This window comes from Streptomyces xanthochromogenes (assembly GCF_014650455.1).
GTDB lineage: Bacteria > Actinomycetota > Actinomycetes > Streptomycetales > Streptomycetaceae > Streptomyces > Streptomyces xanthochromogenes.
On record NZ_BMUZ01000011.1, the window covers coordinates 283277 to 340143 of the forward strand.

Annotated in this window: 49 protein-coding genes (1 of these 49 cut by a window edge); 32 read left to right on the forward strand and 17 right to left on the reverse strand. The window is 72.4% G+C overall.

The genetic code is table 11. The features are described from left to right. Nucleotides 1-132 precede the first annotated feature (132 nt). A complete protein-coding gene (locus IE267_RS27790) occupies nt 133-1299 on the forward strand; it encodes an MFS transporter (RefSeq protein ID WP_189765161.1) in 1167 nt (388 codons plus the stop codon). Between the two features lie 6 nt (nt 1300-1305). Here the strand turns inward: IE267_RS27790 and IE267_RS27795 are convergent, their stop codons facing one another. The 3 genes from IE267_RS27795 to IE267_RS27805 all read right to left on the reverse strand — a co-directional run bounded on the left by IE267_RS27795 (nt 1306) and on the right by IE267_RS27805 (nt 4818). Then, entirely contained in the window at nt 1306-2865 is a 1560-nt protein-coding gene (locus IE267_RS27795; RefSeq protein ID WP_189765162.1) for a bifunctional phosphatase PAP2/diacylglycerol kinase family protein, read from the reverse strand. A 291-nt stretch (nt 2866-3156) separates the two neighbouring features. Beyond that, nucleotides 3157-3534: a DUF488 domain-containing protein gene (locus IE267_RS27800; RefSeq protein ID WP_189765101.1), complete on the reverse strand. Its 378-nt coding sequence runs from the start codon at nt 3532-3534 to the stop codon at nt 3157-3159. A gap of 147 nt (nt 3535-3681) precedes the next feature. After that, the gene (locus IE267_RS27805; RefSeq protein ID WP_373304597.1) at nt 3682-4818 is read right to left on the reverse strand and encodes an ABC transporter permease; all 1137 of its coding nucleotides are present in this window, start codon (nt 4816-4818) and stop codon (nt 3682-3684) included. A 149-nt stretch (nt 4819-4967) separates the two neighbouring features. Between IE267_RS27805 and IE267_RS27810 the strand changes: the two genes are divergently transcribed. Continuing rightward, the gene (locus tag IE267_RS27810) at nt 4968-5915 is read left to right on the forward strand and encodes a tellurite resistance/C4-dicarboxylate transporter family protein (RefSeq protein WP_189765102.1); all 948 of its coding nucleotides are present in this window, start codon (nt 4968-4970) and stop codon (nt 5913-5915) included. 13 nt (nt 5916-5928) lie between these two features. On the opposite strand, the gene IE267_RS27815 is transcribed toward IE267_RS27810, so the two are convergent. Next, the gene (locus IE267_RS27815; protein WP_189765103.1) at nt 5929-6927 is read right to left on the reverse strand and encodes a TIGR01777 family oxidoreductase; all 999 of its coding nucleotides are present in this window, start codon (nt 6925-6927) and stop codon (nt 5929-5931) included. 182 nt (nt 6928-7109) lie between these two features. Between IE267_RS27815 and IE267_RS27820 the strand changes: the two genes are divergently transcribed. The 9 genes from IE267_RS27820 (at nt 7110) to IE267_RS27860 (ending at nt 14368) form a co-directional block, all read left to right on the forward strand. Continuing rightward, complete coding sequence (locus tag IE267_RS27820; RefSeq protein WP_167160012.1) at nt 7110-7625, forward strand: DUF5709 domain-containing protein; 516 nt, start codon at nt 7110-7112, stop codon at nt 7623-7625. Between the two features lie 29 nt (nt 7626-7654). Next, entirely contained in the window at nt 7655-7903 is a 249-nt protein-coding gene (locus tag IE267_RS27825; RefSeq protein WP_167160010.1) for a type B 50S ribosomal protein L31, read from the forward strand. Nucleotides 7904-8011: 108 nt separating this feature from the next. Then, on the forward strand, nt 8012-9004 hold the full coding sequence (gene dhaK / locus IE267_RS27830; protein WP_167161643.1) for a dihydroxyacetone kinase subunit DhaK: 993 nt from the start codon (nt 8012-8014) through the stop codon (nt 9002-9004). A 22-nt stretch (nt 9005-9026) separates the two neighbouring features. Further along, a complete protein-coding gene (gene dhaL / locus IE267_RS27835) occupies nt 9027-9623 on the forward strand; it encodes a dihydroxyacetone kinase subunit DhaL (protein WP_167160008.1) in 597 nt (198 codons plus the stop codon). Continuing rightward, nucleotides 9620-10033: a PTS-dependent dihydroxyacetone kinase phosphotransferase subunit DhaM gene (locus tag IE267_RS27840; protein WP_167160006.1), complete on the forward strand. Its 414-nt coding sequence runs from the start codon at nt 9620-9622 to the stop codon at nt 10031-10033. The genes dhaL and IE267_RS27840 overlap by 4 nt, the downstream gene beginning before the upstream one ends. A gap of 165 nt (nt 10034-10198) precedes the next feature. After that, nucleotides 10199-10993, forward strand: a complete 795-nt coding sequence (locus IE267_RS27845; protein WP_189765104.1) for a PIG-L deacetylase family protein — start codon at nt 10199-10201, stop codon at nt 10991-10993. Nucleotides 10994-11082: 89 nt separating this feature from the next. Then, nucleotides 11083-13104, forward strand: coding sequence for an NADPH-dependent 2,4-dienoyl-CoA reductase (locus IE267_RS27850; RefSeq protein WP_189765105.1), 2022 nt, complete (start codon nt 11083-11085; stop codon nt 13102-13104). Between the two features lie 55 nt (nt 13105-13159). After that, complete coding sequence (locus IE267_RS27855) at nt 13160-13792, forward strand: PadR family transcriptional regulator (protein WP_189765106.1); 633 nt, start codon at nt 13160-13162, stop codon at nt 13790-13792. A gap of 141 nt (nt 13793-13933) precedes the next feature. Beyond that, nucleotides 13934-14368, forward strand: a complete 435-nt coding sequence (locus IE267_RS27860) for a MarR family winged helix-turn-helix transcriptional regulator (RefSeq protein ID WP_161247351.1) — start codon at nt 13934-13936, stop codon at nt 14366-14368. 40 nt (nt 14369-14408) lie between these two features. Here IE267_RS27860 and IE267_RS27865 read toward each other — a convergent pair whose 3' ends face one another. Continuing rightward, nucleotides 14409-14972, reverse strand: coding sequence for a helix-turn-helix domain-containing protein (locus tag IE267_RS27865; protein WP_189765107.1), 564 nt, complete (start codon nt 14970-14972; stop codon nt 14409-14411). A gap of 136 nt (nt 14973-15108) precedes the next feature. On the opposite strand from IE267_RS27865, the gene IE267_RS27870 reads away from it, so the two are divergent. The 3 genes from IE267_RS27870 (at nt 15109) to IE267_RS27880 (ending at nt 19643) form a co-directional block, all read left to right on the forward strand. Continuing rightward, nucleotides 15109-16245 carry an aryl-sulfate sulfotransferase gene (locus IE267_RS27870; RefSeq protein ID WP_189765108.1) on the forward strand — a complete coding sequence of 379 codons (1137 nt, stop codon included), beginning with the start codon at nt 15109-15111 and terminating at the stop codon, nt 16243-16245. After that, on the forward strand, nt 16242-17651 hold the full coding sequence (locus IE267_RS27875) for a uracil-xanthine permease family protein (protein ID WP_189765109.1): 1410 nt from the start codon (nt 16242-16244) through the stop codon (nt 17649-17651). Before IE267_RS27870 ends, IE267_RS27875 begins: the two co-directional genes overlap by 4 nt. A gap of 81 nt (nt 17652-17732) precedes the next feature. After that, nucleotides 17733-19643, forward strand: a complete 1911-nt coding sequence (locus tag IE267_RS27880) for a potassium channel family protein (protein WP_189765110.1) — start codon at nt 17733-17735, stop codon at nt 19641-19643. A 76-nt stretch (nt 19644-19719) separates the two neighbouring features. Here IE267_RS27880 and lysA read toward each other — a convergent pair whose 3' ends face one another. Further along, entirely contained in the window at nt 19720-21060 is a 1341-nt protein-coding gene (lysA, locus tag IE267_RS27885) for a diaminopimelate decarboxylase (protein ID WP_189765111.1), read from the reverse strand. Between the two features lie 536 nt (nt 21061-21596). Between lysA and IE267_RS27890 the strand changes: the two genes are divergently transcribed. From IE267_RS27890 to IE267_RS27925, 8 genes are all read left to right on the forward strand, one after another. After that, nucleotides 21597-22400: a GNAT family N-acetyltransferase gene (locus tag IE267_RS27890; RefSeq protein ID WP_229861459.1), complete on the forward strand. Its 804-nt coding sequence runs from the start codon at nt 21597-21599 to the stop codon at nt 22398-22400. 29 nt (nt 22401-22429) lie between these two features. Continuing rightward, on the forward strand, nt 22430-22822 hold the full coding sequence (locus IE267_RS27895) for a VOC family protein (protein ID WP_161252844.1): 393 nt from the start codon (nt 22430-22432) through the stop codon (nt 22820-22822). A 133-nt stretch (nt 22823-22955) separates the two neighbouring features. Next, nucleotides 22956-23420 carry an NUDIX hydrolase gene (locus IE267_RS27900; protein WP_161252841.1) on the forward strand — a complete coding sequence of 155 codons (465 nt, stop codon included), beginning with the start codon at nt 22956-22958 and terminating at the stop codon, nt 23418-23420. A gap of 183 nt (nt 23421-23603) precedes the next feature. Further along, on the forward strand, nt 23604-24917 hold the full coding sequence (locus IE267_RS27905) for an ROK family transcriptional regulator (protein WP_189765113.1): 1314 nt from the start codon (nt 23604-23606) through the stop codon (nt 24915-24917). A 268-nt stretch (nt 24918-25185) separates the two neighbouring features. Next, nucleotides 25186-26583 (forward strand): family 2B encapsulin nanocompartment shell protein, encoded by a 1398-nt coding sequence (locus tag IE267_RS27910; RefSeq protein WP_229861460.1) that lies wholly within the window; start codon nt 25186-25188, stop codon nt 26581-26583. Further along, entirely contained in the window at nt 26570-27838 is a 1269-nt protein-coding gene (locus IE267_RS27915) for a cysteine desulfurase (protein ID WP_167159983.1), read from the forward strand. Before IE267_RS27910 ends, IE267_RS27915 begins: the two co-directional genes overlap by 14 nt. A gap of 164 nt (nt 27839-28002) precedes the next feature. After that, on the forward strand, nt 28003-28350 hold the full coding sequence (locus IE267_RS27920; RefSeq protein WP_167159981.1) for an SH3 domain-containing protein: 348 nt from the start codon (nt 28003-28005) through the stop codon (nt 28348-28350). 438 nt (nt 28351-28788) lie between these two features. Then, a complete protein-coding gene (locus IE267_RS27925) occupies nt 28789-30762 on the forward strand; it encodes an NPCBM/NEW2 domain-containing protein (protein ID WP_229861470.1) in 1974 nt (657 codons plus the stop codon). 80 nt (nt 30763-30842) lie between these two features. Here IE267_RS27925 and IE267_RS27930 read toward each other — a convergent pair whose 3' ends face one another. Genes IE267_RS27930 through IE267_RS27940 form a run of 3 tightly spaced genes read right to left on the reverse strand, consistent with a single transcriptional unit; the run spans nt 30843 to nt 33150 of the window. After that, on the reverse strand, nt 30843-31550 hold the full coding sequence (locus IE267_RS27930) for a class I SAM-dependent methyltransferase (protein ID WP_167159976.1): 708 nt from the start codon (nt 31548-31550) through the stop codon (nt 30843-30845). Between the two features lie 41 nt (nt 31551-31591). Further along, the gene (locus IE267_RS27935) at nt 31592-32404 is read right to left on the reverse strand and encodes a lysophospholipid acyltransferase family protein (RefSeq protein WP_189765115.1); all 813 of its coding nucleotides are present in this window, start codon (nt 32402-32404) and stop codon (nt 31592-31594) included. Then, nucleotides 32401-33150 (reverse strand): GNAT family N-acetyltransferase, encoded by a 750-nt coding sequence (locus IE267_RS27940; protein WP_167159971.1) that lies wholly within the window; start codon nt 33148-33150, stop codon nt 32401-32403. The genes IE267_RS27935 and IE267_RS27940 overlap by 4 nt, the downstream gene beginning before the upstream one ends. 379 nt (nt 33151-33529) lie before the next feature. On the opposite strand from IE267_RS27940, the gene IE267_RS27945 reads away from it, so the two are divergent. Next, complete coding sequence (locus tag IE267_RS27945; protein ID WP_189765116.1) at nt 33530-35008, forward strand: peptidoglycan D,D-transpeptidase FtsI family protein; 1479 nt, start codon at nt 33530-33532, stop codon at nt 35006-35008. 39 nt (nt 35009-35047) lie between these two features. Here the strand turns inward: IE267_RS27945 and IE267_RS27950 are convergent, their stop codons facing one another. Next, nucleotides 35048-36067, reverse strand: coding sequence for an alpha/beta fold hydrolase (locus tag IE267_RS27950; RefSeq protein WP_167159967.1), 1020 nt, complete (start codon nt 36065-36067; stop codon nt 35048-35050). 266 nt (nt 36068-36333) lie between these two features. Between IE267_RS27950 and IE267_RS27955 the strand changes: the two genes are divergently transcribed. Beyond that, nucleotides 36334-37827, forward strand: a complete 1494-nt coding sequence (locus IE267_RS27955) for a M6 family metallopeptidase (protein WP_189765117.1) — start codon at nt 36334-36336, stop codon at nt 37825-37827. A 39-nt stretch (nt 37828-37866) separates the two neighbouring features. On the opposite strand, the gene IE267_RS27960 is transcribed toward IE267_RS27955, so the two are convergent. Beyond that, complete coding sequence (locus tag IE267_RS27960) at nt 37867-39117, reverse strand: cytochrome P450 (RefSeq protein WP_189765165.1); 1251 nt, start codon at nt 39115-39117, stop codon at nt 37867-37869. 314 nt (nt 39118-39431) lie between these two features. On the opposite strand from IE267_RS27960, the gene IE267_RS27965 reads away from it, so the two are divergent. Further along, nucleotides 39432-40502 carry an esterase-like activity of phytase family protein gene (locus IE267_RS27965; protein WP_189765118.1) on the forward strand — a complete coding sequence of 357 codons (1071 nt, stop codon included), beginning with the start codon at nt 39432-39434 and terminating at the stop codon, nt 40500-40502. Nucleotides 40503-40539: 37 nt separating this feature from the next. Next, entirely contained in the window at nt 40540-41478 is a 939-nt protein-coding gene (locus IE267_RS27970) for a DUF4436 family protein (protein ID WP_189765119.1), read from the forward strand. A 46-nt stretch (nt 41479-41524) separates the two neighbouring features. Here IE267_RS27970 and IE267_RS27975 read toward each other — a convergent pair whose 3' ends face one another. From IE267_RS27975 to IE267_RS27985, 3 genes are all read right to left on the reverse strand, one after another. Continuing rightward, nucleotides 41525-43834, reverse strand: a complete 2310-nt coding sequence (locus tag IE267_RS27975; protein ID WP_189765120.1) for a glycosyl hydrolase family 18 protein — start codon at nt 43832-43834, stop codon at nt 41525-41527. 348 nt (nt 43835-44182) lie between these two features. Continuing rightward, nucleotides 44183-46405, reverse strand: coding sequence for an NADP-dependent isocitrate dehydrogenase (locus IE267_RS27980; protein WP_189765121.1), 2223 nt, complete (start codon nt 46403-46405; stop codon nt 44183-44185). Between the two features lie 129 nt (nt 46406-46534). Beyond that, the gene (locus IE267_RS27985) at nt 46535-46741 is read right to left on the reverse strand and encodes a cold shock domain-containing protein (protein WP_161254012.1); all 207 of its coding nucleotides are present in this window, start codon (nt 46739-46741) and stop codon (nt 46535-46537) included. 379 nt (nt 46742-47120) lie between these two features. On the opposite strand from IE267_RS27985, the gene IE267_RS27990 reads away from it, so the two are divergent. From IE267_RS27990 to IE267_RS28010, 5 genes are all read left to right on the forward strand, one after another. Beyond that, nucleotides 47121-47681: a hypothetical protein gene (locus tag IE267_RS27990; RefSeq protein ID WP_189765122.1), complete on the forward strand. Its 561-nt coding sequence runs from the start codon at nt 47121-47123 to the stop codon at nt 47679-47681. Between the two features lie 256 nt (nt 47682-47937). After that, on the forward strand, nt 47938-49065 hold the full coding sequence (locus tag IE267_RS27995; RefSeq protein WP_189765123.1) for a mechanosensitive ion channel family protein: 1128 nt from the start codon (nt 47938-47940) through the stop codon (nt 49063-49065). 58 nt (nt 49066-49123) lie between these two features. After that, nucleotides 49124-49696, forward strand: a complete 573-nt coding sequence (locus tag IE267_RS28000; protein WP_189765124.1) for a helix-turn-helix transcriptional regulator — start codon at nt 49124-49126, stop codon at nt 49694-49696. Between the two features lie 10 nt (nt 49697-49706). After that, nucleotides 49707-50135: a VOC family protein gene (locus IE267_RS28005; protein ID WP_167159951.1), complete on the forward strand. Its 429-nt coding sequence runs from the start codon at nt 49707-49709 to the stop codon at nt 50133-50135. 52 nt (nt 50136-50187) lie between these two features. Continuing rightward, nucleotides 50188-50895, forward strand: coding sequence for a hypothetical protein (locus tag IE267_RS28010; protein ID WP_229861461.1), 708 nt, complete (start codon nt 50188-50190; stop codon nt 50893-50895). Nucleotides 50896-50941: 46 nt separating this feature from the next. Here the strand turns inward: IE267_RS28010 and IE267_RS28015 are convergent, their stop codons facing one another. Genes IE267_RS28015 through IE267_RS28025 form a run of 3 tightly spaced genes read right to left on the reverse strand, consistent with a single transcriptional unit; the run spans nt 50942 to nt 55487 of the window. After that, nucleotides 50942-52264, reverse strand: a complete 1323-nt coding sequence (locus IE267_RS28015; RefSeq protein ID WP_167159949.1) for an MFS transporter — start codon at nt 52262-52264, stop codon at nt 50942-50944. Next, on the reverse strand, nt 52261-54270 hold the full coding sequence (locus IE267_RS28020) for a PEP/pyruvate-binding domain-containing protein (protein ID WP_189765125.1): 2010 nt from the start codon (nt 54268-54270) through the stop codon (nt 52261-52263). Before IE267_RS28020 ends, IE267_RS28015 begins: the two co-directional genes overlap by 4 nt. Beyond that, the gene (locus IE267_RS28025) at nt 54267-55487 is read right to left on the reverse strand and encodes an ATP-grasp domain-containing protein (RefSeq protein WP_444545465.1); all 1221 of its coding nucleotides are present in this window, start codon (nt 55485-55487) and stop codon (nt 54267-54269) included. The genes IE267_RS28020 and IE267_RS28025 overlap by 4 nt, the downstream gene beginning before the upstream one ends. 530 nt (nt 55488-56017) lie before the next feature. Here IE267_RS28025 and IE267_RS28030 point away from each other — a divergent pair. After that, nucleotides 56018-56867 carry the 5' portion of a PAS domain S-box protein gene (locus IE267_RS28030; RefSeq protein WP_229861462.1) on the forward strand. 245 nt of this gene lie beyond the right edge of the window, so only the first 850 of its 1095 coding nucleotides appear in the window; the start codon lies at nt 56018-56020; the stop codon falls past the right edge of the window.

Below are 56867 nucleotides of genomic sequence, written 5' to 3' on the forward strand. Positions count from 1 at the left end.
GCCGTGGGAAAGAACCAGGATGTCGAAGAGCGGTGTGCCGGGAGACGGCGTGCCGGGAAACGGCGTGCCGGGTACGGGAGCGGTCCGGGACGCGACGCGCGGGGGCGGGGCGGCCGACAGCTCGGGCGGCCGGTGTTCCTGCTGGCCGTGGGGCATTCCTGTGTCGATGTGTACCAGGGGACCGTCGCGGCCCTGGTGCCGTTCTTCGTCGCCGAGCGTGCCTACTCGTATGCGGCAGCCTCCGGGATCGTGCTGGCCGCCTCGTTGCTCTCCTCGATCGTCCAGCCGCTGTTCGGCGCGCTCACCGACCGGTGGGCGATGCCGTGGCTGCTGCCGGTGAGTACGGCGGTGGCCGGGGCCGGCATCGCGCTGAGCGCCTGGGGCGGCTCGTACGCCACGACCCTGGCGATGGTGGCCGTGTCGGGGGTGGGCGTGGCCGCCTACCACCCCGAGTCCGCCCGGGTGGCCCGCCTCGCGAGCGCGGGCAGCCACACGGCGATGGGCTGGTTCTCGCTCGGCGGCAACCTCGGCTTCGCGACCGCTCCGCTGCTGGTCGCCGGGGTGGTCGGGGCGGGCGGCCTGGGGGCGGCCCCGCTGCTCGTGGTGCCGGCCGCCCTGGGCAGCGTGCTGTGCGTGCTCGCCCTGCGGGCGGTGCGGGCGCCGGGCCGGGCCGGGTCCGGCCCCACCCGGGCGGTGGGGCGGGACGACCGGGCGTCGTTCGCGAAGCTGTGCCTGGCCGTGGTCTGCCGTTCGCTGGTCTTCGTGGGGCTTGCCGCCTTCGTCGCGCTGTACGCCCGTCAGCGGGTGGGCGGAAGCCAACTGGCGGGATCCGCGGCCCTGTTCACGCTGTACGCGGGCGGCGCCGCGGGCACCGTGGTGGGCGGCAGGCTCGCGGCGCGCTGGGACCGGGTGCGGGTGGTGTGCTGGTCGTACGCGGCCGCGGTGCCGGCCGTCGCAGGGGTGGTGTTCGTGCCGGGGCCGGGCTTCTACCTGTTCGTCGCCCTGACGTCCGCCGCCCTGTACGTTCCGTTCTCCTTGCAGGTGACGCTCGGCCAGGACTATCTGCCCAGCCGGATCGGCACCGCGAGCGGGGTCACCCTGGGTCTGACGGTGAGTGTGGGCGGGGTGGCCAGCCCGCTGATCGGGGCCGCGGCCGACTCGACCTCGCTGCGCACGGCACTGGCCCCGCTCATCGTCTTCCCCGTGCTGGCCTGGCTCCTGACCCGCCGGCTGCCGGAGCCCGCACAGCCCGAGCCGATGCCCCGATTCTCCGACTCGCTTGCCTCGCAGGAGAGTTGAGCCTGATCAGGGCATCGACCGCGCCCGGCTCGCGGTGGCCCCGGCGGCGATGGCGGCCGTGGCGGTGCGGGCCCGCTGGGCGAGCTCGTCCTGGGGTTCGGCGGGGCTGTAGACGATGAGGGCCCGGTCCGCCTTGTCGAGCAGCAGGGCGTCCGGCGCGGTCGCGGTCTCGCCGTCGTAGGCGAGGGAGTTCACGCCTTCGAGGCCGGTGAGCCGGACCGAGCGGACGCGTTCGCCCCGGTAGACGTGGGACCGGCGCAGCGCCCCGGCCAGCGCGGAGATCACGAGCCGGGTGCGGGCGAGCGGCAGATCGGCGTCGACGGTACGTACGTCCAGGAGGCCCTCGTCCAGGCGGGGCCGGTGCGTCGGGGTGAGCCCTTCGGGCTGGTAGTGGCCGTTGCCCGCGAAGAGCAGCCACAGCGCGCGCGGGCGGCCGTCGACCTGGAGGCGGATGGGGACGGCGGTGCGCAGCACCCGGACCAGGGCGATCGCCGCGGCGGGCCACTTGCCGATGCGGCCCTCCATGCCTTCGCGCAGCCGCACCAGATCCGGGTAGAGCCCGATGCTGAACGTGTTGACGAAGGCGGTGACGTCCCGGCCCGACCCGTCGGCGACCCGGGCCAGGTCGACCCGGATCGCCTCGCCGTGTTCGAGGGCGTACGCGGTGTCCTCGAAGGCGGCCACGCCCGCGTCGAGGGCGAAGTGGTTGAAGGTGCCGCCCGGGAATACCGCGAGGGCGAGGCCCGCGCGGGCGGCGCGTTCGCAGGCCGCGTTGACGGTGCCGTCGCCGCCGCACACGCCGAGCACACGATCGAGCTGTCCGGCGCGGGCGACGGCCTCGTCGAGGAGTTCACCGAGGTCGTCGCCGTCGCCCAGCTCGACGATCTCGGCCTTGGGCAGCAGCAGCCGGAGATGGTCCTGGGCGGGCAGCCGGCCCGGAACCCCTTTGCCGGAGCCTGGGTTGACGACCACGACGAGCCCCTCGCCCCGGGTCAGTGCGGGCGCCGCGGCGCGGGTGTGCAGGGGGTGCAGCGGCTGGGGCCGGGGCGGCCACCAGTAGCAGGTGACGGCGGCCGCGGCCACGCCGAGCGCGCACCCGGCCAGCACGTCGCCCGGGTAGTGGACGCCGACGTAGACGCGGGAGAACGCCACGGCCGCGGCGAGCGGGGCGACCAGCGCCCCGTACCGGCTGGATTCGAGCGCCACACCGGCGGCGAAGGCGGCGGCGGAAGCGGAGTGCCCGGAGGGGAACGAGGTGGTGCCGGGTGCCTTCGCGAGGCGGCGCACCAGCGGCACCGCGTCGATGACCGGGCGCCGGCGCCGGGTCGCGTACTTGGCGACGGTGTTGGTGGCGAGCGAGGCGACGGCGAGGGCGCCGATGCCGCGCCGGGCGGCCCGTCGTGCGGTGGGGCCGCCGGCCACCGCGAGCACCCCGGCCGTGGCGAACCAGAGCTTGCCGTGGTTGGCGGCGTGGCTCAGCCGGGGCAGTACCTGTTCGGCGCCGGCCAGGCGTGCGGTCGCCACCCGCTCGAACCAGCGGCGGTCGATGGCGCCCATCCGTGACATCGGTGACATGCGTCCTGCCTAGGGTCGGTCCGCCGGGTCTGGTGTGGGACAGCGCGGCCCCGGCACGCCCGTCCGCCGCGTTGTCGTCGGGTGCCGACTCCCGCGAGTTTTCGGCTCCGCTCGGACAGGGCCGCTCGGACGGGGGACCCCATCGCGTCGTCGCCCTCCTGTGCCGTGCGGCCGGACGCACCCGGCCTCCACTCGCCGGTCCCGCGGGGCCGGGGTACCGCGACGGCGACCGGATCCGCCGGACCGACCCTAGCCCGGGTGGCGAGCGGGTGCCCGCCGGGTTCACCCGGCCGGGCGGCTCCGCCCGAGGGCCGCGAGGAGTGTCGGCACATGGCTGTGGTCGATGTCCTTGACGGCGGTGACCAGGGTGAGGGTGCGGCCCTCGGTGAGTTCGGCGAGGCGGTCCAGTGCCCGGGACTGCTCGGGCCCGGCCAGTTCGGCCTCGTACCGCTCCTGGAACGCGGCGAAGCGGGTGCGGTCCTCGTGGTACCAGCGGCGCAGTTCCGTCGAGGGCGTGAGGTCCTTGGGCCACTCGTCGACCGCCGCGTGTTCCCTGGACAGGCCCCGCGGCCAGAGCCGGTCGATCAGGACGCGTACGCCGTCGGCCTCCTCGGGCGGGTCGTAGACGCGGCGGACCCGCGGCGTGTTCCTGCTCGGCATCGTGCCTCCCGGCTGTCGCTCCGCACCGCTGTGCCGGTCCAACCCTGTCAACGGCCCGGGTGTTCCGCGACCGGTCGGGGCTCGTGGCGGACACCGGAAGGGCGGCCCGGCCGGAGCCGGACCGCCCTGCGGCGGGGAGGTGCATGGTCAGACGCCGACGGTCTCCTCGATCTCCTCCTCCTCTGCCTCTTCCTCCGCTTCCTCGGCGGACCGCGCCGGTACGGCGGCCGGAGCAGCCGTCGAAGGCGCGAGCGTGACGGAGTCGGCGGGGGCCCGGCGGCGTTCGACCACGCCCGCGATCGCCGTCACGATCATGCCGAGGAGCAGCCAGGCGGCGAGCACCCACACATTGCGGGCGAGGCCGTGACCGTCGAAGTAGACGAGGTCGCGGATGCCCTCGACGAGACCGGCACCGTTCCAGAAGGCGTGCAGGCTGCCGAAGAAGCCGTCCTGCAGTTCGGGCCGGAACAGGCCCCCGGAGCTCGTGAAGTTGAGCATCACGAAGAGCACCATGACGGCGAGCGTGGTCCAGCGCTTGAGGAAGGTGTGCAGTCCGGCGCCGAGGAAGAGGATGCCCGCCGAGTAGAGCCAGGACATCGCCCACACTCCCCACAGACCGTGGTCGACGAGGTGGAAGAGCGGGCCCGCGAACGCGGCTCCGATGAGGGAGACCACGAAGGACACCCCGGCCACGAGCACTGCCCGTGTCCGCGGCGAGAGCCCCGCACCGGCCGCGCCGAGGACGGCGACGGAGGCGTACGAGCCGATGCTCACGGCGATCAGCAGGAAGAAGATGCCCGATCCGGTCGGGTCGCCGGGGACCGGGGGGACGACGTCGGTGACCTTGAGGGGGACGCCCTGGGCGGTGGCGGCCGGGGTGAAGACCTTCTCGACGGCGGTGGCGCTCATGTCGGACCCGGCCGAGGCGACGACGAGTTCGGGGGCCTTGGCGTCCAGGACGTAGGCGCCGGAGATGTCCCGGTCCTTGAGCTGGTGGACGGCGGTGGCACGGTCGGGCAGGGTGCGGACGTCGAGCTGGTCGCCCGCCTTGTCCTTCACCGTCTGCGCGAACACCTTCGCCTCGGGTCCCGCTCCGACGACCGCGACGGGGAGGTGGTGCGGCTCGGGGGTGGCGAAGGCGCCCAGGTAGGCGAGCCCCATGCCGAGACACATCAGGAGCGGAGTGATCAGGTGGGTGAGGACGTGTCGCAGCGCGGGGTTCGACGGCGCCGTACGCACGTCGCCCGGCGCGGTGACCCTACCGGCCTTGTGGCCTCCGGACATGACAGGACCCTTCTGACCGGATCGCCGGCCGGGGACGGTCGCGATCCAATGGTTGGCTTTTACAACTTCTATCAGTTGTACTGTACAAGCATCTCCTCGTAGAAGCCACCTCGGTGGCGACGGGCGGCCCGGCGCGTTGAGATGGGGCCATGGACCGCCAGGTGAACCCGTGGTGGGCGGAGCTGCCCCCGGCGGCCGGCGCCGCCGTGATGGCCACCGCGATCATCTCCGTCGGGCTGCATCTCACCGGCCACGAGACGCTCTCCCGGGTGTGGCTCGCGCTCGCGGTCGCGCTGTGGCTGCTGCTCGCCGGGGACTTCCTCGCGAGGCTCCTGAGGGACCGGGACCGGTGGTCGGGCGAGGCGGACACGCCGCCCGCGCTCACCGCCGTCGCCGCGACCACGGTGCTCGGCACCCGTCTGTCCGCCCTGGGCTGGGAGACCTCGGCCGCCGCGCTGCTCGCACTGGCGGCCGCGCTCTGGCCGGTGCTCCTGATCGCGGTCGTACGCCACTGGCAGCGCCGGATGCCCGGCGCCGCCTTCCTGGTGTGCGTCGCCACCCAGGGCCTCGGCGTGCTCGCCGCGACCCTGTCCCTGGCGGACGGCGCCGGGTGGCTGGGGTGGGCCGCCCTGGTCGCGTTCGTCCTCGGCCTGGTCCTCTACGGCGAGGCGCTCGCCCGGTTCGACTTCCGCCAGGTGCGGGACGGGGCGGGGGATCAGTGGATCGGCGGCGGCGCCCTCGCCATCTCCGCGCTGACCGCGTCGAAACTGAGCCTCTCCCCGCTGTGGTCCGGCGCCGCGCACACGGCCCTGCGGACCGCCGCGCTGGTGCTGCTCGGCTTCAATCTCACCGCGTGCGCGGTCCTGCTCGGCGCCGAGGTGTACCGGCCGCGCCCGCGTTACGACATCAGGCGCTGGTCCACGGTCTTCCCGATCGGGATGACGGCGGCCGCCGCCCTGTTCACATCGGCCGCCACCGGCATCGGCGCGCTGCACACGCTCGGCGAGGTCGTGCTGTGGATCGCGGTGGCGGCCTGGCTGCTCGTGCTCGCCGGGTTCGGGCGGAGCCGGGCCCAACTCCCCTTCAAAACAGGCTAGTCGACCCCTTACGTCAGATACCCTCGCGTCGGACGCCCTCGCATCCGGCGCCCAGCCGTCCGGCACCGCCGCGCCCGGCACGCGACCGCCGGACCAGCTCTTCGGCGGCCTCCGGCCACGCCTCGTAGGTGAAGTCGAACCCCGCCTCCAGGAGGCGGCCCGGCACCACACGGCGGCTCTTGAGGAGCAGTTCGGTGTCCGAGCGCAGGGCGAACGCGCCGAGCTCCGCCATCCACTTCGTCGCGGGAAGCCCCACCGGCACACCCCGGGCCGCCCGCAGGGCGCGCATGAAGTCGCGCTGCGGCAGCGGGACGGGCGCGGCCAGGTTCACCGGCCCGGCCAGGTCCTCGCGGGCGACGAGGAACTCCACCGCCCGGACGAAGTCGTGTTCGTGGATCCAGGACACGTACTGGGCGCCGCCCGCGACCGGCCCGCCGAGGCCGAGCCGGACCATCTTCTGGAGCACGTCGAACACGCCCCCGCGGTCCGGGCTCATCACCATCGCCGCGCGCAGCGCGACCTTGCGGGTCTTCGGCGTGCGGGCCTGCTCCTGGACCGCCTCCCAGGCCTTGGCGATCTCTACGCTGAATCCCCAGTAGCCGGGCACCTCCGGCTCGGTCCCGCCCACGATTCCGTCCGCCTCGTCGTTGGCCCCGTCGAAGCGATGGGCGTACACGGTGGCGGTGCTCATCTGGAGCCAGAGTCCCGGCGGTCGCCGGGCGGCCTCGATCGCGTCCCCGACGACCCGGGCCGAGCACACCCGCGAGTCCATCATGGCGCGCAGGTTGGCCTCGGTGTAGCGGCAGTTCACGCTGCGGCCGGCCAGGTTGATGACGACGTCGCTGCCGTCCACGACCTCTCCCCACGCGCCGGGCGTCTCGCCGTCCCAGCCCACCTCGCGCTCGCGGCTCGGCCGTCGGGTCAGGATCACGACGTCGTGGCCCGCGGCCGTCAGCGCCCGGTCCAGGATCGCCCCGACCTGCCCGGTACCGCCGGGAATCACTATCTTCATTGCGCCCCCTCGATGTGGAAGCGACCCTAGCGCACCGAATTGAACGCGTTCAAAGCGGCCTGGTGATCACCCGGCCGGCCCGCTTGCGGTGGTCCCGGGACCCGGGCGAGCCGAGACTGGAAACGGCTGCCGGATCCGACCGCGCGGCGTGCGGGCCGACGGCCGCAACCCAGGAGGTAGCCGTGGTCGACAGTGAGGCGTGGGGGGACGAGGTCTATCAGCCGGACGGCTCCGAGGTGCAGGACGACGAGGGCATCCTGGGCGCCGAGGACACGCTGGACGACGGCCCCTCGGACCCGTTGGACGTCGGTTACTCGCCGCCCGAGCGCCCCTGGGCCGTGGAGCGCAGCGGGGTGACGGCTGCCGAGCGGCTGCGCGGCGACAGTCTGGAGCAGCGTCTGGCCGACGAGGTCGCCGAGGTGTCGGCGGCCGACGGCGACGGCATGGGCGACACCTGGGACACCGACGGCGAGCCGCGCGACGACGAGGTCGGCGGCGCCCGCGCAGGCCGCCTGGTGGCGCCCGACGAGGGCGCCCACCCCGACGACGAGACCCGGATGCTCGCCACCGACGTCGGCATCGACGGCGCCGCGGCCTCGGCGGAGGAGGCGGCCATGCACATCGTCGACGCGGACGACACCGAGTACCTCGACGGATACGAGGACCCCGCCCGCCCCCGGCCCGGCGAGAACCGCTGACCGATCCACCCCTCTCCCCCGGAGCACCCATGCAACGCGACAAGCAGCCCTCCTACCAGCCGGTTGTCTTCCGTGACCGGGCGGCCGGATTCGCCTTCCTGACCCGGTCGACCGCGACGAGCGAGGAGACGATCGACTGGGACGACGGCAACACCTACCCGGTCATCGACGTGGAGATCTCCGCGGAGAGCCATCCCTTCTACACCGGCCGGGCCCGGACGGTGGACACGGAGGGGCGGATCGCCCGCTTCGAGCGCCGCTACGAGGGCAAGGAGTGACCGCGCCGGGCCGCTCGGCCCGGCGTCCCTGACCGGCCCCGTCCCGGGAGGCGGCGTCGCGTGATACTGGAGTGGTCACACTCCGCACGCCTCGCTCTGGAGGTCCTGGTGAACATGCTCATCAACGTGCCCGAGACGGTGGTGGCGGACGCGCTGCGCGGCATCGCCGCGGCGCATCCCTCACTCACGGTCGATGTCGACAACCGCGTGGTCGTACGGCGGGACGCGCCGGTGGCCGGGCAGGTGGCCCTGGTGTCCGGCGGCGGCTCGGGGCACGAGCCCCTGCACGCCGGCTTCGTGGGGCCGGGGATGCTGTCCGCCGCGTGCCCCGGCGAGGTGTTCACCTCGCCGGTGCCGGACCAGATGGTGCGGGCCGCGGCGGCCGTGGACGGCGGCGCCGGGGTCCTGTTCGTCGTCAAGAACTACACCGGTGACGTACTCAACTTCGACATGGCGGCCGAGCTGGCCGAGGACGAGGGCGTGACGGTCGCCAAGGTGCTCGTGGACGACGACGTCGCGGTGACCGACAGTCTGTACACGGCGGGGCGACGCGGCACCGGAGCGACCCTGTTCGTCGAGAAGATCGCTGGGGCGGCCGCCGTGGAGGGCGCCCCGCTGGAGCGCGTCGAGGCGATCGCCCGGCAGGTGAACGGGAGTTCGCGCAGCTTCGGGGTGGCCCTCACCGCCTGTTCCACTCCCGCCAAGGGCAGTCCCACCTTCGAACTGCCGCCGGGCGAGCTGGAGTTGGGCGTCGGCATCCACGGCGAGCCGGGGCGTGAGCGGCGGGCGATGATGACGTCGCGGGAGATCGCCGACTATGCCGTCCAGGTCGTTCTGGAGGATCTGCGGCCCACCAGTCCGGTCCTGCTCCTGGTGAACGGGATGGGCGCCACTCCCCTGCTCGAACTGTACGGATTCAACGCCGAGGTGCACCGGGTGCTGGCGGAGCGCGGCGTCCCGGTCGCCCGTACGCTCGTCGGGAACTACGTGACCTCGCTGGACATGGCGGGCGCCTCGGTGACGCTGTGTCAGGTCGACGAGGAGCTGCTGCGGTTGTGGGACGCACCGGTCAACACGCCCGCACTGCGCTGGGGTTGCTGATCCGATGCCTGAAGGAGGACTTGTGCTCGACGCCGCGTTCATGCGCCGCTGGATGTCCGCCACCGCCGCCGCGGTGGACCGGGAGGCGGCCCGCCTGACCGATCTCGACTCGGCGATCGGCGACGCCGATCACGGGGCCAATCTGCAGCGCGGCTTCCAGGCCGTGACGGCGGTCCTCGACAAGGAGGCGCCGGACACTCCGGGAGCCGTACTCGCCCTCGCGGGGCGGCAGTTGATCTCCACGGTCGGCGGCGCCTCGGGCCCGCTGTACGGGACGCTCCTGCGGCGCACCGGCAAGGCGCTCGGGGACGCGGGCGAGGTGAGCCGGGAGCAGCTGGCCGAGGCCCTCGGTGCCGGTGTCGCGGCGGTCGGGCAGCTGGGCGGCGCGGCGGCCGGGGACAAGACGATGCTGGACGCGCTGCTGCCCGCCGTCGAGGCGCTGGGCGAGTCGTTCCCGGCGGCGGCAGAGGCGGCCGGTGCGGGGGCGCTCGCCACCGTGCCGCTGCGCGCCCGCAAAGGGCGGGCCAGCTATCTCGGGGAGCGCTCGGTGGGCCACCAGGACCCCGGGGCGACGTCGTCGGCACTGCTGATCGGGGCGCTTGCCGAGGCCGCCGCGTGAGCGGGCCGGACGCGCTGGTCGGGGTGGTCCTGGTGTCGCACAGCGCGGCCGTCGCGGCGGCCGTCGCGGAGCTGGCCGAGGGCCTGGCCGGGGGCGGCGCCACCGCACCCGTCGCACCCGCGGGCGGGCTGCCCGACGGGGGGCTCGGCACCAGTGAGGAGCTGATCGTGCGGGCGGCCCGGTCCGTGGACCGGGGTGCGGGCGTGGCCGTTCTGGTGGACCTCGGCAGCGCGGTCCTCACGGTGAAGGCGCTGCTCGCCGAGGGCGACGAACTTCCGGACGGCACAGCGCTGTTGGATGCCCCGTTCGTGGAGGGCGCGGTGGCCGCGGTGGTCAGCGCCTCGGCCGGGGCGGACCTGGAGGCGGTGCGGGCGGCGGCGGAGGAGGCGTACGGGTACCGCAAGGTGTGAGGGTACGGCGGCGTACGCGTACCGGAGGCCTTCAGGAGGGCGTGGCTGCGTACGAGTGCCGGCCGGGGTGGCGGCTCGTGGCCCGGTCGCGCCCGGCGGTCGTCGCCCGTGGCGGAGTACGCCGCCCCACTGTCGCCCGGCCCGTGGCGGAGCCATCCTGAGGGCATGAGTGCCTTCAACGAGTTCGGCGGCGGCACCGGCGGCCCGCCGCTCTCCCCGCTTCCGGAGGACTGGGCCCGATGTCTGGCCGTGGCGGCCCACCCCGACGACATCGAGTACGGCACGGCGTCCGCGGTCGCCCGCTGGACCGCTCAGGGCAAGCACGTCGCCTACCTCCTGGCGACCCGCGGCGAGGCGGGCATCGAAGGGATGCACCCCGACCGGGCCGCGCCGTTGCGCGAGAGGGAGGAGCGGGCCGGGGCGCGCGAGGTCGGCGTCACCGACGTCGAGTTCCTCGGGCACCGGGACGGCGTGGTCGAGTACGGGCCCGCCCTGCGGCGCGACATCGTGCGGAGCATCCGCCGTTTCCGGCCCGATGTGATCGTCTCCGGCGCATACACGATCCGGATGATCGGCGGGCTCGTGAACCAGGCCGATCACCGCGCGGTCGGCCTCGCGGCGCTCGATGCGGCGCGGGACGCCGGGAACCGCTGGATCTTCCCCGAGCTGGCCGACGAGGGCCTCGAACCGTGGCCCGGGGTGCGTTTCGTCGCCTTCGCGGGCGCCGAGCGGCCCACTCACGGCGTGGAGGTGACCGGCGAGCCGCTGGAGCGCGGCATCGCCTCGCTCGCGGCACACGCCGAGTACACCAAGGGACTCGGCGCGGAGGCCGACGCCTTCGCCCCCCGCCCGTTCCTGACCTGGATCGCGTGTGCGTCCGGCCCCGCCCTGGGGGTGGAGGCCGCCGTGCTCTTCGAGGTGTACCAGCTCGCCCCCGAGGGGCCGCCGCCCTGGGTGTGAGCGGCACCTCAGTGTTATGCAACTTGTTGCATAACCGAGTGCGCTGGTCTACAACGGGTGGCGACGACATCCCACCCGGAGGCGCCCCCATGACCCCGTACCCCCACCTGCTGAGCCCCCTCGACCTCGGGTTCACCTCGCTGCCCAACCGGGTGCTGATGGGCTCGATGCACGTCGGGCTCGAAGAGGCCGAGAACGGCTTCGAGCGGATGGCCGCGTTCTACGCCGAGCGGGCCCGCGGCGGGGTCGGCCTCATGGTCACCGGCGGCATCGCCCCCAACGACGCGGGCCGCCCCTACCCCGGCGGGGCCCGTCTGACGACCGAGGCGGAGGCCGCGCAGCACCGGGTGGTCACCGAGGCGGTGCACCGCGAGGGCGGCCGGATCGCGATGCAGATCCTGCACTTCGGGCGGTACGCCTACCACGAGGACCTGGTCGCACCGAGCGCACTGCAGGCGCCCATCAGCCCCTTCGTCCCGAACGCGTTGAGCGACGAAGAGGTCGAGGGGACCGTCGAGGACTTCGTACGGGCGGCGCACCTCGCCAAGTCGGCCGGCTACGACGGTGTCGAGATCATGGGCTCCGAGGGCTATCTGATCAACGAGTTCATCGCGGGAGCCACCAACCACCGCACCGACCGCTGGGGCGGCTCCTACGAGAACCGGATGCGCTTCCCGGTCGAGATCGTGCGCCGCACCCGCGAGCGCCTCGGCCCGGACTTCATCATCATCTACCGGCTCTCGATGCTCGACCTGGTGCCCGGCGGCTCCACGTTCGACGAGGTCACCACCCTCGCGCAGGCCATCGAGGCGGCCGGTGCGACCCTCATCAACACCGGCATCGGCTGGCACGAGGCGCGCATCCCGACCATCGCCACCTCGGTGCCTCGGGGCGCCTACACCTGGGTGACGAAGAAGCTGATGGGATCGGTGTCGATCCCGCTGATCACCAGCAACCGCATCAACACCCCCGAAGTGGCCGAGCAGTTGCTCGCCGAGGGGCGGGCCGACATGGTGTCGATGGCGCGGCCCTTCCTCGCCGACCCGGAGTTCGTGGCCAAGGCGAGCGCGGGCCGCCCCGAAACCATCAACACCTGCATCGGCTGCAACCAGGCCTGCCTCGACCACACCTTCAGCGGGAGGATCACCTCCTGTCTGGTCAACCCGCGCGCCTGCCACGAGACCGAGCTCGTCCTCTCCCCCACCAGGCTGAGCAAGCGTCTCGCCGTGGTCGGCGCCGGTCCCGCCGGGCTCGCCTTCGCCGTGTCGGCGGCCGGACGCGGCCACGCCGTCACGCTGTTCGACGCGGCCGACCGGATCGGCGGCCAGCTGAACATCGCCAAGCGGGTGCCCGGCAAGGAGGAGTTCGACGAGACCCTGCGCTACTACCGCACCCAGCTCGAACTGCTCGGCGTACAGGTCGAGTTGAACACGCAGGCGAGTGCCGCCGACCTGATCGCCGGCGGCTGGGACGAGATCGTGATCGCGACGGGCGTCACCCCCCGCACCCCCGAGATCCCGGGCTCCGACCATCCGAGCGTGGTCACCTATCTCGATGTCCTGCGCGACGGGGCACCGGTCGGCGAGCGGGTCGCGGTCGTCGGTGCGGGCGGCATCGGCTTCGACGTCGCCGAGCTCCTCACCGACGGCGGGGACGCCGCGAGCCTGGACGCCGAGACGTACTTCCGGCAGTGGGGCGTCGACACCACGTACGGCGGGCGCGGCGGGCTGCGCGCGGCCGAGCGGCCCAAGCCGCCCCGCCAGGTGCACCTGCTCCAGCGCAAGTCGTCGAAGGTCGGCGCGGGGCTCGGCAAGACGACCGGCTGGATCCACCGCACCGAACTCAAGCACCGCGGCGTGACCATGGTTCCGGGCGTGCGCTACGACCGCATCGACGACGCGGGCCTGCACATCACCGTGGACGGCACCTCCACCGTGCTCCCCGTCGACACGATCGTGCTGTGCACGGGCCAGGAGCCGCGGCGCGGCCTCTACGAGGAGCTGAGCGCGGCCGGCGCCGCGGTGCACCTGATCGGCGGCGCGGACGTGGCCGCCGAGCTGGACGCCAAGCGCGCCATCGACCAGGGCACCCGGCTCGCCGCGACGCTCTGACGGGCCGGGCCCGGGTTCGGGCCGGCCGGGATCGGCCCGAACCTAGGATGCGGTCATGTCCCTGCCCCACGCGATCTTGACCGCACTGCTCGAAAAGCCCTCGTCGGGACTTGAGCTGACGCGCCGCTTCGACAAGTCGATCGGCTACTTCTGGTCGGCCACGCATCAGCAGATCTACCGCGAGCTGGCGAGGCTGGAACAGTCCGGCTTCATCCGGGCGCTGCCGTCCGCCGCACCGGCCCGCGGGCAGAAGAAGGAGTACGAGGTACTGCCCGCGGGCCGTGCGGAGCTCACCGAGTGGGCGGCGGCCGGACAGGACCCGAAGCCCATGCGGGACCCGCTGCTGCTGCGCATGCGGGCGGCGGCGGTGATCGGCACGGATGGCCTGCGCGACGAACTGGAGCGTCATCTCGCCCTGCATCGCGCCCAGTTGACGACCTATCACGGGATCGAGACGAAGGACTTCCCGCCGGGCCGCGGCAGCGAGCAGGACCGGCTGCGGCACCTGGTGCTGCGCGGCGGCATCGAGCTCGAAACGTTCTGGATCGGCTGGCTGACGGAGGCCCTGGGCGCCCTGGCGGCGGAGCCGGAGAAGGCGCCCGACGCCTTGGCGGCGGAGCCGGGCAAGACACCAGGCACCCTGGGCTCCGAGCAGGGCCGGGATCAGGCAGCACCCGGGCAGACGTAGGCGTGGCCCCGCACGCGTGGGGTGCGGGGCCACGCCGCGCGCCCCGCCGCCGCACGGCGTGGCGTTCCCCGCGCACACTTCAGCGTTGTATTCTGCAACTGCCCGTGGAGACGAACCCGTGGCGACGAAAGGGGATCAGTCGTGCTCAGCCGAGACCAGTCGGTCGTCACCATCCAGCGTGAGCTGACCGCGTTCGCCCGGCGCGCCCGGGCCGCCGCCGCCCGGATGCACCCGGAACTCTCGCTCGTCTCGTTCACCCTGCTCTCCCACCTGGAGGACCAGCAGGGCTGCCGGGCCACCGATCTGGCGGCCTACTACATGCTCGACAAGTCGACGATCAGCCGACAGATCGCTGCCCTGGAGAAGCTCGGCTTCATCGAGCGCATCAGCGACCCCGACGACCACCGCATCCAGCTGCTCCAGCTGACCCCGGCGGGCACCGCCAAACTCGCCGAGGCCGCGGAACTGCGCCGCCAGGCCTTCCACGAGCGCCTCGCCGACTGGGCACCCCAGGACCTCGACCGCTTCGCGGAGTATCTGCTGCGCTACAACAGCCTGGCCGAAGGCGGCAGTTGAGGATCGCATCGCCCTCGCCGCACCTGTGCCGCGGCATCCCTCACGATCCCTCGATGTGGTCGGAGACGGCGACGACCAGGACCCGGGTGCCGGGCAGCGTCGCCCGCCAGCGGTGGCGCACCCCGCCGGTGAGGTAGAGCGTGTCCCCCTTGGACAGGGTGTAGCCCCGCCCCTCGGCCTCGACCTCGGCCCCGCCGTCCGCGACGTACATCAACTCGTCGTTGTGGTGCAGGAACTCACGGTCCGCGGCGCGTTCCCCGGTGAACTCCAGGGCGTGCATCTGATGCCGCCCCCGCACCAGCGGGCGCACCCCGGCGTCCGGGGAGAGGCCCGCGTCGTCGCCGGCCCGTACGACGTCCACCGCGCGTTCCGTGGCATCGGCGGCGGCGAGCAGCTCGACCGCGGTGGTGTTCAGGGCGTCCGCGATGCGCTGGAGGGAGCGCATGCTGGGGCGGGCCCGTTCGTTCTCGATCTGGCTGAGGAACGGGACGGAGAGGCCGCTGCGTTCCGCGACGTCCGCGAGCGTGAGGTCGAGGGCCCGGCGCCGACGGCGCACCGCGCCGCCCAGGCGCGGCCCCGCACCCTTGTCACCTGCGTCGTTCATCGACACCACCCTCCCTGATGGATCACCTTACGCAGGGCCCGGAACGGTTTCGTACTCCCGTCACACTGCCGACACACAACGCCTCTACCTTCGAAGCTGTTTGAAGCCATCAAAGAAAGTTTGAAGGAGAGTCGCCGTGACCGCTCGTCCGACCGTCGTCGACCAGAACCAGCGCCGCCGCCGCGGCACCGGTCTCATCGCCCTCGACCCGGGCGCGGCCTGCCCGGGCTTCACGCTCTACGCCCCGCTCACCTCCGGCGGCGAGGTGCACCTCGTGGACCTGCGCGGCAAGGCCGTGCACACCTGGCACCTCCCCTACCGGCCCGGACGGCACGCCCGCATCCTCGGGAACGGGAACCTGGCGTACAACGGCGTACTGCCGGGCCAGGAGGCGCTGTTCCCGATGTGGCACAAGTACCGGGGCGGCGTGATGCTGGAGGCCGCGCCGGACGGCGGCATCCTGCGCGAGCACCGCGACCCCCTCCAGCACCACGATGCCCACCACCTCGACGACGGGCGCATCCTCTACAGCGCGCTGGAGCCTCTGCGCGGCGCGCGGGCCGCCTCGGTCCTCGGCGGCGTGGCGGGTTCCGAGGCCGCGGGGGACACCGTGTGGGCGGACACCATCAAGGAGGTCGGACCCGATGGCACCGAGCTGTGGTCGTGGCGGGCCGCCGACCACCTCGACCGCGCCGAGTACCCGCTGCACCCCGACTACGCCCGTGAGCACTGGCCGCTGATCAACAGCGTGACCCCGCTCGCCGACGGCAACGTCCTGGCCAGTCTGCGCAGCGTGTCCGCGGTGGTCGTCATCAGCCGGGACACCGGCGAGATCCTGTGGCGCACCGAGCCCGGCTCGGTCTCCCAGCAACACCATCCCACCGAGCTGCCGAACGGCAACATCCTCGTCTTCGACAACGGCGTCTTCCGTCCTGGCCACGACGTCCCGTACTCGCGCGTCGTCGAGATCGAACGCGAGAGCCGCGCGGTGGTGTGGGAGTACCACGACCCGGCCCGCGAGGCGTTCTTCGCCCCGTTCATGGGATCGGCACAAAGGCTGCCGGGCGGCAACACGCTCATCACCGACTCACCCGCGGGACGCCTCTTCGAGGTGACCCAAGAGGGCTATCTGTGCTGGGAGTTCGTGGTGCCGCAGTTCGGCGGCTACGACGAGTCCGAGGTGCGCCGGCTCTTCCCGGCCGAGCCCAACGCGGTGTTCCGCGCCTACCGCTACACCCCCGAGCAGCTGCCCTGGCTGGAGGCCCGCCCATGACCTCCCCGGCCTCCCCGCCCCCTGCGGCCTCCCCCAACTCCCCCTCCGCTCCCGCCCCTTCCGGCCCCACCCTCACCCCCTCTCCTGTCGACGAGCACGTCCCGCTGGGACGGCTCGCGCCGCTCGCCCTGCAGCACGTGCTCGCCATGGTCGCGGCCCCCGTGTCCACCGTCTTCCTCACGGCGACCGCCCTGCGTCTGCCGCCCGCGAGCACCGCGTCCCTGCTCAGCGCGGTGCTGGTGCTGTGCGGCGCCGGGTCGCTCCTCCAGTCGCTCGGCGTCTGGAAGTTCGGCGCGCGGCTGCCGTTCGTGATGCTGCCCGGCGGGGCGGCCGCGGCACTGTTCCTCCAGATCGCCCGCGACCACGGCCCGGCGGTGGCGAGCGGTTCGGTGCTGCTCGCCGCCGCGCTGCTCTTCGCCGTACTGCCCCTGTACGCCCGGGTGGTCCGGCTCTTCCCGCCGCTCGTGATGGGAGTGACCGTCCTCCTCATCGGGATCTCCATGGTCAAGGTCGCCGCCCAGCTCGTCACCGGCCCCAGCGGCACGGCCGCCCCGCGCGCGGTACTGCTCGCCGCGGTGACCGTCGCCGCGACGGTCCTGGCCCACCTCGTGCTGCGCGGGGTGTGGCGGCGCACGGCCGTCCTCATCGGCATGGCGGTGGGCACGCTCGTCGCGGTGGCCACGGGGCTCGGCACGTTCACCCCGGCCGCCGGCTCCGGCTTCTCGCTGCCGGACCTCTTCCCCTACGGCACACCGGAGTTCGACCCCCTGGCGGCCCTGCCGCTCCTCGTGTTCAGCCTCACCACGCTGGCCGAGATCACCGGCCAGACCGTCCTGAGCAGCGAGACCGCGGGCCGGACACCCGACCCCGGGCGCGACGTGCCGAAGGTGGCCCGCGCGGACGCGCTCGTCTCCCTCGTCGGCGCGCTGTTCGGCACGTCCCTGATGGTGACCAGCTCCGAGAACATCGGGATCGGCCGCCTCACCGGGGTGCGCAGCCGCTATGTGACGGCGGCGGCCGGGGCACTCCTCGTCGTCGCCGGGCTGCTCTCCCCGCTCTCCCGGCTGGTGGCCGGGCTGCCCCCGGCGGTCGTCGGCGGCTCGGCGCTCGTCGTGTACGCCGTCATCGCCGTCATGGGCGTGGAGATGCTGGCCCGCGCCGAGCTCGGTGAGCGCTCCAACTCCCTCGTCGCGGCACTGGCGTTGGCGGCCGGCCTGCTGCCGCTGCTCGCACCCGCCCTCTACAACGGATTCCCCGGCTGGGTCCGGACCGTCGCGGGCAGCGGAGTGGTCGCCGGGACACTCGCCGCCGTCCTGCTGCACGCCCTGTTCACCACGTCCCTGCGCGACAACGACGTCGCCGCTACGCGCCCGGGACCCGGAGGGCGTCGACGGGGCGCCACCTGATGGGGCAAGGTCTGGGGTGTGCCCTCACTTCCTCAACAGCCGCTTCCGTCCCCGTCGCGGCCCAGGCCGCCCGCCGGACACATGATCGTCAGCGGCGACGGCGCCCTGGCCCACCGCCTCGCCGGTGAACTACGCGACGTGTACGGGGAGTTGGTGGTCCTCGTCGTACCACCGGCCGACGGGACTCCCGCGTCCCGGCTCCCGACGGGCGGCCGGGGCAGGGCCTCCGCGCTCCTGGGCCGCGTGTCCTCGGCGATGCTGCGCACCCCGGCCCCCGGGCCGAACGGGATCGGCGACACCCGGCTCGTGGAGGCGGTGGAGCCCGGCGACGAGGCGCTGGTCGAGGCCGGCATCGAGCTGGCCGCGGCCGTCGCGCTGGTGCACCGCGACGACGAGACGAACATCCGCGCCGCCCTCACCGCCCGGCGTCTCAATCCGCGCGTCCGGCTCGTCATCCGCCTCTACAACCGCAAACTCGGCCAGTATCTGCAGGAGTTGCTCGACCAGGCCGCGGCCCTCACCACGCCCGGCCCGGACCCGGGCGCCCCGGAGGCCTCCACCACGGTCCTGTCCGACGCCGACACCGCGGCGCCCGCCCTTGCGGCGACCGCGCTCGCGGGCACCAGCAAGGTCGTGCACGCCGACGGGGTGCTGCTGCGGGCCGGGCAGCGGCCGCCGCCCCGCCCCGGCGAGGTCACCGACCCCGGACTGTGCACCCTGGCCCTCCTGTCGTCGACCACCAACGACCCCGCGGGAGCGGAGGGTTCGGACCGCAGCGGCTCGGAAGGGCCCCGGCTGCTCCCCGACGAGCGCTCGATGGACGAGGCCGGCCACCGCGGCCGCGTTGTCCTGGAGACCGTCACCTACACCGGACCCGCCCGGTCGCCGGGCCGCCTCACCGATCTGAGCGCACCGCTGGGCAGGCTGTTCTCGCGGCGCCTTCGCTGGTCGCTCGCCGGAATCGTCGCCTCCGTCCTGGCGCTCGCCATCGCGACGTGCCTCACCACCGGCGCCGATCCGCTGCACGCCGCCTATCTGACGCTGCTCGACATCTTCGCCATCGACGACCCGGCCAAGGGCCAGCCGGTGGGGCGTCAGATCCTCCAACTCCTTTCCGGTCTCGTGGGGTTGCTGCTGCTGCCCATTCTGGTCGCCGCCGTCCTGGAGGGGCTCGGCACCTTCCGCAACGCCTCCGCACTGCCCCGGCCCCCGCGCGGACTCTCGGGCCACGTGGTACTGCTCGGCATGGGCAAGATCGGTGCGCGCGTCCTGGTACGGCTGCGTGAACTCGACATCCCCGTCGTGTGCGTCGAGGCCGACCCCGAGGCCCGCGGCATAGCGCTCGCCAGACGCCTTCGGGTCCCCACCGTCATCGGTGACGTCACCCAGGAGGGGCTTCTCGAATCGGCGCGCATCCACCGGGCGCACGCCCTGCTCGCGCTGACCAGCTCGGACACCACCAACCTCGAAGCCGCCCTGTACGCCCGGTCGGTGAAGCCCGATCTGCGGGTGGTGATGCGGCTCTACGACGACGACTTCGCGACCGCCGTTCACCGCACGCTGCGCGCCGCCCACCCCGGGGCCCTCACCCGCAGCCGCAGCGTCTCGCACCTGGCGGCCCCGGCCTTCGCCAGCGCCATGATGGGCCGTCAGATCCTGGGCGCCATACCGGTGGAGCGCAAGGTGCTGCTCTTCGCCGCCGTCGACGTGGCGGGCCATCCACAGCTGGAGGGCCGCACGGTCGAGGAGGCGTTCCGCGAGGGTGCCTGGCGGGTCCTCGCGCTCGACACGTCCTCGCCCGCCGACCGGGTGCCCGATCTGGGCGCCGCCCGTCGGGGCCGGGCGGGCTCGCCCGGGGACCTGGTGTGGCAGGTGCCGGCCGGCTATGTGCTGCGGCCCGAGGACCGGGTCGTGCTCGCCGCGACCCGGCGGGGCCTGGCCGAACTACTCGGCCGCCGGCCGGCGTCCCGGGTGGCGCAGCGGCCCCGGTGAGGGCGGCTCACCGGCTCAACGCCCGACGGCGGAACCGAGGACACCCCCGCAGCCCGATGTCGCGACCGCGGACGGCTCACAGCCCGATGTCGCGGCTGCGGAAGTCGTCGAGCGACTCGCGGCGCACGAGGAGGCGGGCGTGCCCGTCCGCGACGGCGACCACCGGGGGCCGGCCCACCATGTTGTAGCCGGACGCCATGGACAGCTGATAGGCCCCGGCCACCGGCACCGCGAGCAGATCACCGGGGTGGATGTCGCCCGGCAGGTCCACCCCGGAGGCCAGGACGTCACCCGCCTCGCAGTGCCGTCCCACGACGGTCGCCCTGCTGGGCGGGGCGGTCGAGGCCCGCCCGATGAGACGAGGCGCGTAGCGCACCCCGTACAGGGCGGGTCGCGGGTTGTCGCTCATGCCGCCGTCGACCGCGACGAAGAGGTTGTCCCCGGTGCGCTTGACGGCGAGCACCCGGTACAGCGCGACACCCGCCGGCCCGGCCACGGCGCGGCCCGGCTCGACGAGCAGCCGGGGCACCGCGAGGGAGGCCGCCGCGCAGCTCTCGACGAGTTCGGTTCGCATCCGGCGGGCCAGCGTCGTGATGTCGAGCGCGTCCTCGCCGGGCCGGTAGGCGACGCCGTGGCCGCCGCCCATGTCCAGCTCCGGCAGCACCACGCCGTGGGCGTCACGGATGCGGGCCATCAGGCCGACCATCCGGCGCACCGCCGACAGATAGGGCTTGACCGTGGTGATCTGTGAACCCAAATGGCAGTGCAGGCCGGTCAGTTCGAGCTGGGGCCGGCCCAGGATGCGGGCGATGGCGTGCTGCGCGTGGCCGTCGGTGAGGGAGAGCCCGAACTTCTGGTCGTCGGTCCCGGTACGGATCTTGTCGTGGCCGCCCGCGCTGATACCGGGCACCACCCGGACCATCACCTTCTGGTGACCGCCCGGGCCGACCGCGGCGGCGAGCCGGGCGATCTCGGAGGGGCTGTCGATGACGATGCGTCCGACGCCGAGGCGCAGCGCGGCCTCGATGTCGTGCGGGGACTTGGCATTGCCGTGCAGCACGATGCGGTCGGCCGGGAACCCGGCGGTGACGGCGAGTTCGAGCTCACCGGCCGAGCACACGTCGAGGCCGAGCCCCTCGTCCCGCACCCAGTGGGCCATGGCACGGCACAGGAACGCCTTGGCGGCGTACAGCACTTCGGCCTCGGGGAAGGCGCTGCGATAGGTGCGGCAGCGTTCGCGCACCTCGCCCTCGTCCAGCACATAGGCGGGCGTGCCGAAGCGTTCGGCGATCTCGGTGAGCGCGACGGCGCCGACCGCCAGGCCGCCGTGGCCCAGCCGGGAGGTGGAGGCCGGCCACACGGAAAGGTCGTCCGGAGTGTGGGCGGGGGCGGCGGCCGGCAGGTTCAAGGTGGTCATGGCCAGGTGCTCCTTGTCGGGCGATCCACCGGGTGGGCGCGTCGGCGCGGCGTGCCCCGGGTTCCGGGACGCCGTCGCGGCGACGGGCTGTGCCATGGGATGCCTCCGGGAGGATCCGCGCGGTGGGTGGGGCGGCCCCGGCACGGGGAGGCGGGCCGGGGCACGTCGGCGACGCTACGCCCGAGCGTGCCGGCCGCCCGGCGTCCTGACGCGATGCTGACGGCGAGCGCGCACTCACTGATGCGACGCTGACGCCGAACGCGCGCGGGGAGTGCTTTCCTTGCCCGACAGGGGCGCAGCCCTCGTGCCTCCGGCGGGGGCCGGGCGGGGCGCCGTTGTCCAGCCCGGGGCGACGCGCTCGCCTCTTGGGGGGCGACTCTTACCTCGACGCGAACGGGGTACCCATGTCCTTACGGCAAAGCGAAAGCAAAGGCACCGCACCCCACCTCACTGCCCAGCGCAGTGCCCCGCACCAGTCGGCCTCGCCGTTTCGTCGGACCCGAGGCCCGGCACCCGCCGTCGGAACGGAGCCCGATGTGATCGAACTCTCCTTGCCTCAACTCACCGCCCACGTAGCCCGGTTGAACGCGACGGAGCCAGGCCCCTCGGCGCTGGCAGAACACGTGCTGACCACCGGGAACGGGCACGCCCTGGCCGACCGCGCCACGCGCCCGCGCGCACTCGCCCTGGACTGCGCCCGCCATGTGCTGCTGCGCGGCGACCCCGACGCGCTCGACCCGGCGGACCTCGCCCCCCTGGCCCACCGCTACATCGACGCCCCGGCCCCCTTCCTGCCGGTGCTCGGCGCCGCCTTCGACCACGTGGTGCCGCGCGAGCGCCTCGTCTATGTGCGCCAGCAGGCCACGACTGCCCCGCGTCCGCCGCGCACGGTGACGATCCGGCCGCTGACCTCGTCCGACGCGCCCGCGCTCGTCGTCCTGCCCGCGGAATCGGCCTGGATCCACGCGAGTTGGGGCGGGCCCTCGGGGCTCGGACGGTCCGGGCACGCCTGGGGCGCCTTCGCCCAGGGCAGACTCCTGGCCCTCGCCTGCACGTACTTCCGCGGCGGCGCCTACGAGGACATCGCCGTGCTCGCCCGTCCCGGGCGGCGCCACCAACGCCTCGCTCTGCACTGCGTGCTGGCACTGAGCCGCGACATCGCGACCCGGGGGCGCGGGGTGAGCTGGACCTGCTCCCGCCACGACCGTCCGAGCCGGCTGCTCGCCTGGACGGCCGGATTCCGCCTGGCGCACGAGTACGTCCACTACGCGAGCGGCGCGGCGGTCGCGGAGGGCGACCGCCTGCCCGACGGCTGCCGGGGTCCGGCCCGCGCCGGTTAGCCGGGGCCCGGCGGGGGCACTCGTGCGGCATGAGCGTACCCAAGACCAGCATCCTCGTACTGGACTGTGCCGAGCCCGTCGAACTGGCCGAGTTCTACGCCAACTTGCTCGGCGGTGAGACCAGGACCGCCGAGAACCCGGACTTCGTCGAGGTCGTCGGCGGCAACGGCGTCCATCTGGCGATCCGCCGCGATCACGGGTACGCGCCGCCGAGCTGGCCGCGTCCCGAGGACTCGCAGCAGGCGCACCTCAGGATCGTCGTGGCGCTCGGCGACATGGACGCCGCCGAGCGCGAGGTGATCACCCTGGGCGGCATGCCGGTCGACACCAAGGACAACAACGGGCCGCGCGACGAACGCGTCTACGCCGACCCGGCCGGCCACTCCTTCACGCTCGCCGTGTCGGCCGAGCGCTCCAAGTAGTCCGGCCCGGAGCCCTGCCGGGCGTCCTCTTCGCAGGTCGCGGTCCCGGGGACCGCGGCTTCCGGGACCGGACGGAGCCCCGCCGGCGCCCCCTCCCCTGGCGCCGCGCGGGCCGCGCCCCCAGACTGGCGGCATGGCAGGAAAGCGCAGCGCGGGGCTGCTGTTGTACCGCAGGGCGGCGGGCGGCCTCGAAGTGCTGGTCGGGCACATGGGCGGGCCGTTCCACGCCGGGCGCGACGCCGGGTCCTGGTCGATCCCCAAGGGTGAGTACGGCCCGGAGGAGCGGCCCGAGGCCGCGGCCCGGCGCGAGTTCGAGGAGGAGCTCGGGCTGCCGGCGCCCGAGGGCGCCCGGGTGCCGCTGGGCGAGATCGTGCAGCGCTCCGGGAAGACCGTGACGGCGTGGGCGGTGGAGGGCGACCTGGATCCGGCGGACGCGGTGCCGGGCACGTTCACCATGGAGTGGCCGCGCGGTTCGGGCACCCTGCGCGAGTTCCCGGAGATGGACCGCTTCGCCTGGCTGACCCCCGAGGCCGCGGCGCCCCTGCTCATCAAGGGCCAACAGGCCTTCCTGGAACGACTCGTGGCACATCTGGCCTAGCCGTTTCCTCGCCCACATGCGTCCGGGCCCCCTGTGCGAGCCGGTTCGCCCCCTCGCCGTTCGTCCGGCCCTACCGACGTTCCCAGCAAGCTCATGGCTTAATTTAGGGCATGAGTTAAGACCAGGGACAAGGGCGCGGCACCGGCTCTCGCACCGGTATGTTGCACGCAGGGAGGGAGCCACATGGCCACACCGAACAGAAGGACCGTCCGCGACCTGCGCCGCGACAACCGCAGCGCGGTCCTGCGGCGGTTGTACTTCGACGGTCCGATGAGCCGCCAGGCGCTCGGACCAGCCACCGGGCTGAGTTCAGGGTCCATCAGCAACGTCGTCGCCGAACTCGTCGCCGACGGTCTCCTGGAGGACGCCGGAGTGGTGGACTCCGACGGCGGGCGGCCGCGGACCCTGCTCCGGGTCGCCCCCGACTGCGGCCACCTCATCGGTGTGGACGTCGGCGAGACCCGGGTCAGGGTCGAGCTGTTCGACCTGGTTCTGCGTGAACTCGCGCGCGTGGAGCTGTCGTTGGACGTGGGCGGCTACGACGTCGACCACATCGTGGGCCACATTCGTGAGGGTGTCGCGGCCGTGCTGCGCGAGAGCGGTCTCGATCCGGCGCGGCTGCTCGGCGTGGGCGTAGGCGTGCCGGGCATCGTCGACCGCAGCTCCCCCGACGGAGCCGTGGTGCACGGCCAGACCATCGGCTGGGACGCGGTGCCCCTGGAGTCCCTGTTGCGGGAGAGCCTCCAACTGCCCCCAGAAACACGCTACTTCATCGAGAACGGCGCCAAGACGCTGGGCCAGGCGGAGCTGTGGTTCGGCGGTGGCCGGGGGGCGTCCGACGCGGTGATCGTCCTGTTCGGCTCCGGCGTCGGCGCCTGCATCGTCTCGGGCGGCGCGATCTACGGGGGCGCGCACAGCAGCGCCGCCGAGTGGGGCCACACCACCGTGCACGTACGGGGGCGGCGCTGCCGGTGCGGTGCGCTCGGCTGCCTGGAGGCCTACGCGGGGGCCGAGGCGCTCATCCAGCGCTGGCGCGAGGCGGGGGCCGAACTGCCCCGCGACGCCGGGGAGGAGGCGGCGCTCACCGCGCTGCTCGCCGCCGCCTACCCCGCGGACCGGAACGTCACCGCGAACCCGGTCGCGCTCGCGGTGATCGAGGAGACCGCCGAGTACCTGGGCGCGGGCCTGTCCGATCTGATCAACCTCTACAACCCCGAGCGCATCCTCATCGGCGGCTGGGCCGGGCTCCAACTCGGCCCGCACATGCTGGAGTCGGTGCGTCGGCACGCCACCGCCTACGCCCTGCGCCACCCGGCGGAGCGGGTCACCATCGAGCTCGGCCGGCTCGGCCCGGACGCGGTGACCGTGGGCGCGGCCACCCTCCCCCTGGCCGGCTTCTTCGCCCGGGGCGGCCATCGCGCGCCCGCCACCGAACCGGAGACGTCCACGGAAAAGGCTGCCTGGCGCACCGCGGTGGAGGAGCGCGCGGCCCGCTGACCCGCCTGCGCCGTATTCACGCCGACGATCTCCGCATTCGACCGGAATAAGCATTCCCATAAGTCGTGCTTTTAGGATCCAATAGCTTTGCGGTCAGTTTGAATTGAGTCTGTTCTGCGCTGCACCAAAACCGCCTCGACCTGCGTCGGGGCGGTTTTTCATGCCCTCTGCGGCGCATTTTCAGGACTGCCAGAGGCACATGCCCCTTGTGGCACCGGAATTCCAGGAACACGATCGGTTCTCGTCCAACCCCGACGTGGAGGTACCGGTGAACACTCCTGTGAACAATGGTCGGTCGAGCCTCGGCCCGGACGCCGCACGGCAACTCGCCACCGCCACCAAGACCGTTCCGCAAATGCGCGGAATCACCCCGCGCTATCTGCTGCGCGCGCTGCCCTGGGTGGACGTCGAATCCGGCGTCTACCGGGTCAACCGCCGGCGTTCCTTCGTCCTGGGCGACGACCGGATCAGCACGTACGACGAGGACGGCACCCCGTGCGTCATGCCGGGCGACCTGCGCGAGCTGCCCTACTTACGTGACGCCGAGGACGATCTCCTCGGCGAACTCGCGGGCTCCTTCACGCCGGTGACGTTCGACGCCGGGCAGGTGCTCGTCCAGGAGGGGGACCCCGCCGAGCGGCTGTGGGTCCTGGTGCAGGGACGCGCGGAGAAGCGCGTCACCGGCCGGTACGGCGAGGACGCCCTGCTCGAAGTCGTGGGCGACGGCCAGTTCTTCTGTCTCGACTCCTGGACCCGTGGCGAGCCGATGCCGTACCGCGTCAAGGCGCTCACTCCGGGTACCGCACTGTGCGCCGACCGGGCCACGCTCGCCCAACTGGCGGACCGGAAGCCGGAGTTGCGTACCGCGATGGACGCGTACGCCGCGGGCGACGGGATGCGGCCCGGCGCGGAGGCGCCCATCGACCTCAGCTCGGGGCACGTCGGCGAGGTCGATCTGCCGGGTACCTATGTCGACTACGAGGACGCGCCGCGTGAGTACCACATGACGCTCGCCCAGACGGTGTTGCGCGTCCACACCCGGGTCGCGGACCTGTACAACGGCCCGATCGACCAGACGCGTGCCCAGTCCAACCTGACGGTGCAGGCGCTGCGCGAGCGGCAGGAGGCGGCCCTGCTCAACCACCCCGAATTCGGCCTCCTGAACAACGTCTCCGCCGGTCAGCGCGTGCAGTCCCGGACCGGTTCACCGACCCCGGACGATCTCGACGAGCTGCTGGCCCGGGTGTGGAAGCAGCCCGGCTTCTTCGTGGCGCACCCCCGGGCGATAGCCGCCTTCGGCCGCGAGTGCACCCGCCGGGGCGTACCGCCGGTGACCGACAACCGCTACGGCAGCCCGCTGCTCACCTGGCGGGGAGTGCCGCTGCTGCCCTCCGACAAGGTCCGCTTCTCCGGCGGCGGGGCCGTCGGCACCACGGAGATCCTGCTCATGCGCACGGGCGAGGCCGAGCAGGGCGTGGTCGGGCTGCGTCCCGCGGGCGTCCCCGACGAGGTCGAACCCGGCCTGTCCATGCGGAACATGGGGGTCGACCAGAAGGGCATCACCTCGTACCTGATGACGGCGTACTTCAACACGGCCGTCCTGGTGGAGGACGCGATCGCCGTGCTCCAGAACGTCGAGGTGTCCAACTACCATGACTACTCCTGACGTTACGGAGCGGATCGCCCCGCCCGGGCGCCGACCGGGCGGATTCACACCGGAGTCGGCACGCAAGGACTTCCCGATCCTGCACCGCACGGTCAACGGGCATCCGCTGGTGTGGCTGGACAACGCGGCCACCACGCAGAAGCCGCGCCAGGTCATCGAGGCGATCGCCGGCTACTACGGCACGGCCAACTCCAACATCCACCGCGGCGCCCACACCATGGCCCGGGAGGCCACCGAGATGTACGAGGCGGGCCGGGCCGCCGTCGCGGACTTCCTGGGGGCGCCGTCGCCCGACTCCATCGTGTTCGTACGGGGCACGACGGAGGCCGTGAACCTGGTCGCACAGAGCTGGGGGCGGGCCCATCTCGGCCCGGGCGACGACATCCTCGTCCCGGTCCTGGAGCATCACTCGGACATCGTGCCCTGGCAGTTGATCGCGCGCGAGACCCGGGCGCGCGTCGTCCCGGTGCCGCTCCTCGCGGACGGACGGATCGACCAGGACGCCTACGCGGACCTGCTCTCCTCACGCACCCGGCTCGTCGCGATCAGCCAGGCCTCGAACGTACTCGGTACGGTCCCACCGGTGCGCGAGATGACGGCGCTCGCCCACCGCTACCGGGCGAAGGTGCTGGTCGACGGGGCGCAGGCGGTGGCCCACCGGCCCGTCGACGTCACCGATCTGGACGCCGACTTCTACGCCTTCTCCGGACACAAGCTGTACGCACCCACGGGCATCGGCGCGCTCTACGTGAAGCCCGGGGTCCTCGCGGATCTGCGGCCCTGGCAGGGCGGCGGCAACATGATCGACTCGGTGTCCTTCGAGCGCACCACGTTCGCCCCGGTGCCCCACCTCATGGAGGCCGGCACCGGGAACATCGCCGGGGTGGCCGGGCTGCTCGCCGCGCTCAAGTGGTTCATGTCCTTCGACCGGGACGCGGTCGCGGCGTACGAGGACGAGCTGACGGCGTACGCCCAGCAGACGATGGCGATGGTGCCGGGTCTGGAGATCCTGGGGTCGGCGCCGGGCCGGATCGCGGTGCTCACGTTCACCATGGCGGGCCACGACCCGGCGGCCGTCGCGTCCTGGCTGGACCGGGACGGCATCGCGATTCGGGCCGGTCACCACTGTGCGCAGCCCGCCCTTGCCCACTACGGCCTGGAGTCGGCGGCCCGCGCCTCCTTCGCGCTGTACAACACCCCGGAGGAGGTGGACGAGCTCGTGGCGTCGCTGCTGCGCCTGCACGAGTCGGCCTGACCCCGTGCGGGTCCGGCCCCGGGGCCCCCGTGGTTGCCGGGCCCCGGCCGTTCGGGTCGCATCCCGGGTGGGCCGGGTGTGTGATGGAGGGGACGCGTCGAGGGGTCCCGGCCGGCCACGGCCGGGGCCGCCCCAGGGGGCAGCAGTGACGAAGGGAGTCGCTCATGCACACCGGACGCACACGTCGAGCGCTGGCCGCGGGCCTGCTCGCCTGCGGTCTTTCCGCGGGCGGCGTCGCCATGGCGGTCACCGCCACCGCGGCCCCGGCACACCATGACGACGGACCCGTGTGGGGCACCGTGACCTCGCGCATCGAACTGAACGTACGGGAGGACCCGACGCTGCGCGCCGATGTGGTGACGAGTCTGTCGCCGGGCGACCAGGACCGTGTGGAGTGCAAGACGCACGGGACGCAGGTGAACGGCACCGGCTGGTGGTACTGGCTGGGCCACGCGCGCGGCTGGGTCAGCGCCTCGTACGTCGACGCGCAAGGACGCGTCCCCGACTGCTAGGACGTCCTCGACCGCCAGGGCATCCCCGGCCCCCGCCGGTCGACGCGCAGCCCCACCGCCGGTGCGGTGGGGCCGCGGCATGTCGCGAACCGGACGGTGAAGGAGCCCGGGGCCCCGTGTTCCGGTCGTGCCGGGTCGGCGCCCGCGCGCGACCCGCCGAACGGGGTGGTGCACTTTGCCGACTCGCCCTCTCCTTCTCTTGACATGCACTTGTCCGGCCGCTGTGATGTGGTTGCTTTCGTTCGACACCGTTCGTTTGTGCGCCAATCACCCTCACCGGAGCCGCACTTGACTGCCGAACTGCACAGCTTCAGACACCGTCTCACCGCTTCCCTGGGTGCTCTCGCTCTCGTCGCGGGCGGTGTGACGGTCGCCGTGGAGGTGGCGTCGGCGCCACCCGCCGCGGCCGTGGACAACGGTCTGGCCCGTACTCCGCAGATGGGCTTCAACAACTGGAACTCCACCCACTGCCGGAGCGAGTTCAACGAGTCGATGGTCGAGGGCATCGCGGACGCGTTCGTCGCGCAGGGCCTCAAGGACGTCGGCTACACCTACGTCAACATCGACGACTGCTGGGCGCTGCCGAACCGGGACGCCTCCGGCAACCTCGTCCCCGACCCGGCGCGCTTCCCGCACGGCATCAAGGCCGTCGCCGACTACGTGCACGCCAAGGGCCTGAAGTTCGGGCTGTACTCCAGCGCGGGCACCAAGACCTGTGACACCCAGGGCTTCCCCGGCGGCCTCGGCCACGAGCGGCAGGACGCCGAACTGTGGGCTTCCTGGGGCGTCGACTACCTCAAGTACGACAACTGCAACAACACCGGCGCCGACGCGCAGCAGCGGTACAAGGCGATGGGCGACGCGCTCAGGGCCACCGGACGGCCCATCCTCTACAGCATCTGCGAGTGGGGCTCCAACCAGCCCTGGAACTGGGCCGCGGGCACCGGCAACTCCTGGCGCACCACGGGTGACATCAGCGACTCGTGGTCGAGCATGATCGGCATCGCGCACCAGAACCAGCCGCTGGCCCCCTACGCCGGTCCCGGCGGCTGGAACGACCCGGACATGCTGGAGGTCGGCAACGGCGGCATGACGGACACCGAGTACCGCACGCACTTCAGCCTGTGGTCGCAGATGGCGGCGCCGCTGCTCATCGGCAGCGATCTGCGCAACCCGAGCGCGGCCACCCTCGCGATCCTCAAGAACACCGACGTCATCGCGGTCGACCAGGACCCGCTCGGCAGGCAGGGCACGGTCGTGTCCAGCTCCGGCGGCCTGGTGGTGATGTCCAAACCCCTCGCGGACGGCGGCCGTTCGGTCACCCTCACCAACGAGAACACCTCGGCCCGGACCGTCGCCACGACCGTGGACGCCCTCGGGATCGGCGGCGCGTCCTCGTACGCCCTCAAGGACCTGTGGTCCAAGCAGACCAGCAGCACCACGAGTGCCATCAGCGCGTCGGTGCCGGCGCACGGCACGGTGATGTACCGGGTGACGCCCGGCGCCCCGGTGCCGCCGCCGACCGGTGCGAACCAGCTCGGCGACCTGCCCTGGACGTCGGCCGTGAACGGCTGGGGCCCGGTCGAGCGCAACCGCAGCAACGGCGAACAGGCCGCGGGCGACGGCCGGACCCTCACCATCGACGGCACCACCTACGCCAAGGGCCTCGGCACCCACGCCGCCTCGGACATCACGTACTACCTGGGCGGCGGCTGCCGTTCGCTGAACGTCGACGTGGGCGTGGACGACGAGTCCACGGCGGGCGGTTCGGTGGTGTTCCGGATCTACCGGGACCAGACGCTCGTCGCCGACAGCGGGCTGCGCACCGCGAGCGATCCACCCGCGCACCTCGCGGCCGACCTGCGGGGCGGCGGCAAGCTGCGGCTGGTCGTGACCGACGGCGGCGACGGCATCACGTACGACCATGCCGACTGGGCCGGACCCCAACTGGCCTGCGGCCAGGGCCCGTCGGCCGGGACACACGCCCTGAGCGACCTGGCGTGGAGCTCGGCGGCCGGCGGCTGGGGCCCGGTCGAGCGCGACCGCAGCAACGGCGAACAGGCCGCGGGCGACGGCAAGCCCCTGACCGTGGGCACCACCACCTACGCCAAGGGCCTCGGCACGCACGCGGCGTCCACGGTGACGTACTACCTCGGCGGCACCTGCACCGCGTTCAAGGCGGGCGCGGGCGTGGACGACGAGGTGGGCGCGAAGGGTTCGGTCGTCTTCCAGGTGTACCGGGACGGAGTGCTCGCCGCCGACAGCGGCAAGGTCACCGGCTCGGACGGGGCGAAGGCGGTCGGCGCCGATGTGAGCGGCGCGAACGAGCTGCGGCTCGTCGTCACGGATGCCGGGGACGGTGTGGACTACGACCACGCCGACTGGCTCGACCCCCAACTCACCTGTGACTGACGGGGGTTGAGGAACTTCCTCGACGGCCCCCGGGGCCCTGCCCGTGCCGGGCGGGGCCCTTCACCGGTCCCGCGGGAGCGCTACTTCGTGGCCACGACGAGGCGGGCGCGCGGGCTGCCGTCGGGGCGGCGGCCGAGCTCCTCCAGGGCGTACAGCTCCACCGAGAAGCCCGCCGTCGCCAGCTCCCGACGTACGTCCGCCAGTCCGAAGCCGCGGTAGTACATGACGAACGGGGGACGCCACAGCGCGTTGCGGATCCGCATGGCCGCGTCGAAGCCCAGGAGCGCGAGATGGCCCGGGGTGCCGGGCCGGGCCGGAGCGACCACCGGGAACGCGAACCGGCCGCCCGGGCGCAGGACGGCGTACGCCTGGGCGTAGAGGTCCGGTCGCTCCTTCGGCAGGAAGTGGCCGAACGCCCCGAAGCTGACGGCGAGGTCGTACTCCGCGCCGAGCGGCAGTGCCCGCACGTCGCCGCGCAGCAGATCGGCCTCCGGGTGCGCGCGGGCGGCGACCTCCAGCATCCCCGCGCTGATGTCGACGCCGGTGATCCGCTCCTGGCACACCCGGCCCAGGACGTCGAGGCCCGCGCCGGTGCCGCAGCACAGGTCGAGACCGCGGCCGAACGGGCCGAGGCCGGCGAGCACGGCGGCGGTGGCGTCGAGGATCACCTCGGGCGTGCGGAACGGCGTGTGGTCGAACTTCGGGGCCAGGAGGTCGTAGCCGTGCTCGACGGACGACAGCGCCTGGACGGCGAGCTCACGGAAGCTGGGGCCCTCGGGGGTGAACATGGCTGCCCAGCTTAGGGGGCGGCCCGGTCGCTTCGTGTGGTTCAGGCGGGTACGCGTGATGTGGTGTGGCGTGATGCGGTGTGGGCGGGCGGACGGGTGCCGCACACCGCGGCGCCGGCCGCGGCGGCCAGGGTACGACGGTCGGTGCCCCGCAGCTCCGGGTGCCCGGTGACCCGCACGCTCAGGGCGCGGGCGGCGGCCACCCGGCGCAGCGAGGTCGTGAAGTCGTCGCCGCCGAGGAACGCCGCGACCGTGCTGGGGGCGCCGTCCTGGAGGTAGTCGACGGTCATCGGACGCACGGGGGCTCCCGCGTCGACGGCCGCCTGGAACGCGGCCCGCCGGAACCGGCCGCCCGCGACGGTGCACCAGGTCGTGGCCTGCGGGAAGACGAGGACGGACCGGCCCGAGCGCAGAAGATCGGCCAACTCGGCCACGGTTCCCGGGAGTTCGCGTACAGCGCCGCGGTCGATGAAGCGCGTGCCGATGCGGCGGGCGAGCGTGCCGACCACCGGCCACTGGCCGACCTCCCGCTTGGCGAGGACGGTGACCGGCTCGACGGCGAGGAGCGCCACGGCGTCGAGCCAGGAGATGTGGTTGGCGACGAGCAGCGCGCCCGGGCCGGTCCGGTGCGCGGGCGGCCCGGTCTCCAGGCGAACGCCCAGGGCGTCGAGGACGGCCAGGGCCCGGCCGCGCAGCACGCGCGGATCGGCCAGCCGCTCGCCCATCGCCGCGGTGCGGATGAGGGTGTGGGTGAGGGCCGCGTACCGGCGTGCCGTCTCGGTGAGGGGCACGCGCGGTGCGGTGTCGCTCAGGCAGTCCGGGGTGCAGGGCGCCTGTACCGTCCAGGGGTTCATCGGGTGTCCCCGAGGAAGTAGCGGCGGTACCGGTCGTCGAGCCGGTCCATGTCGAGCAGCACGAAGAAGTCGGCCACATTGAACTCGGGGTCGTATGTGGGTGCGCCACACATCCAGGCGCCGAGCCGGAAGTAGCCCCGCAGCAGGGGCGGCAGATCGGCGTAGCCGGGGCGGCCCTGGGCCGGGCCCGCCGGGAGCCAGGGGCGGTGGGGGTGCACCCGCAGCTCGGGCGGCGAGGAGTGCTTGGCGTTGCCGAGCAGCCAGGCGCTGGAGGCGGCCGTGCCGCCGTCGTCGAGCGGTACGGAGGCGCAGCCCGCCAGATAGCGGTGCCCGGACAGGAGCACATAGCGGGCGAGCGCGGACCACATGAGGTTGATGACGGCGCCCGAGCGGTGGTCCGGGTGTACGCAGGAACGCCCGGCCTCGATCATCGAGGGGCGCAGCGCGGCGAGCGAGGCGAGGTCGAACTCGCCCTCGGAGTAGGAGTGTGGGGAGCGTCCGGGCGGCAGCAGCCGGTAGGTGCCGACGACGTCGCCGGTCGTGGTGTCGGTCACGATCAGATGGTCGGCGAGCTCGTCGAAGGCGTCGATGTCGTGGCCGGGCAGCGGGGTGGCGAGGGCCGCTCCCATCTCCTGGCCGAAGACGCGGTACCGCAGCCGCTGGGCGGCCCGGATCTGCTCCTCGGTGTCCGCGATGGAGGTGGTGTAGGAACCGGTGGCGGCGGGTGCGGTGGATATCGAGCGCATGGATGGGGCGTTCTCCGCGACGTGGGGCACAGTCGAATCCCTCTGTGGTTTCCGCATGGGCTTCCGCGCTGTGAGTATGGGATCGCCATATGTGCTCCCGGTGAATTGCACACGACGCGGCGTCGGGCATTGCCCGGCCCGAAGACGCCCGGACCCGGTCGACTGGCCAGGGCGCGATGACCGGTTTATGACCCTTCCGTAACAGCCGGATCGGCACATGGGGCTCCGAATGGTCGCCCACACCGCCATGACCTGCACCGATAGCCGATTCCTTATGGCATGTGACTCCTGAATGCTCTTGGACATCCGGGTGCCGGACCTGTTCTGCTGATCACTACATGTCCGGTTCAACCCCATTCGGTACGTCTCTGGGAGCGTGATGAACAAGCCGCTGCGGCACATAGCCGCCTTCTGCGGGGTGATGGTGCTCGCCCTGCTGGTCCGGGCGACGTGGGTCCAGTTCGTGAAGAGCGACAGCCTGGCCAACGACAAGCACAACCGTCGGGTGCAGATCGACGCGTTCTCCCAGCCGCGCGGCGACATCGTGGTGGGCGGGCAGCCGATCACGGGGTCGGTGGCGACGCCGGGCTCCGACTTCAAGTACAAGCGGACCTACAAGGACGGGCCGATGTACGCGCCCGTCACCGGCTACCTCTCCCAGGCGCAGGGGGCCACGTTCCTGGAGGGCGTGCACGCGAAGGTGATGAACGGCAAGGACGACCGGTTGTTCTTCGACCGGGCCAAGTCCCTGTTCACCGGGGAGACCCCGCGCGGCGGCGATGTGATCACCACGATCGATCCGGCCGCGCAGAAGGCCGCGTACGCGGGCCTGACGAAGCTCAAGGCGAAGGGCGCCGTCGTCGCCCTCGACCCGCGCTCCGGAAAGATCCTCGCGATGGCGAGCACGCCCTCCTACGATCCGTCGGTCTTCTCCGGGATCTCCAAGAAGGAGGGCGAGCAGTTCCAGAAGCTCGACGCCGACAAGGGCAAGCCGCTGAACAACCGGGCGATCCGCGAGGTGTATCCGCCCGGGTCGACGTTCAAGATCCTCACCGCGGCGGCCGCCCTCGAACACGGCGTGGTCACCGACATCAACGCCGCCATGCCGGACGCGCCCGCGCCGTACACGCTTCCGCTGAGCACCACCAAGGTCGGCAACGACGTCGACAACTCGCTCTGCGACAAGGTCTCCCTGAAGACCGGCATGCAGTGGTCCTGCAACAACGTGTTCCTGCAGACCGCGCTGAAGACCGGCAAGGACAGGATGCGCGAGACGGCCGAGAAGTTCGGCTTCAACCAGGAGCAGTTCATCCCCGTCCGTACGGCCAAGAGCGGCTACCCCGAGCAGTTGGACAAGCCGCAGACCGCGCTCACCGGCATGGGCCAGGGCAGCCTGACCAGCACCCCGCTCCAGATGGCCATGGTGACCGCGGGCATCGCCAACGACGGCAAGGTCATGAAGCCGTACATGGTCGACGAGCTGCGCGGCCCGGACCTCTCCTCGCTGGAGAAGACCGAACCCGAGGTCCTCAACCAGGCCGTCTCCGCGGGCACCGCGAAGAAGGTGCAGGAGATGATGGAGTTCACGGCGAGCGACGGCACCGCGAAGAAGGTGCGGATGGAGGGCGTCACCGTCGGCGGCAAGACCGGCACCGCCCAGCACGGCGCCGATGTGCGCGAGGAGCGCCCCTACGCCTGGTTCGTGTCGTACGCCAAGCAGAGCGACGGCACCTCGCCGGTGGCGGTGGCCGTGTTCGTCGACCCTTCCGACATGGACATCCAGCGCTCGGAGATCGCCGGCGGCAAGCTCGGCGCGCCGATCGCCAAGTCGGTGATGGAGGCGGTCATGAAGAAGTGACCGCGGGCGCGTCCCGGACGGTGACCCGCGCGGCGCGGCCTAGGTCGCGCTGCGCTCGCTCTCCAGCTTCAACTCCCTTTCCACGACGGCCTCGTGGACGGAGTCGGCCTCGGCCGCCGCCGTGCCGAAGCGGCCCGCGCGCAGCAGCTGGTGCCAGTGTTCGGCGCTCCAGTCGGCGGGCGGGGTGGTCTCGATGAAGTCCTCGACGAGGGCGAGGAAGCGGGCCGGGTCCTGGTGGAAGGGGAAGTGCCCGGCCCCGTCGAAGATTTCGAGCCGGCTGCCCGGCATCGCGGCGTGCGCACGGTGGCCGTGGCTCGGCGGTACCACGCTGTCGCGCGAGCCCCAGATCAGCAGGGTGGGCATGCCCGCGGTCAGATAGCAGCGGTCGAGCATGGTGACGACCTGCCCGTGCGGGTCGACGACCGCGCGCAGGGTGCGCACGAAGACGCTGCGGGACCTGGCGTCGGGCAGCGCGTCCACCAGGCCGAGCAGGTCCGGGGCGTCCTGGCCGAGGTCGGTGCCGAGCAGCCGCAACAGCTCGATCACGAGCCGGGTCGGCCGGCGCATCGCGGGCCGCCCGAGCAGGGCGAGGATCAGCTCGGCGCCGGGGAGCGTGGCGGCGCGCAGCACCGGGTTCACCTCGCGGCCCACTCCCCCGGCGCCGACCAGGACGAGCCGCTCCGCCAACTCGGGGTACTGGTAGGCGAATTGCATGGCCACGCCGCCGCCGAGCGAGTGCCCGACGAGGGTGGCGCGCTCGATGCCGAGGACGCCGAGCAGATCGCGCAGGCCGTTGGCGTAGGCGGCCACCGAGTAGTCGGCGCGCGGCTTGTCGGAGGCGCCGTGGCCGAGCAGATCGGGTGCGAGGACGGTGTAGCGGCGGGCGAGGCCGGGGATCAGCCCGGCCCAGGTGGCCGACGAGTCGCCGATTCCGTGGATCAGCACGACGGGCGGCCCCTGGCCCGCCGTGCGGTAGGCGCGGCGGTAGCCGTGCACCACGCGGTGGCGCAGTCGCACGTCCTGGTCGTCCACCGGGCGCAGCCTGGTGCCAGTAGCCATCGACAACCTCCCCGATCACGCCCGCACCACGGCCCCGTGCGCGCTCCTGTCCACGTCCCCGACTCGGTTCCCGACCACGAGCGTAGAACCTGCGGCGCACGTGCGATTACCAACAGATTTCGCCACGGCGAAGCCCTGCCGCCGCACCCTTTCTGCCATGTACGGTTCAACCGCGCGCCGTCAGGGTGTCCGTACAACGACGTTCTACGCGCGCAGACTTGGTGTCCCCACCACCTTGCCCCCCACCCCTCATGGAGGTACGCAGGATGCTTGGAGCCAGCAGTTCCGCTCCCTCGCGCCGCCGGACCGCTTCCCCACGCCGCAGGACCGCCGGTGTACTGACCGCGCTCGGTGCGCTGGTGGTCGCCGGCGGCGCCGCCGCCCAGGCCGCCACCCCTGCCACGGCTTCCGCGCCGCCCGTCGCCGCGGCGGCGGCGGCCCAGCACCGGGTGCTGTTCGACAACTCCAAGGCCGAGACGGCCGGCAACGCCGACTGGATCATCAGTACCAGCCAGCCGGACCCGCTGGCCCAGAACCCCTCACCGTCGGCCGAGAAGGACTGGACGGGGGCGCTGTCCTCCTGGGGCGTCGCGCTGCAGAAGAGCGGCGACTACGCCCTGAAGACGCTGCCTTCGGGCAACACGATCACCTACGGCACCTCGTCCGCGCTCGACCTGAAGAACTTCGACACCTTCGTGCTGCCCGAGCCGAACGTGCTGCTGAGCGCGGCCGAGAAGACCGCCGTGATGCAGTTCGTGAAGAACGGCGGCGGACTCTTCCTCATCTCCGACCACACCGGCTCCGACCGCAACAACGACGGCGCGGACGCGGTGAAGGTCATCAACGACCTGATGTCCGACAACTCCGTCGACAGTACCGACCCGTTCGGCTTCTCGGTGGACGCGCTCAACATCGTCACCGACAACCCGAGGGCCATCGGCGACAGCGCCGACCCGGTCCTGAACGGCTCGTTCGGCAAAGTGACCGGCAGCATCATCCGCAACGGCACCACGGTGACCCTCAAGCCCGCCGACAACCCGGCCGCCAAGGGCGAGGTCTACCGCACCGGTTACTCCGGCACCACCGGCGCCTTCTTCGCCACCAGCACCTTCGGCAGCGGCCGCGTCGCCTTCTGGGGCGACAGCTCGCCCATCGACGACGGCACCGGCCAGTCGGGCAACACCCTGTACGACGGCTGGAACGACCCGGCCGGCACCGATGCCGCCCTCGCGCTCAACGCCACCGCATGGCTGTCGGGCGCGGCCGGCAGCACCGGCGGCGACCCCGGCGGATGCACGAGCGCCCAGCTCCTCGCCAACCCCGGCTTCGAATCGGGGAGTTCGGGCTGGACCGCCACCAGCGGCATCATCAACACCAGCAGCGGCGAGCCCGCCCGCACCGGCGCCTACAAGGCCTGGCTCGGCGGAAAGGGGACCGCGCACACCGACACCCTGTCCCAGCAGGTGACCATCCCGGCGGGCTGTGCGGCCTCGCTCGGCTTCCAGCTGCACATCGACACGGCCGAGACGTCGAGCACGGCCTACGACACGCTCAAGGTGCAGGTGCTGAACAGCGGCGGCTCGGTCCTGGCCACCCTCGGGACGTACTCCAACGCGAACGCGGCGAGCGGCTACGCCCAGCGCACCTTCGACCTCGGCGCCTACGCGGGGCAGACGGTCACCCTCAGGTTCACCGCGACCGAGGGCTCCAAGCTGCAGACGTCGTTCGTGATCGACGACACCGCGCTCACGGTGGGCTGACCGGGCGCACCGCCCGGGTCCTGGCCCGGGCGGACGTCGTCAGCCGCGCAGCCGTACCGGCAGCGACTCGACGCCGTACACGATCGACAGCTTGCGGAAGGCCAGTTCGTCGGCCGGGACGGCCAGGCGCATCTCGGGGAAGCGGCGGGCCAGGGCGGGGAAGGCGGCGCGCAGTTCCATCCGGGCGAGTTCGGCGCCGATGCAGCGGTGGATGCCGTAGCCGAAGGCGAGATGGCCGCCCGCCTTGCGGTGCGGGTCGAAGCGGTGGCCGTCCGGGGTGTGGGCGGCGTCCCGGTTGGCGCCGCTGAGCGAGCACAGCACCATGTCGCCCTTGGGTATGAGCCGGCCGGCCACCTCCACGTCCTCGCGGGCGAAGCGCGGGAAGGCCAGCTGGACGACGGTGAGGTGGCGCAGGGCCTCCTCGACGAAGGTCGCGGCCGCCTCCTCGTCCTTGGCTATTCGCGCGAAGGCGTCCGGGTCCTGGAGCAGCAGCAGGGCGCCGAGCGCCAGCATGCTCGCGGTGGTCTCGAAGCCGCCGGTCAGGACGCCGTCCGCGAGCCCCGCGAGCTCGTCGTCCCCGACGCTGTCGCCGTGCTCCTTGACGATCATCCCGATCAGGCCGTCGCCGGGGTTCTCGCGCTGCTTCTTGACCACATCGCGGAAGTAGGACAGCGAGGCGGACATCGCGCCGAGCGGAGCGGTGGCCCCGGCGAACAGGTCGAAGCGTTCCATGGCCAGCTGCTGGAAGTCGTGGCGGTCCTCGTAGGGAACGCCGAGCAGTTCGCAGATGGTCAGCGACGGGATGGGCAGCGCGAAGGCCTCGACGAGGTCGACGGTGCCGTCGGCGTCCTCCATGGCGTCGAGCCGTTCCTCCACCAGGGCGTCGATGCGCGGGGTGAGCCGGCGAAGGCGCCGCATGGTGAACTCGGGCGTCAGGATGCGGCGCAGCCGGGTGTGCACCGGCGGGTCACTGAAGCCGAGCCCGCCCGGATGCTGCTCCTCCAGGACACCGGCGTTGCCCGCGAGGTGGGTGAAGTCGTTGCTGAACCCGTCGGCCGAGCCGAGCACGGCCTTCACGGCGTCGTGCCCGGTGACCACCCATGCGTCCATGCCGAACGGCAGCGGCACCTTGGTGACCGGCTCGTCGGCCTGCCGGGCGGTGAGCTCGGGCACCGGGTCGAGCCCGTCCCGGCGCAGCGGCATGAGCAGCGCGTCCGGCAGCAGCGAGATCGTGCCGGGGCCGATGCCGCGCTTCTGAATCCTGGCTAGGTAGGTGCGCCCGAGCCACATGGTGACTCGGGAACGGAGATTTACCCTCAAGGCGGACTCCAAGGACAAGTTGTGCGGCCAGGACGCCGGGTACGGACTGAGTGGCTCAGGATAAGTGGCCCTGGGCGCCTCCCGGTCCGCCAGGGGCCCGGCCGGCGCCCGGTTTGCGGCCGCGACGGCCCCGCGGGGTCCCGGTGCGGGGCCGCCCCGCACCCGGCCCGCGCCGGATTCGAGCGGCGGTCCAGCGTTCGCGTGCACGATCACGCAACTCAACTCGCCCTTCACACAAGGCGATCTACCGTGTGGTGCCATCCGCATCCGATCCGGGAGGAACCGTGCGTCTGCGCACCCTCGTCACCGCCGTCACCGCTTCGCTGGCCGTGGCCGCCTCAGTGACCGTCACCGATGCCAGTGCCGCGGTCCGGCCGCCCGTCGGCGTCCCGCACGCCTGCTCCGCCTCCACGGCCCTCGACGGCTTCTCGGACGGCCTGGACAAGACCCTGTTCCAGGGCACGGTCGTCGGCAACCTGTCCGGTCTGGCCGTGGACACCGACGGCACGATCACCGCGCTGTCCGACCGTTCGCGACTGTTCAATCTGAAGATCGGCAAGAACCTCGCGGCCGCTCCCACCCGCGTCGTGCCGCTCGCGGACGAGAAGGGCGCGCAGCTGGACTCGGAGGCCGTCGTCGTCGAGCGCGAAGGCACCCGGCTGATCACCTCCGAGTTCGAGCCGTCGATACGTCACTACGACCGCGACGGCACGCTCCTGGACCGGCTGCCGGTCCCGGACGCCCTGCGGGTCGCCCCGGCCGGCCGCGCCATCGCCAACGCGACCTTCGAGGGTCTGGCCCTGCAGCCCGGCGGCCACACCCTGATCGCGTCCATGGAGGCGCCCTTGTCCGGCGACGCCAAGGACGCGGCCGGCCGTACGCTCGTCCGGTTCCAGACCTGGCACCGGGCCCGGACGAAGGGCGACTTCACGCTCGCCGGGCAGTACGCCTACCCCGTCGAACCGAACGCGGGCGTCTCCGAGATCACCGCCACCGGCGACGGGCGGCTGCTCGTCCTGGAGCGCGGCTTCACCGCCGGCGTCGGCAATTCGGTACGGCTCTTCCTCGCCGACCCGCGCGGCGCGAGCGACGTGAGCAAGGTCGAGAACCTGCCGGGGCCGGCCCGCTCCCTGCGCAAGACGCTGCTCGCCGACATCGGCGCCTGCCCCTCCCTCGGCGCCACCGCCAAGCAGCCGCAGCCCAACCCGCTGCTCGACAACATCGAGGGCCTGGCCGTGACCGGCCGCACCCGGGACGGCCGGCTGCGGCTCCTCCTGGTCAGTGACGACAACGAGAACCCGGTGCAGACCACCCGTCTGTACGCGCTGACGGTCCGGCTGCCCCGCCACGTCTGACCCGATCGGCGCGGCCCCGGGGTGTATTCATTCGCCTATGGGCCGTTTCAGACCGAACAAGTACTTGGTGCGTCACGTCATTTCGCTCCTCGTGATCCTGCTGGCCGCCGTCGTGGGGGTGCTCCTCTACTTCAACGAACGCGATGTGCGTCAGCAGGAACACTTCGTGGGCGACACCCGCACGGCGAACGGCGTGTACATCGACACCAGCATCCAGAAGGTGGACCCGGTCGCCCGGGAGCTGACGCTGCGGGTCCTGGTGCTCCCCCAGGGCTCCCTGCGGGAGGGCGGCGACCCGTACACCCCGGCGGTAGACCTGCGGGTGGAGACCTCCTCGCTGATCCGGGGCACCCTCGACTTCAAGGCCGGGCGGCAGGTCAGTTACGAGGACGTGAAGGTGAGCCTGGACGGCGGCTCCGTCTCGGACTACCCCTTCGACCGGTACTCGACGATCATCGGCTTCTCCGCCGAGGCGGCCGGCAAGGAGGTGCCGGTCTCCCTGTCGCTGCGGGACGTCGACGCGTTCTTCAAACCGACGGTGGTCGGCCGCAGTCAGGACCACGGCTTCGTCGCGTTCGAGGTGCGCGTCAGCCGTTCGCGGGCCACGTTCATCCTGGCCTGGTTCATGATGTTCATCATGTGGGGGCTCGCCCTCGCGGTGCTCGGCGCGACCTGGGTGATCGTCGACCAGCGCCGGGGTCTGGTGTGGCCGGCGATGGCCTGGATGGCGGCGACCCTGTTCGCGCTCGCCGGGTTCCGCAACGCGGCGCCGGGCGGCCCGCCGGTGGGCTGCCTGCTGGACTACGCGGCGTTCCTGTGGGCGGAGGCGATCATCTCCGCCTGCCTGGTAGCGGTCGCGGTGACCGGCATCATCACCGAGACGCGCCACCGGGGCGACGAGGCGCCGGAGGTGCACGCCGACCACCACACCGACGCACACGCCTCCGGTGACGCTGGCGGCGACGGCGGACACTGACACCGCGGGAATGCGGGCGGAGGGTCCAACCCCCGCCCGCCGTAAGCTACTTGAGGCCCGCGTCCAGGGCGTTCATGAGCGTGCCCGAGGGGGTGTCGCCGGACATCTCCCAGACGAAGGCGCCCAGGAGGTTCTTGTTCTTGATGTACGGCGTCTTGTGTCCGATGGACCAGGCGTCGTCGAAGGACCACCACTGGCCGCCGTCCCCGGTGTAGCCGTACGTGGCCACCGCCCGGTCGTCGTGGTAGACGGTCATGCCGGGCACCGAGGCGATCAGGTTGGCGTAGCCGCGCACCCCCGCCTCCTCCGGGAACTGGCCGGGCGCGGCCCCGTCGGCGGCCTGCCAGACGCCGTGCGCGCCGCCGTCCGCGACCGTCTTCCAGCCCCGCCCGTAGAACGGGAAGCCGACGGCGAGTTTGCGCGGGTTCGTGCCCGCGGACAGATAGGCGGCAACGGCCGCGTCCACGCTGAAGTGGAAGCCGTAGGGGTCCTTGGGGTCGGGGTAGAGGTTGGCCGACTGCCCCGTGCGGGCGGGCTCCCAGGAGTTGTCGCTGCCCGAACCGTGGAAGTCGTAGCCCTGGACCATGGCGTAGTCCAGTGAGGAGAAGACGCCCGACCCCTGGGTCAGGTCCCAGCCGGCGGCGATCTTCGCCGGGTCGGCGGGCGTGAACGCGGTGAGCAGTCGGTGGGGGCCGCCGAGCGCGTCGAGCTGCCGCCGGAACTCGGCCAGCAGCAGGGCGAGATGGGCCTTGTCGGCGGTCGCGTAGTGGTTGCCCGGGTGGCCGTCGGTGCCGGGCCACTCCCAGTCGATGTCGATGCCGTCGAAGACCCCGGCGCCGGCGCCGGGTCCGCCCGCGCCGTTGTAGAGCGGCAGGTTGCCCTTGATCCACACGTCGATGCAGGAGCTGACGAACTTCTTGCGGGAGGCGTCGGTGGCGGCCGCGTCCGAGAAGAACTTGGAGTACGTCCAGCCGCCGATCGAGACGACGGCCTTGAGGTTCGGGTACTTGGCCTTCAGCTTCTTCACCTGGTTGAAGTTTCCGCGCAGTTGGCCCCATCCGTCGTCGGCGACACCGTCGACGGACTGGGCGGCGGTCATGGCCCGCCCGTAGTCGGCGTCGGCGTCGCCCGCACCGGTCCCCTCGTCGGGGTCCTGCGGGTTGCCGCTGACGCCCTTGGTGACACCGGCCTGGCAGGTGAGGTTGGTGGGGTCGATGTTCTCGAAGGCGTAGTTGAGGACGTCCAGTTCGGCCGCGGCCCCCGAGGTGTCGAGGTTCTTCACGAAGTACTGGCGGCCGTAGATGCCCCACTGCGCGAAGTAGCCGGCCTTCAGGTACTTGCCCTGGCCCACGAGGTCGTCGGTGGTGACGGAGAGCGCGGCCGAGGGTGCGGAGGCGTTGTCGGCGGCGTCGCGCGCCCTGACGGTGAAGACGTACGTGGTCGACGGGGTCAGGCCGGTCACGGTGGCGGTGGTGGCGGGTGCGCCCACGGTGGTCGCGAGGGCGCCGTCGCGGTAGATGTCGTAGGCGGCCACACCGACGTTGTCGGTGGCCGCGCCCCAGGCGAGGGTCACGCCGGTGGAGGTCTTCGCGGTGGCGCGCGGGTCGCCCGGAGCGCCGGGCGGCACCGGATCGGACGCGGGGTCCACGGTGGTCACCGCGAGCGGCTCGCTGCGCGGACCGGGGTTGCCGCGGCTGTCCTTGGCCCGGACCGTGAAGGAGTACCCGGTGGCCGGGGTCAGGCCCGTCAGGGTGGCCGAGGTGGTGGTCGTGGTGGCGAGTACGGTGTCGCCGGTGAGCACCTCGTACGAGGCGACGGGGTGGTCCCCCGCGGCGGCCGCGGTCCAGCCGAGCGCGACGCTGTGTGCGGTCACGGCGGTGGCCCGCGGCTTGCCCGGAGCGGTGGGCGGAACGTCGGGGGTGCCGTCGCACTTGTCGCCGTTGACGGTGCATCCGGTGGGCGCCCCGATCGGGCCGTTCGCGACGAACCAGTAGCTGTAGGGCTCGGTGGTGCCGCCGGACGGGACGGTCGCGTTGTAGTAGGCGTTCTTGACGCTGACGTGCCGGCCGGTGACGGTCGCGTCGCCGTTGTAGTGGCCGGTGATGCTGACGCCCGCGGGCAGGTCGAACTCCAGGGCCCACCCGGTGACGGGCGCCGAGGTGGCGTTGTGCACGACGAACGTGCCCTTCCACCAGGACCCGTTGTCCTGCGGGGCGAAGGTGGCGGTCAGGCCGGAGGCGGCCGCGGCGGGGGCCGCGCCGAGTCCGGTGAGGGCGGCGAGCGGCAGCAGGAGCGCGGCGAGCAGGACGGCGAGTCTTCGCCGGTGGCGCGCGGGGGCGGAACGCGGTGCGGACATGGTTCTCCCTGCGGTGAGGTGGGGGTACCAGGGCTGTGCAGAACCGTGTGCCTTGCGGGTGCGATGTGCTGCGGGGTGCGTGAAGTGCGGTGCGGACAGGGCCTGTTGGGGCGGCGTGCGTGAAGTGCGGTGCGGACACGGCCTGTTGGGGCGGCGCCCGGTCGAGGCGGAGGCGTGGTGACCGCTCGATGCGCACCGTAGAAGGTCTGGACCAATCGGTCAACGGGTCGCGCGGCCCGGGGCGACGGGGCCGGCCGTCCGGGCCGCGCAACGCGACCGCCCCGGCCGGAGGGAATCCGGCCGGGGCGGCGGCGTGCTCAACTGCGCTCCCCCGCAGGGGAGTCGGGGTCAGCCGAGGGTGGCGATGGCCTGGTTCAGGGTCGCCGAGGGGCGCATGACCGCGGAGGCCTTGGCGGCGTCCGGCTGGTAGTAGCCGCCGATGTCGACCGGCGAGCCCTGCACCGAGATGAGCTCGTCGACGATGGTCGACTCCTGCTCGGTCAGCGTCTTGGCCAGAGCCGCGAACGCCTCCGCGAGCTGAGCGTCCTCGGTCTGCTTGGCCAGCTCCTGAGCCCAGTACAGGGCGAGGTAGAAGTGGCTGCCGCGGTTGTCGATGCCGCCGAGCTTGCGGCTCGGCGACTTGTCCTCGTTGAGGAAGGTGCCGGTGGCGCGGTCCAGGGTGTCGGCGAGGATCTGGGCGCGCGCGTTGCCCGTGGTCGTCGCGAGGTGCTCGAAGCTGACCGCGAGCGCGAGGAACTCGCCCAGGCTGTCCCAGCGCAGGTAGTTCTCCTTGACCAGCTGCTGGACGTGCTTGGGGGCGGAGCCGCCGGCGCCCGTCTCGAAGAGGCCGCCGCCGTTCATCAGCGGGACCACCGAGAGCATCTTGGCGCTGGTGCCCAGCTCCAGGATCGGGAACAGGTCGGTCAGGTAGTCGCGCAGCACGTTGCCGGTGACCGAGATGGTGTTCTCGCCGCGGCGGATGCGCTCCAGGGAGAACGCGGTCGCCTCGACCGGGGACAGGATCTCGATCCGCAGGCCCTCGGTGTCGTGCTCGGCGAGGTAGGTGCGGACCTTCTCGATGAGGACGGCGTCGTGGGCACGGCCCTCGTCCAGCCAGAACACGGCCGGGTCGCCGGTGGCGCGGGCGCGGGTGACCGCGAGCTTGACCCAGTCCTGGATGGGCAGGTCCTTGGTCTGGCAGGCGCGGAAGATGTCGCCCTCGGCGACCTCCTGCTCCAGGACCACGTTGCCCCCGGTGTCCACCAGGCGGACGGTGCCCGCGGCCTCGACCTCGAAGGTCTTGTCGTGGCTGCCGTACTCCTCGGCCTTCTGCGCCATCAGGCCGACGTTGGGCACCGAGCCCATCGTGGACGGGTCGAAGGCGCCGTGCGCACGGCAGTCCTCGATGACGGCCTGGTACACGCCGGAGTAGCTGCTGTCCGGCAGCACCGCGAGGGTGTCGGCCTCGGCGCCGTCCGGGCCCCACATGTGGCCGGAGGTGCGGATCATGGCGGGCATGGAGGCGTCGACGATGACGTCGGACGGCACGTGCAGGTTGGTGATGCCGCGGTCGGAGTCGACCATCGCGAGGGCCGGGCCCTCGGTCAGCTCGGCCTCGAAGGCCGCCTTGATCTCGGCGCCGATGTGCGGCACGTTGTCGAGGCCCTTGAGGATGCCGCCGAGGCCGTCGTTCGGGGACAGGCCGGCGGCGGCGAGGGCGTCACCGTACTTGTCGAAGGTCTTCGGGAAGAAGGCACGCACCACGTGGCCGAAGACGATGGGGTCGGAGACCTTCATCATGGTGGCCTTCAGGTGTACCGAGAACAGCACGTCCTCGGCCTTGGCGCGGGCGATCTGCGCGGTGAGGAACCGGCGCAGCTCGGCCACGTGCATCACGGAGGCGTCGACGACCTCGCCGGCCAGGACCGGTACGGACTCGCGCAGCACGGTGGTGGTGCCGTCGGCCGCCACGAGCTCGATGCGCAGCGAGCCGTCCTCGGCGATGACCGTGGACTTCTCGGTCGACCGGAAGTCGCCGGCGCCCATGGTGGCGACGTTCGTCTTCGAGTCGGAGGTCCACTTGCCCATGCGGTGCGGGTGGGCCTTGGCGTAGTTCTTGACCGACGCGGGGGCGCGGCGGTCGGAGTTGCCCTCGCGCAGGACCGGGTTGACGGCACTGCCCTTGATCTTGTCGTAGCGCGCGCGGACGTCCTTGTCCTGGTCGCTCTTCGGGTCGTCCGGGTAGTCCGGCAGCGCGTAGCCCTGGGCCTGCAGCTCGGCGACGGCCGCCTTGAGCTGCGGGATGGAGGCCGAGACGTTCGGCAGCTTGATGATGTTCGCGCCGGGCGTCTTGGCCAGCTCGCCGAGCTCGGCGAGGGCGTCGTCGATCCGCTGGCCCTCCTCGAGGAACTCGGGGAAGCTCGCGATGATGCGTCCCGCCAGCGAGATGTCACGGGTCTCCACAGTGACACCTGCGGTCGAGGCGTACGCCTGGATCACGGGCAGGAACGAATGCGTCGCCAGGGCCGGCGCCTCGTCAGTGTGGGTGTAGATGATGGTCGAGTCAGTCACCGGGTGCTCCGCTCCACGTCTGCAACATTGCTCGACATCAAGATATCTCGTGATCGCACCGGGTCACGACGGGCCCCCGGCCCGCCCCCCGGTGAGGAGGGCCGGGCGAGGGCGCGGGGAGCCGCCGGTTCACGGGCGCACGGCACGGGCCTCGAAGCGGCCGCGGCCCAGCTCTATGACGAAGGAGACCTGCTGCCCCTCGGACAGGGTCCTGGTCTCGCCCTCGATGTCCTCCCGGCGCACGTAGATCCCGTCCTGGTGCCCGATCGGCACGACGAATCCGTAGCCCTTCTCCCGGTCGAAGTACTGGACGATCCCGTCACATCGTTCGTTCATGCCTCACTCCTCGGGTGATCGCTCCACGGCCCGCGAGCGAGCCGGGAAAGGCGGAACCGGCTGGGCTCGCCAAGGATGGGGACGGGACGCGGACTCCCGCGCCGCAACAGGGCCTGCCCTCGTCGGGGCGCCCGCCGTCCGTGCGGCGGAACCGTCCCGGCGCCGCCCGCGGCGGGCCGCGGCGTCGCATCGGACGGGTTCCTTGCCGGTAGGTATACCGCCGTGCTCCGCGTTTGATGCCTGCTGCCGGCCGGCCGCCGCCCGGGATGCGGGAAGGGCGCCACTGGCGTATGGCCCGCGTCAATTCGAGTGGCCGGCACATCAGTGGCCCGTCAAAGTACGGGGTCATATGTGGTCGGCACCCATAGCGTCACGGCCCATGGGACAACAGATCACCCGCAGTGTGGCGGGGCCCGGCACCGCATCCCCCGGCGGTGCCGAAGCCGTGGTGTACGACACCACGTGGGCCGGTGAGGCCCGATCGGCGGCGGGCTGCTCGGCCGTACTGCTCTGCCTGCTCCTCGCCGTCGACGCCATGGCCGGAAACCTCGACCTCGCACGTGGCGGGCTGTGGTGCCTGCTCGCCGCCCTCCTCCTCGTCGTGCTCTGGCCCACCCGGGTCTCGGCGGGGCCGGGCCGGCTGGTCGCGCGCGGGCTGCTGCGCCGGACCGAGGTCCGCACCGACCGTCTCGTCTCGGTGCGCTGGTCCGACGGCGTCGCCCAGCGTCTGGTGCTGCGGGACACCGAGGGCAACCGGGTCGAGATCGACCCGAGGGTGCTCGTGGCCAATCCCCCGCTGTGGCACCTCGTCGGCCGGGACGCGCGCACCAGCCGCGACCGGAACGTACTGCGATGCGGCGAGACGGCCCTGCGGCAGCTGGCCGCCCGGGTGGACGGCGAGACGGCACGCACGGTGTGCAAAGCGTCCGGCCTCCACTAGCGCCCCCGGCGCACCCCGCCCCGGCCGCACGCGGGGTCACCTCGACGCTCGCCCCGGCTCACCCGGCCCACCTGTGACGGCACTTGGCCGATGGGGCAGGATGGCAGCCCGTTCCGGTGTCCGACGATGCCCGTCCACCCGAACGAGGCTCCAGGCAACACGATCTGACAGGTGACAAGGTGACGACACATCACATACGGCGGTCGACGGCTCCCCTCGTGCAACCCCCCGTTCCGCACCGCCGGGAGGGTGTCCGTTGAACCGGGGTCTCGTCCTGCACGACTGGGTGGTGGCGGCCATCGCCCTGGCGGCGGGCCTGGCGGCCGGGCTGCTGCTGCGCGTGCTGCTGAAATGGCTGGGCAAGCACGCCCGCAGAACGCGCTGGAGCGGCGACGACATCATCGTCGACGCGCTGCGCACCATCGCCCCCTGGGCGGCCGCCATCTCGGGGCTGGCGGTGTCCGCCTCGGCGCTGCCGCTGACCACCCGGGTCGCGGGCATCGTCAACCACTCGCTGACCGCCCTGTTCGTCCTGATCGTCACCGCCACCGCGGCCCGGGTGATCGCGGGGCTCGTCCAGTCCCTGGCGCAGTCGAGGACAGGGGTGGCCGGCTCGGCCACCATCTTCGTCAACATCACGCGCGTCGTGGTCGTGGCGATGGGCGTCCTGGTCGCCCTGGAAACGGTCGGCATCTCCATAGCCCCGCTGCTCACCGCTCTCGGGGTCGGCGGCCTCGCCGTCGCCCTGGCCCTCCAGGACACGCTCGCCAACCTCTTCGCGGGGGTGCACATCCTCGCCTCGAAGACGGTGCAGCCCGGCGACTACATCCGGCTCAGCAGCGGCGAGGAGGGCTATGTCGTCGACATCAACTGGCGCAACACGGTGGTGCGCAACCTGTCGAACAACCTCGTGATCATCCCCAACGGCCGGCTCGCCCGTACCAACATGACCAACTATGCCCGTCCGGAGCAGGAGTTGACGGTCCTTGTACAGGTGGGGGTCGGCTACGACAGCGACCTGGAGCACGTCGAGCGGGTCACCCTGGACGTCGTCGACAGCGTGATGACGGACATCACGGGCGCGCTGCCCGGCCATGAGGCCGCGGTCCGCTTCCACACGTTCGCGGACTCCCGGATCAACTTCACGGTGATCCTGGGGGTGGGCGAGTTCAGCGACCAGTACCGGATCAAGCACGAGTTCATCAAGCGCCTGCACCGGCGCTACCGCGCGGAAGGCATCTCGATTCCGGCCCCCGCCCGGACGGTCTCCCTCCAGCAGGACCCGGCGGGGCCGCCCGCGCCGACGGCCGCGTTCCCGCACCAGCGCGAGGCGGCGCCGTCGGCCCTCGCCGGTCTGCCGGAGCCCTCGGGACCGCAGCCCTGAGAGCGGTCGTTTACGCAGGTCAGGGGCGTTGTCAGTGGGCGGTGGTAGCGTCGTTTTCATGACGCCCGAAGAGCTCGCCAACCTCACGCACCTGCGCCGGGCGCGCGATCTCATCGACCGTGAGTACGCCAAGCCCCTGGACGTTCCGACGATGGCCCGGCACGCGCTCATGTCGCCCGCGCACTTCTCCCGGCAGTTCCGGGCGGCCTACGGCGAGACCCCGTACAGCTATCTCATGACCCGCCGGATCGAGCGGGCGATGGCGTTGCTGCGCGGGGGCATGAGCGTGACCGACGCGTGCATGACGGTCGGATGTACGTCTCTGGGCTCGTTCAGCTCCCGGTTCACCGAGGTCGTGGGCGAGACCCCGAGCTCCTACCGGGGCCGGGCCCACGAGGCGGTGTCGGCGATGCCCGCCTGCGTGGCCAAGGTGCACACGCGCCCGACGCGTACGCCCCCGGGCACGACGAGCGCCATGACCGCGCGGCGCACGGCGACCCCGCCGGCATCACACAGCGCACCCGGCACGCCGGCCACCCCGGCCCCAGCCACCCCGGTCGCCCCCGTCGCCCCCGTCGCCCCCGCCGCCCCGAGCAGGATCGGAGAAGCGGGCGACAACGCCGCCGCCTAACGTGGACGACATGACGATCGCACTGCAGTACTGCCACATCACCGTGAACGACCCCGACGAGTCGCTCGGCTTCTACCGCGACGCGCTGGGCCTCGACGTTCGCAAGGACGTCTCCTCGGGCGGCCAGCGCTGGGTGACCCTCGGCAGCACGACCCAGCCGGGCCTGGAAATCGTCCTCTCGCAGCCGCACGCGGGCCGTTCGCAGGCCGACGGCGACACGATGCAGGAGCTGCTCACCAAGGGCGTCCTGCCGATGTTCGTCTTCCGCACGGACGACCTCGACGCGACGTTCGAGAAGGTACGGGCCTCGGGTGCCGAGGTGCTGCAGGAGCCCATCGACCAGCCCTGGGGCCCGCGCGACTGCGCCTTCCGCGACCCCTCCGGCAATCTGATCCGCATCCAGCAGGAGGTCAAGGAGCAGACCGGCGAATACGCCTGACCCCTGGGGCCGCCCGGCCGCCGCGTGAGAGACTGCGCGACACCCGCATGTCATGGACAGGACACCTGCGGGCCATCTCGCACCGCGCACCCACGCGGCGCACCAGGAGAAGGGCGACGACGCCATGTTCACCACCCCCCACAAGGGATTGGGCCGGGCGGGCCTCATGCTGGGCGCGGCCCTGGCATCGACCGTGCTGTGTGCCACGGCCAGTGCCGCGGCGCCCCCGACGACCGGCGGCGCCGCGAGTGAGGGCGCCGCTCCCACGCGTGCCCAACACCCCTGCCCCGTCGTGTACTTCGACCTCGGCGAGACCCTGGTGCACACCGCCGAGGACGGCAGCACCTCCTATCTGCCCGGCGCGGCCGCCTATCTGCGGGCCCTGCGCGCGCGGCACATCGAGGTCGGCCTCATCACGAACGTTCCCCCTTCCTGGGGCGCGACCGACGCCGAGCGCGCCGCCCGGCTGAAGCAGGAGGTCGACGCCACCTGGCGGGACTCCACGCCCTTCGCCTGGCGGGACTTCGGCGACCGGATCCTCACCCCGCGCACCGACGCGGAACGCAAGCCGGCGCCTGCCCTGTGGCAGCGCGCCAAGGCCGGGTCGGGGCGCTGCGTGCTCGTCTACCAGGCGGAGACGGCCGAGGAGGTCGGTGCCGCGGCCGCGCAGGGCTTCGTCCCCTACCAGGTCGGCCGGGCCCACCGGCCTGAGTTCCTGCCGGTGGGCCTGGTCGAACTCCTCGGCCGCCGGTCCCGCTGAGCGTCGCCCGCGCGTTCCGAGCCCGCTGAGGCACCGACGTCCTGCCTCAGCGGGAGCGTGCCCCCGCCGCGTCCAGGGGCCGGGCCGCGGGGCGCCCGCCTCCGGCCCGGTCCCGCTTCACCACCCCGCTGCGCAGGAGCAGTTGGAAGGCTCCGAGCAGTGCGGCGGTGGCGAGCGCGCTGTGCCAGAGCAGCTCGTCCAGACGCCCGGCGGAGAGATAGGCGCCCGCGGCGACCGCGGCCAGGGCGCACACCGCGCGGTCCACGATGCTCTCCACCGACAGGAGCGTGGCGCGCGGGGCGTGCGCGGGCATCGCGTCGTTCACCAGCTTGCGCTGCACCGGATACGCGAACCCGGTCGCGACGGCGAACAGGCAGAGCAGCGCGATCACGGTCCACGCACCGCCCAACGTCATGGCCGCCAGGGTGCCGGCGAGCGCGACGCTGAGGATCGACACCCAGGCGACCGGCGGGAGCCGTCGGCCCAGCCACTGGGGGCGGGCCGAACCGACCGCCTCGGCCACCGTCATCGCCGCGAGGACGCCTCCGCTGGACGCCTCGCCGATGCCGTGATCGAGCAGGATCGGCTGGAACAGGTTGACCTGGCAGATCCGGGACAGCGTGAAGATCGCCACCCCCTGCACCATCACCAGGGCCAGCCACGGCGAGGCGGCGACACAGCGCAACGCGGCACCGGCGTCCCGGAGGAACGCGCCGCCCCGGCGCCCCCCGTTCGCGTCCACCGCACGGTGGTCCGGCCCGGCGATCCGGGGCAGCGCGACGGCACAGACGAGGGAGCCGGCGGCGCTGGCCGCGCTGAGGACGTAGGGCGCCGCGTGGGCGACGGCCATGAGGGGCCCGACCAGCGGCCAGCACACGACCTTCGCCGCGAGTCCGAGCGCCCGCGCGGTGCCCTCCGCCTTCAGATAGTGCTCGCCGCACTTCTCGGCCCGCAGCCCGTCGTAGAGATAGGCGCTCGCCGCGCCCGAGGTGAGCGAGCGGCCCACCGCGATGGCGAGGAAGTGCACGAGGAAGCCCGTGTACGAGGCGCTGAACACCGGCGCCAGGTTCGCCGCCGTCATCACCACCGCCCCGGCGCGCAGGCAGTTGCGGGCGCCGATGCGGTCGGCGATCAGCCCGGTCGGGATCTCGAACAGGCAGAAGGCCACGTAGTAGATGCTCTGGATGCCGAAGATCTGGCCGTCCGAAAGACCGGCCTGCCGCTGGTACGCGTAGAAGACCGGCATCCACCACAGCAGGTTGAAGAGCAGCTGGAAGCCGTAGTTGAGCCGGACGATCCGGCGGGCGGTGCCGGTGAGGCCGGCGCCCGCCGCGCTGCCGGGCCGCCTCCCGGCGAGGAGCGCCCTCACAGCGCGTACGGGCGGATCTGGACGAGGCGGAAGTCGCCCCGGTCCGTCATCAGCCACTCGATGTCCAGCGGCCGGTCCACGTCGTCCGCGCTGAAGTGGGACTGCAGCAGCCGCCCGGTCAGGGACAGGCCGGCGAGCCGCGCGCGGGTCGCGGCCGGCAGCCCGTCGCCCCAGGAGCCCAGGGCCACCGTGCGGCCGCCGCCCTCCACCGTGTTGTACAGGTACTGCTGCGGCAGGACCGAGCCGTCGACGACCTGCTCCGGGGAGCCGGGGGAACAGTTGAGGTACACGTTGCGGAAGTCCTCGCGGCGGGTCGGGTCGCAGGTCACCAGGACGCCCCCGAGCGAGGCGGGCACGTACTCCTGGACGATCACGCCCATGTAGGTGTCGTCGAGCGAGATCCCCACCTGGTGGCGCAGCCGCACACTGCGCGGCGACACGAGGGAGGCCCATACCTGGCGTACCGCGTCCAGGAGTTCGTCGGTTCCGTGGACGGCGGTGACGGAGTCGTAGACGCCGGCCGCCGAGAAGCCCGGCAGGTCCTCCGCGTTGGACGAGGAGCGCACCACCAGGCGTCCGCGCGCGGCCTCCGGGACGGGAAAGGCCCCCAGGATCTGCCGGGTGACGGACTCGGGTACGGGGGTGTGCCGGATGAGCTGCTGGAGTTGCAGACAGAGGGAGTCCAGCACTTCGGTGGCGTCGAGTTCGAGGGCCATCTTCAGTTTGCCGATGCCCTGCTGGAGTGCGGGCGACGAGGCGAGGAAGTGCTGCTGGAGCGCGAAGGGAAGGGCCACGCCCTCCGGAGCGCCGACCGTGGTGGCCACGAACTCGGCAGCCTTCGCACGGAGTTGGGGCAGCGAGGGGGCGTCCATGCCCAGCCGGGCGGCCAGATGGCCGTAGAGGTCCTCGCGGGGCGGACGCGGTCGTCCGTAGAAGGCGGTGAGATCGGCCGTCCGGCTGTCGAGGACGTGGTGCAGCTCGCCGAGGTTGGCCGCCTTGGTCCCGTACCGGTCGCGGTCGGCACTGCGCAGCCGGTGCAGGGACAGGACGGGGGCGTCTTCGAGCAGGGGCGGCTCCAGGCGTATGCGCTGCTGGTGCCAGGCCGGGGCCCGCAGTTCCGGTTCCCGCTCCAGGCGCTCCACGGTGATCTCGTCCTCCGAGACCCGGTAGCGGACCCAGGCGCCGTCCGGTCCTTCGGTCCCGACGAGCTGATCGAGGTCCAGCACGATCGCGTTGGGTATGCCCCAGCCGGAGGCCAGGACGTTGGTGTGCGAAAGCGGTGTGATCGGGGCCGTGTTGAGGAATCCGGCCACCCGGGGAACGTCGTCCGGCAGGCACGGCATGGCCACGATGTCCGCCCAGCCGAGCCCGGCCTCCGCGGCCGCGTACTCCTCGTGCGTACGGAAGTACCGCAGCCGTCCGGTGGCCTCGCCGGGATTCAGGGGGGTGCGGGTCCTGCTGCCGAAGAGCTCGTGGCTCAGGATGCGCGGCACCCGCTGTTCGCTGATCGCCGCCAGCTCCTCCTCCTGCCCGTGGTTGGCGGGCTTGAGCAGGACCGGCAGCCTCCCGTCGACCCGGGCCGTGACGAACTCGTAGAAGAAGGACAGGAGTTGGCCGTTCATCGTGTCGGCCTCGGTCGTCTCCAGGACGAGGAAGGTGCGTTCGCGGCCGTCCGCGTCCTCGTCGGTGTGCAGGGACAGCACACCGAGCAGGAAGCGGCGTTCGGGGTCCATGTAGACGGAGGCGTTGAACGCGTCGAGCCGCGCGTCCAGTTCGGCGAGTTCCATGCCGAGGACGCGGGTGGCGATGTAGTTGACGTGGAAGGGGTGGGCTGCCGTGTCGAGCAGGTGCCAGACGTTCTCGGCGCGGTCGACGACGACCTTCAGGTAGGGGTGGCCGGCCAGGACGCCGGAGAGCGTGCGGAAGAGCGGCAGGGAGAGATTCTCGCCGATGACCGTACGGTCCGTGGCCGGGCCGGGCGCGTCGGTGAACAGCGCGGCGGTCATATGGAGACCTCCTCGCGGTGCGCGGCGGGCAGCACCCGCGGCAGGGCGTCCACCAGCGTCTCGAAGTCGCGCAGCACCGTGCGCGGGTCGGTGGCCGAGAGCAGGCACAGGGCCGCCATCGTGTTGGCACCGGCGGCCGGGTCGTAGACCGGCACGAGGTCGCCGTCGGCGAGCGAGCTCTCCGCGACGACGGACAGCTCGCTGCCCCGGCTGAGCGGCACGCGCTCCGCGACGGCCGGGAAGTTCCAGACCCTGCGGTCCTGCCAGGCCTCGCCCCGGCCGTCGACGGCGAGGACGACGAGGGAGCCCGCCGCGCCCCGTGCCCGGGCCGGGGTGAGGGCCTGCTCGGGCCACTCGACCGGGCGCCCGAGGAGCTGGTCGACGAGCATGCCGACGAGGTCGAGCCCGAAGACCTCCTCGATCTGCGGCACCGTCATCGCGCCGCCGAACCGGGCAGCCGTCTCGATCAGCCACATGGCGCCGTCCGCGCCGAGCTTGATCTCGGTGTGCGTCCCGCAGTCGCGCAGGCCGAGGGCGTCGACGGCCTGCCGGGCGAGGGCCACGATCCGGTCCTGGGCATCGGGCGAGAGCAGCGCGGGGGTGATGCCCGCACGCTCGGTGAACGGCTCGACCGTGGGCATCCGGCCACTGAGGCAGACCGGGTGGAAGGTGCCGTCCGCCACCACGCCCTCGACGCTGACGTAGTCGCCCCAGCCGGGCTCGTCGAACCAGTCCGCGACGGCTCCGGTGACGATCTGCTCCACGACGAAGTCGGCGTCGGCTTCGGCCACATGAAGCTCGGCATAGCCCAACTGTGCCGATTCGGCCATGACATGGCGCGAACGGTGCCAGGCGTCGGACACCTCGTGCGGTGCGCGGATGGTCTGGTGCGCGGTGGAACCGGCGCTCCAGGCCGCCTTGAGGAGCATCGGATAGGGCAGCGCGCGGGCCGCCTCGTGCAGGTCCTCCTCCGTGGCGACGGCGCGGAACTCCGGCTGCGGCAGGCCGTGTCGCTGCCAGGTGCGCCGCATCAGACGCTTGTCGCGGGCGAGCGCGGCTGCGCCGCCGGCCCCCGCCAGGCCGAGCGCCTCACACGCCTCGGCGACCGCCACGACCGCGTACTCGGAGAAGGTGAGCACCGCGTCCGCCCCCACGGACTCGGCCCGCGACACGATCAGTGACACCAGGTCCGAGCGCTGCGTGTCGGCGGGCGTCACGACCGAGGCACACAGTCTCCGGGCGGCACCCGCCACGGAGGGAGGAAGAGCGCTGAGCGCCAGCAGGTGTACTTCCGCCCTCGCGGCCGTCCGGGACAGGACGTGACCGAGCGGCGGACCACCCTTGGCATGCACCAACAGCACCTTGCTCACTGAAGTTCGTCTCCATTCGTCCGTGTGGTACGTGCCCCGTACATGTCGTACGCGTCGCACGTGCCGGATGGGTGCCGTACGTGTCGCCGTACGGACCGGTGATGCGCGTCGGGCGTGGGGGAAGCCCGGTGTATGTGTCGGGGCGTGTTCACCCGCACACTCAAGGGGACCACCCGACAGACGCCCGCGGCACCGCTGGGGACGTCTGCCGTTCAGGCAAATGCCTGAGTCGCAGGCCGTGTTGGGGTACCGGCAGAGTTCCGCGGCCTCTCGGACGGCCTCCACTTCGGCCGAGAACCGAGCATGCGCGGGATCGGCACGGGATACCCATCGCATGTGACTGTGCGTCAGCCGGTTGCATACGGACGGAGACCGCTGTGGACGATTCCAGCCTCAAGGCACTGCTCGCCGATGCCCAGGGCGCCGGGGCGAAAGCCCCTGCCCACCCCGTGCCCACCCGCACGGCCTCCGAAGTCCCCCAGCGCTACGACGCGTTCGCGGGGCTCGCCGACCTCGCCCCGGCCGCAGCCTTCCTCCGGGACAGTGAGGGGCGATACCTGTGGGCCAACCACGCCTACGCGCACCTCTACGGCACCGTGCCGGAGGAGCTCGTCGGCAAGTACATCGAGGACTTCGACGCACCCGCCGAGGCGGAGCAGTTCCGCGCCCTGGACCAGGAGATACTCGGCCGCGGGACTCCGGTGCGCCACACCCTCGACTACCGGCGCCCGGACGGCAGTCCGGGCCAGGCGGTGGGCCACCGGTTCCCGGTGCGGGAGAACGGGCGGACCTGTGTCGCCGGGATCTACGTCGACGTCACGGACCAACTGCGCACCCGGGTCCAGTGGCAGGAGGCCGAGGACAACCTGCAGGCGTTACGGGACCACAGCGGGCTGCCCTGCGCACTCCTGTCGGCGAACGGGCGCGTGGTCGAGGCGAGCGCGGCGGCGGCGGAGGTCTTCCAGCTCAGCCTGCCCGAGCTCGTGGGCCGCCGCGCCCACACCCTGCTCGCCCCCGACCCCGGCCTCGACCGGCTGCACCGCAGGTGGAACGGTTTGATAGCGCGCCGCACCAGACGCGTGGAGACGTCCGCGGTGCTCGTCGACGCGGAGGGGCGCCAGCGTCGCGCACAGCTCCACCTGACGACGGTCGGCCGTTCCACCGCTCGGGCCCGGCACGTATGGGCCGTCGTCACCCACCAGAGCCTCGCGCACGAGACCCACCCCT

What these genes read in the sequence shown, in the direction of transcription:
- IE267_RS27795 (WP_189765162.1), bottom strand. Translation starts at nt 2,865, where the DNA reads ATGTCACGGATGGGCGCCATCGACCGCCGCTGGTTCGAGCGGGTGGCG.
- IE267_RS27800 (WP_189765101.1), bottom strand. Translation starts at nt 3,534, where the DNA reads ATGCCGAGCAGGAACACGCCGCGGGTCCGCCGCGTCTACGACCCGCCC.
- IE267_RS27805 (WP_373304597.1), bottom strand. Translation starts at nt 4,818, where the DNA reads ATGTCCGGAGGCCACAAGGCCGGTAGGGTCACCGCGCCGGGCGACGTG.
- IE267_RS27810 (WP_189765102.1), top strand. Translation starts at nt 4,968, where the DNA reads ATGGACCGCCAGGTGAACCCGTGGTGGGCGGAGCTGCCCCCGGCGGCC.
- IE267_RS27815 (WP_189765103.1), bottom strand. Translation starts at nt 6,927, where the DNA reads ATGAAGATAGTGATTCCCGGCGGTACCGGGCAGGTCGGGGCGATCCTG.
- IE267_RS27825 (WP_167160010.1), top strand. Translation starts at nt 7,655, where the DNA reads ATGCAACGCGACAAGCAGCCCTCCTACCAGCCGGTTGTCTTCCGTGAC.
- IE267_RS27845 (WP_189765104.1), top strand. Translation starts at nt 10,199, where the DNA reads ATGAGTGCCTTCAACGAGTTCGGCGGCGGCACCGGCGGCCCGCCGCTC.
- IE267_RS27850 (WP_189765105.1), top strand. Translation starts at nt 11,083, where the DNA reads ATGACCCCGTACCCCCACCTGCTGAGCCCCCTCGACCTCGGGTTCACC.
- IE267_RS27855 (WP_189765106.1), top strand. Translation starts at nt 13,160, where the DNA reads ATGTCCCTGCCCCACGCGATCTTGACCGCACTGCTCGAAAAGCCCTCG.
- IE267_RS27865 (WP_189765107.1), bottom strand. Translation starts at nt 14,972, where the DNA reads ATGAACGACGCAGGTGACAAGGGTGCGGGGCCGCGCCTGGGCGGCGCG.
- IE267_RS27875 (WP_189765109.1), top strand. Translation starts at nt 16,242, where the DNA reads ATGACCTCCCCGGCCTCCCCGCCCCCTGCGGCCTCCCCCAACTCCCCC.
- IE267_RS27880 (WP_189765110.1), top strand. Translation starts at nt 17,733, where the DNA reads ATGATCGTCAGCGGCGACGGCGCCCTGGCCCACCGCCTCGCCGGTGAA.
- lysA (WP_189765111.1), bottom strand. Translation starts at nt 21,060, where the DNA reads ATGACCACCTTGAACCTGCCGGCCGCCGCCCCCGCCCACACTCCGGAC.
- IE267_RS27895 (WP_161252844.1), top strand. Translation starts at nt 22,430, where the DNA reads ATGAGCGTACCCAAGACCAGCATCCTCGTACTGGACTGTGCCGAGCCC.
- IE267_RS27900 (WP_161252841.1), top strand. Translation starts at nt 22,956, where the DNA reads ATGGCAGGAAAGCGCAGCGCGGGGCTGCTGTTGTACCGCAGGGCGGCG.
- IE267_RS27905 (WP_189765113.1), top strand. Translation starts at nt 23,604, where the DNA reads ATGGCCACACCGAACAGAAGGACCGTCCGCGACCTGCGCCGCGACAAC.
- IE267_RS27915 (WP_167159983.1), top strand. Translation starts at nt 26,570, where the DNA reads ATGACTACTCCTGACGTTACGGAGCGGATCGCCCCGCCCGGGCGCCGA.
- IE267_RS27920 (WP_167159981.1), top strand. Translation starts at nt 28,003, where the DNA reads ATGCACACCGGACGCACACGTCGAGCGCTGGCCGCGGGCCTGCTCGCC.
- IE267_RS27925 (WP_229861470.1), top strand. Translation starts at nt 28,789, where the DNA reads ATGGGCTTCAACAACTGGAACTCCACCCACTGCCGGAGCGAGTTCAAC.
- IE267_RS27930 (WP_167159976.1), bottom strand. Translation starts at nt 31,550, where the DNA reads ATGTTCACCCCCGAGGGCCCCAGCTTCCGTGAGCTCGCCGTCCAGGCG.
- IE267_RS27935 (WP_189765115.1), bottom strand. Translation starts at nt 32,404, where the DNA reads ATGAACCCCTGGACGGTACAGGCGCCCTGCACCCCGGACTGCCTGAGC.
- IE267_RS27940 (WP_167159971.1), bottom strand. Translation starts at nt 33,150, where the DNA reads ATGCGCTCGATATCCACCGCACCCGCCGCCACCGGTTCCTACACCACC.
- IE267_RS27945 (WP_189765116.1), top strand. Translation starts at nt 33,530, where the DNA reads ATGAACAAGCCGCTGCGGCACATAGCCGCCTTCTGCGGGGTGATGGTG.
- IE267_RS27950 (WP_167159967.1), bottom strand. Translation starts at nt 36,067, where the DNA reads ATGGCTACTGGCACCAGGCTGCGCCCGGTGGACGACCAGGACGTGCGA.
- IE267_RS27955 (WP_189765117.1), top strand. Translation starts at nt 36,334, where the DNA reads ATGCTTGGAGCCAGCAGTTCCGCTCCCTCGCGCCGCCGGACCGCTTCC.
- IE267_RS27960 (WP_189765165.1), bottom strand. Translation starts at nt 39,117, where the DNA reads ATGTGGCTCGGGCGCACCTACCTAGCCAGGATTCAGAAGCGCGGCATC.
- IE267_RS27970 (WP_189765119.1), top strand. Translation starts at nt 40,540, where the DNA reads ATGGGCCGTTTCAGACCGAACAAGTACTTGGTGCGTCACGTCATTTCG.
- IE267_RS27975 (WP_189765120.1), bottom strand. Translation starts at nt 43,834, where the DNA reads ATGTCCGCACCGCGTTCCGCCCCCGCGCGCCACCGGCGAAGACTCGCC.
- IE267_RS27985 (WP_161254012.1), bottom strand. Translation starts at nt 46,741, where the DNA reads ATGAACGAACGATGTGACGGGATCGTCCAGTACTTCGACCGGGAGAAG.
- IE267_RS27990 (WP_189765122.1), top strand. Translation starts at nt 47,121, where the DNA reads ATGGGACAACAGATCACCCGCAGTGTGGCGGGGCCCGGCACCGCATCC.
- IE267_RS28000 (WP_189765124.1), top strand. Translation starts at nt 49,124, where the DNA reads ATGACGCCCGAAGAGCTCGCCAACCTCACGCACCTGCGCCGGGCGCGC.
- IE267_RS28005 (WP_167159951.1), top strand. Translation starts at nt 49,707, where the DNA reads ATGACGATCGCACTGCAGTACTGCCACATCACCGTGAACGACCCCGAC.
- IE267_RS28010 (WP_229861461.1), top strand. Translation starts at nt 50,188, where the DNA reads ATGGACAGGACACCTGCGGGCCATCTCGCACCGCGCACCCACGCGGCG.
- IE267_RS28020 (WP_189765125.1), bottom strand. Translation starts at nt 54,270, where the DNA reads ATGACCGCCGCGCTGTTCACCGACGCGCCCGGCCCGGCCACGGACCGT.